At 70.0% G+C, this 56,967-nt stretch carries 55 protein-coding genes, 2 tRNA genes and 1 pseudogene (1 of these 58 only partly in view); 45 read left to right on the forward strand and 13 right to left on the reverse strand.

All coding sequences use genetic code 11. The features are described 5' to 3' along the window. A pseudogene (locus JWP54_RS07410) lies at nt 1-315 on the forward strand (ketol-acid reductoisomerase); the annotation flags it as partial. Between the two features lie 54 nt (nt 316-369). Here JWP54_RS07410 and JWP54_RS07415 read toward each other — a convergent pair. Continuing rightward, nucleotides 370-2,703, reverse strand: a complete 2,334-nt coding sequence (locus JWP54_RS07415; RefSeq protein WP_297369665.1) for a hypothetical protein — start codon at nt 2,701-2,703, stop codon at nt 370-372. A gap of 109 nt (nt 2,704-2,812) precedes the next feature. Between JWP54_RS07415 and serA the strand changes: the two genes are divergently transcribed. The 13 genes from serA to JWP54_RS07480 all read left to right on the forward strand — a co-directional run bounded on the left by serA (nt 2,813) and on the right by JWP54_RS07480 (nt 15,455). Then, complete coding sequence (gene serA / locus JWP54_RS07420; protein ID WP_297369668.1) at nt 2,813-4,423, forward strand: phosphoglycerate dehydrogenase; 1,611 nt, start codon at nt 2,813-2,815, stop codon at nt 4,421-4,423. A gap of 79 nt (nt 4,424-4,502) precedes the next feature. Beyond that, a complete protein-coding gene (locus JWP54_RS07425) occupies nt 4,503-5,357 on the forward strand; it encodes an alpha/beta hydrolase (RefSeq protein WP_297369671.1) in 855 nt (284 codons plus the stop codon). A gap of 112 nt (nt 5,358-5,469) precedes the next feature. Continuing rightward, a complete protein-coding gene (leuA, locus tag JWP54_RS07430; protein WP_297369674.1) occupies nt 5,470-7,173 on the forward strand; it encodes a 2-isopropylmalate synthase in 1,704 nt (567 codons plus the stop codon). Nucleotides 7,174-7,210: 37 nt separating this feature from the next. Further along, nucleotides 7,211-8,224, forward strand: a complete 1,014-nt coding sequence (locus JWP54_RS07435) for a 3-isopropylmalate dehydrogenase (RefSeq protein ID WP_297369677.1) — start codon at nt 7,211-7,213, stop codon at nt 8,222-8,224. Between the two features lie 79 nt (nt 8,225-8,303). Beyond that, complete coding sequence (locus JWP54_RS07440) at nt 8,304-9,413, forward strand: branched-chain amino acid aminotransferase (RefSeq protein ID WP_297369680.1); 1,110 nt, start codon at nt 8,304-8,306, stop codon at nt 9,411-9,413. A gap of 54 nt (nt 9,414-9,467) precedes the next feature. Then, nucleotides 9,468-9,860: a cyclic nucleotide-binding/CBS domain-containing protein gene (locus JWP54_RS07445; protein WP_297369683.1), complete on the forward strand. Its 393-nt coding sequence runs from the start codon at nt 9,468-9,470 to the stop codon at nt 9,858-9,860. A 22-nt stretch (nt 9,861-9,882) separates the two neighbouring features. Further along, nucleotides 9,883-10,941, forward strand: a complete 1,059-nt coding sequence (locus JWP54_RS07450) for a hypothetical protein (RefSeq protein WP_297369686.1) — start codon at nt 9,883-9,885, stop codon at nt 10,939-10,941. Continuing rightward, a complete protein-coding gene (locus tag JWP54_RS07455; RefSeq protein WP_297369689.1) occupies nt 10,931-11,671 on the forward strand; it encodes an alpha/beta hydrolase-fold protein in 741 nt (246 codons plus the stop codon). The genes JWP54_RS07450 and JWP54_RS07455 overlap by 11 nt, the downstream gene beginning before the upstream one ends. Before the next feature lie 15 nt (nt 11,672-11,686). Further along, nucleotides 11,687-12,931 (forward strand): hypothetical protein, encoded by a 1,245-nt coding sequence (locus JWP54_RS07460; protein ID WP_297369692.1) that lies wholly within the window; start codon nt 11,687-11,689, stop codon nt 12,929-12,931. A 13-nt stretch (nt 12,932-12,944) separates the two neighbouring features. After that, a complete protein-coding gene (locus tag JWP54_RS07465; RefSeq protein WP_297369695.1) occupies nt 12,945-13,736 on the forward strand; it encodes a fumarylacetoacetate hydrolase family protein in 792 nt (263 codons plus the stop codon). A gap of 8 nt (nt 13,737-13,744) precedes the next feature. Next, nucleotides 13,745-15,190, forward strand: coding sequence for a glutamate--tRNA ligase (gene gltX, locus JWP54_RS07470; protein WP_367274192.1), 1,446 nt, complete (start codon nt 13,745-13,747; stop codon nt 15,188-15,190). Nucleotides 15,191-15,274: 84 nt separating this feature from the next. Then, nucleotides 15,275-15,346: transfer RNA gene (locus JWP54_RS07475), tRNA-Gln, on the forward strand. A gap of 36 nt (nt 15,347-15,382) precedes the next feature. After that, nucleotides 15,383-15,455: transfer RNA gene (locus JWP54_RS07480), tRNA-Glu, on the forward strand. Between the two features lie 23 nt (nt 15,456-15,478). On the opposite strand, the gene JWP54_RS07485 is transcribed toward JWP54_RS07480, so the two are convergent. From JWP54_RS07485 to JWP54_RS07495, 3 genes are all read right to left on the reverse strand, one after another. Next, entirely contained in the window at nt 15,479-16,198 is a 720-nt protein-coding gene (locus JWP54_RS07485; RefSeq protein WP_297369702.1) for an HNH endonuclease, read from the reverse strand. 63 nt (nt 16,199-16,261) lie between these two features. Then, on the reverse strand, nt 16,262-16,486 hold the full coding sequence (locus tag JWP54_RS07490) for a hypothetical protein (protein ID WP_297369705.1): 225 nt from the start codon (nt 16,484-16,486) through the stop codon (nt 16,262-16,264). A 79-nt stretch (nt 16,487-16,565) separates the two neighbouring features. Next, nucleotides 16,566-17,258 carry an IclR family transcriptional regulator gene (locus JWP54_RS07495; RefSeq protein WP_297369707.1) on the reverse strand — a complete coding sequence of 231 codons (693 nt, stop codon included), beginning with the start codon at nt 17,256-17,258 and terminating at the stop codon, nt 16,566-16,568. Nucleotides 17,259-17,296: 38 nt separating this feature from the next. On the opposite strand from JWP54_RS07495, the gene leuC reads away from it, so the two are divergent. The 6 genes from leuC to JWP54_RS07525 all read left to right on the forward strand — a co-directional run bounded on the left by leuC (nt 17,297) and on the right by JWP54_RS07525 (nt 23,762). Beyond that, nucleotides 17,297-18,748 (forward strand): 3-isopropylmalate dehydratase large subunit, encoded by a 1,452-nt coding sequence (gene leuC, locus JWP54_RS07500; RefSeq protein ID WP_297369889.1) that lies wholly within the window; start codon nt 17,297-17,299, stop codon nt 18,746-18,748. Between the two features lie 11 nt (nt 18,749-18,759). Next, on the forward strand, nt 18,760-19,368 hold the full coding sequence (gene leuD / locus JWP54_RS07505) for a 3-isopropylmalate dehydratase small subunit (protein ID WP_297369711.1): 609 nt from the start codon (nt 18,760-18,762) through the stop codon (nt 19,366-19,368). Nucleotides 19,369-19,466: 98 nt separating this feature from the next. Next, the gene (gene murA, locus JWP54_RS07510; protein ID WP_297369891.1) at nt 19,467-20,786 is read left to right on the forward strand and encodes a UDP-N-acetylglucosamine 1-carboxyvinyltransferase; all 1,320 of its coding nucleotides are present in this window, start codon (nt 19,467-19,469) and stop codon (nt 20,784-20,786) included. Between the two features lie 7 nt (nt 20,787-20,793). Next, nucleotides 20,794-21,615, forward strand: coding sequence for a 1-acyl-sn-glycerol-3-phosphate acyltransferase (locus JWP54_RS07515; RefSeq protein ID WP_297369715.1), 822 nt, complete (start codon nt 20,794-20,796; stop codon nt 21,613-21,615). Then, nucleotides 21,605-22,732 (forward strand): NAD(P)H-dependent glycerol-3-phosphate dehydrogenase, encoded by a 1,128-nt coding sequence (locus JWP54_RS07520; RefSeq protein WP_297369717.1) that lies wholly within the window; start codon nt 21,605-21,607, stop codon nt 22,730-22,732. The genes JWP54_RS07515 and JWP54_RS07520 overlap by 11 nt, the downstream gene beginning before the upstream one ends. Beyond that, nucleotides 22,635-23,762: a D-alanine--D-alanine ligase family protein gene (locus tag JWP54_RS07525; RefSeq protein WP_297369720.1), complete on the forward strand. Its 1,128-nt coding sequence runs from the start codon at nt 22,635-22,637 to the stop codon at nt 23,760-23,762. The genes JWP54_RS07520 and JWP54_RS07525 overlap by 98 nt, the downstream gene beginning before the upstream one ends. A gap of 107 nt (nt 23,763-23,869) precedes the next feature. Here JWP54_RS07525 and JWP54_RS07530 read toward each other — a convergent pair whose 3' ends face one another. Next, nucleotides 23,870-24,436 (reverse strand): DUF3515 family protein, encoded by a 567-nt coding sequence (locus JWP54_RS07530; RefSeq protein WP_297369723.1) that lies wholly within the window; start codon nt 24,434-24,436, stop codon nt 23,870-23,872. Nucleotides 24,437-24,460: 24 nt separating this feature from the next. Here JWP54_RS07530 and thiL point away from each other — a divergent pair, with 24 nt between their 5' ends. Then, nucleotides 24,461-25,471, forward strand: coding sequence for a thiamine-phosphate kinase (gene thiL / locus JWP54_RS07535; protein ID WP_297369726.1), 1,011 nt, complete (start codon nt 24,461-24,463; stop codon nt 25,469-25,471). 68 nt (nt 25,472-25,539) lie between these two features. On the opposite strand, the gene JWP54_RS07540 is transcribed toward thiL, so the two are convergent. Together JWP54_RS07540 and rsmD are read right to left on the reverse strand one after the other, a co-directional pair. Next, nucleotides 25,540-26,082, reverse strand: coding sequence for a flavodoxin domain-containing protein (locus tag JWP54_RS07540; RefSeq protein ID WP_297369729.1), 543 nt, complete (start codon nt 26,080-26,082; stop codon nt 25,540-25,542). A 97-nt stretch (nt 26,083-26,179) separates the two neighbouring features. Further along, nucleotides 26,180-26,755, reverse strand: coding sequence for a 16S rRNA (guanine(966)-N(2))-methyltransferase RsmD (gene rsmD / locus JWP54_RS07545; RefSeq protein WP_297369732.1), 576 nt, complete (start codon nt 26,753-26,755; stop codon nt 26,180-26,182). A 61-nt stretch (nt 26,756-26,816) separates the two neighbouring features. Here rsmD and JWP54_RS07550 point away from each other — a divergent pair, with 61 nt between their 5' ends. From JWP54_RS07550 to mutM, 9 genes are all read left to right on the forward strand, one after another. Next, nucleotides 26,817-29,054 (forward strand): ATP-dependent DNA helicase RecG, encoded by a 2,238-nt coding sequence (locus JWP54_RS07550; protein ID WP_297369734.1) that lies wholly within the window; start codon nt 26,817-26,819, stop codon nt 29,052-29,054. 97 nt (nt 29,055-29,151) lie between these two features. Further along, nucleotides 29,152-29,640, forward strand: a complete 489-nt coding sequence (gene coaD, locus JWP54_RS07555) for a pantetheine-phosphate adenylyltransferase (protein WP_297369737.1) — start codon at nt 29,152-29,154, stop codon at nt 29,638-29,640. A 146-nt stretch (nt 29,641-29,786) separates the two neighbouring features. Continuing rightward, the gene (locus tag JWP54_RS07560) at nt 29,787-30,722 is read left to right on the forward strand and encodes a MoxR family ATPase (RefSeq protein ID WP_297369894.1); all 936 of its coding nucleotides are present in this window, start codon (nt 29,787-29,789) and stop codon (nt 30,720-30,722) included. Between the two features lie 212 nt (nt 30,723-30,934). Further along, entirely contained in the window at nt 30,935-32,317 is a 1,383-nt protein-coding gene (locus JWP54_RS07565) for a DUF58 domain-containing protein (protein WP_297369739.1), read from the forward strand. Further along, on the forward strand, nt 32,304-34,736 hold the full coding sequence (locus tag JWP54_RS07570; RefSeq protein WP_297369742.1) for a DUF3488 and transglutaminase-like domain-containing protein: 2,433 nt from the start codon (nt 32,304-32,306) through the stop codon (nt 34,734-34,736). The genes JWP54_RS07565 and JWP54_RS07570 overlap by 14 nt, the downstream gene beginning before the upstream one ends. An 11-nt stretch (nt 34,737-34,747) precedes the next feature. Next, nucleotides 34,748-35,320: a YceD family protein gene (locus JWP54_RS07575; RefSeq protein WP_297369746.1), complete on the forward strand. Its 573-nt coding sequence runs from the start codon at nt 34,748-34,750 to the stop codon at nt 35,318-35,320. A gap of 2 nt (nt 35,321-35,322) precedes the next feature. Beyond that, the gene (gene rpmF, locus JWP54_RS07580) at nt 35,323-35,526 is read left to right on the forward strand and encodes a 50S ribosomal protein L32 (protein WP_220604099.1); all 204 of its coding nucleotides are present in this window, start codon (nt 35,323-35,325) and stop codon (nt 35,524-35,526) included. A 133-nt stretch (nt 35,527-35,659) separates the two neighbouring features. Continuing rightward, complete coding sequence (gene rnc, locus JWP54_RS07585; protein ID WP_297369898.1) at nt 35,660-36,334, forward strand: ribonuclease III; 675 nt, start codon at nt 35,660-35,662, stop codon at nt 36,332-36,334. Between the two features lie 15 nt (nt 36,335-36,349). Further along, nucleotides 36,350-37,306: a bifunctional DNA-formamidopyrimidine glycosylase/DNA-(apurinic or apyrimidinic site) lyase gene (gene mutM, locus JWP54_RS07590; protein ID WP_297369751.1), complete on the forward strand. Its 957-nt coding sequence runs from the start codon at nt 36,350-36,352 to the stop codon at nt 37,304-37,306. Here mutM and JWP54_RS07595 read toward each other — a convergent pair. Next, a complete protein-coding gene (locus JWP54_RS07595) occupies nt 37,257-38,444 on the reverse strand; it encodes a GNAT family N-acetyltransferase (RefSeq protein ID WP_297369754.1) in 1,188 nt (395 codons plus the stop codon). The genes mutM and JWP54_RS07595 overlap by 50 nt on opposite strands. Nucleotides 38,445-38,601: 157 nt before the next feature. On the opposite strand from JWP54_RS07595, the gene smc reads away from it, so the two are divergent. Continuing rightward, the gene (smc, locus tag JWP54_RS07600) at nt 38,602-42,147 is read left to right on the forward strand and encodes a chromosome segregation protein SMC (protein WP_297369759.1); all 3,546 of its coding nucleotides are present in this window, start codon (nt 38,602-38,604) and stop codon (nt 42,145-42,147) included. A 54-nt stretch (nt 42,148-42,201) separates the two neighbouring features. Here smc and JWP54_RS07605 read toward each other — a convergent pair whose 3' ends face one another. Continuing rightward, nucleotides 42,202-43,671, reverse strand: a complete 1,470-nt coding sequence (locus JWP54_RS07605; RefSeq protein ID WP_297369762.1) for an FAD-binding oxidoreductase — start codon at nt 43,669-43,671, stop codon at nt 42,202-42,204. A gap of 176 nt (nt 43,672-43,847) precedes the next feature. Between JWP54_RS07605 and ftsY the strand changes: the two genes are divergently transcribed. Together ftsY and JWP54_RS07615 are read left to right on the forward strand one after the other, a co-directional pair. Then, a complete protein-coding gene (gene ftsY / locus JWP54_RS07610) occupies nt 43,848-44,723 on the forward strand; it encodes a signal recognition particle-docking protein FtsY (protein ID WP_297369766.1) in 876 nt (291 codons plus the stop codon). A gap of 8 nt (nt 44,724-44,731) precedes the next feature. Beyond that, nucleotides 44,732-45,238, forward strand: a complete 507-nt coding sequence (locus JWP54_RS07615) for a DUF2004 domain-containing protein (RefSeq protein ID WP_297369769.1) — start codon at nt 44,732-44,734, stop codon at nt 45,236-45,238. Nucleotides 45,239-45,393: 155 nt separating this feature from the next. Here JWP54_RS07615 and JWP54_RS07620 read toward each other — a convergent pair whose 3' ends face one another. Then, the gene (locus tag JWP54_RS07620; RefSeq protein WP_297369772.1) at nt 45,394-46,254 is read right to left on the reverse strand and encodes a hypothetical protein; all 861 of its coding nucleotides are present in this window, start codon (nt 46,252-46,254) and stop codon (nt 45,394-45,396) included. A gap of 27 nt (nt 46,255-46,281) precedes the next feature. After that, the gene (locus JWP54_RS07625) at nt 46,282-46,671 is read right to left on the reverse strand and encodes an MFS transporter (protein ID WP_367274193.1); all 390 of its coding nucleotides are present in this window, start codon (nt 46,669-46,671) and stop codon (nt 46,282-46,284) included. A gap of 150 nt (nt 46,672-46,821) precedes the next feature. Between JWP54_RS07625 and JWP54_RS07630 the strand changes: the two genes are divergently transcribed. Further along, complete coding sequence (locus tag JWP54_RS07630) at nt 46,822-47,439, forward strand: TetR family transcriptional regulator (RefSeq protein WP_297369776.1); 618 nt, start codon at nt 46,822-46,824, stop codon at nt 47,437-47,439. 15 nt (nt 47,440-47,454) lie between these two features. Here JWP54_RS07630 and JWP54_RS07635 read toward each other — a convergent pair whose 3' ends face one another. Next, complete coding sequence (locus JWP54_RS07635) at nt 47,455-47,766, reverse strand: antibiotic biosynthesis monooxygenase (protein WP_297369779.1); 312 nt, start codon at nt 47,764-47,766, stop codon at nt 47,455-47,457. Nucleotides 47,767-47,869: 103 nt separating this feature from the next. On the opposite strand from JWP54_RS07635, the gene ffh reads away from it, so the two are divergent. Continuing rightward, nucleotides 47,870-49,438 carry a signal recognition particle protein gene (gene ffh, locus JWP54_RS07640; RefSeq protein ID WP_297369782.1) on the forward strand — a complete coding sequence of 523 codons (1,569 nt, stop codon included), beginning with the start codon at nt 47,870-47,872 and terminating at the stop codon, nt 49,436-49,438. A gap of 64 nt (nt 49,439-49,502) precedes the next feature. Continuing rightward, nucleotides 49,503-50,291, forward strand: a complete 789-nt coding sequence (locus JWP54_RS07645) for an LLM class F420-dependent oxidoreductase (protein ID WP_297369784.1) — start codon at nt 49,503-49,505, stop codon at nt 50,289-50,291. 76 nt (nt 50,292-50,367) lie between these two features. On the opposite strand, the gene JWP54_RS07650 is transcribed toward JWP54_RS07645, so the two are convergent. Then, nucleotides 50,368-51,513, reverse strand: a complete 1,146-nt coding sequence (locus tag JWP54_RS07650) for a glutamate--cysteine ligase (protein WP_297369904.1) — start codon at nt 51,511-51,513, stop codon at nt 50,368-50,370. A gap of 302 nt (nt 51,514-51,815) precedes the next feature. On the opposite strand from JWP54_RS07650, the gene rpsP reads away from it, so the two are divergent. From rpsP to JWP54_RS07695, 9 genes are all read left to right on the forward strand, one after another. Beyond that, a complete protein-coding gene (gene rpsP / locus JWP54_RS07655) occupies nt 51,816-52,232 on the forward strand; it encodes a 30S ribosomal protein S16 (RefSeq protein ID WP_297369787.1) in 417 nt (138 codons plus the stop codon). Nucleotides 52,233-52,234: 2 nt separating this feature from the next. Then, complete coding sequence (locus JWP54_RS07660; protein WP_066596208.1) at nt 52,235-52,471, forward strand: RNA-binding protein; 237 nt, start codon at nt 52,235-52,237, stop codon at nt 52,469-52,471. 22 nt (nt 52,472-52,493) lie between these two features. Further along, nucleotides 52,494-53,144: a ribosome maturation factor RimM gene (gene rimM, locus JWP54_RS07665; protein WP_297369796.1), complete on the forward strand. Its 651-nt coding sequence runs from the start codon at nt 52,494-52,496 to the stop codon at nt 53,142-53,144. Nucleotides 53,145-53,236: 92 nt separating this feature from the next. After that, the gene (locus JWP54_RS07670) at nt 53,237-54,094 is read left to right on the forward strand and encodes a formate/nitrite transporter family protein (protein ID WP_297369800.1); all 858 of its coding nucleotides are present in this window, start codon (nt 53,237-53,239) and stop codon (nt 54,092-54,094) included. Nucleotides 54,095-54,104: 10 nt separating this feature from the next. Further along, nucleotides 54,105-54,887: a tRNA (guanosine(37)-N1)-methyltransferase TrmD gene (gene trmD / locus JWP54_RS07675; RefSeq protein WP_297369803.1), complete on the forward strand. Its 783-nt coding sequence runs from the start codon at nt 54,105-54,107 to the stop codon at nt 54,885-54,887. Nucleotides 54,888-54,897: 10 nt separating this feature from the next. After that, nucleotides 54,898-55,452, forward strand: coding sequence for an MFS transporter (locus tag JWP54_RS07680; RefSeq protein ID WP_297369806.1), 555 nt, complete (start codon nt 54,898-54,900; stop codon nt 55,450-55,452). A 194-nt stretch (nt 55,453-55,646) separates the two neighbouring features. Next, nucleotides 55,647-55,991, forward strand: a complete 345-nt coding sequence (gene rplS, locus JWP54_RS07685) for a 50S ribosomal protein L19 (RefSeq protein WP_220604071.1) — start codon at nt 55,647-55,649, stop codon at nt 55,989-55,991. 110 nt (nt 55,992-56,101) lie between these two features. Then, nucleotides 56,102-56,848, forward strand: coding sequence for a signal peptidase I (gene lepB, locus JWP54_RS07690; RefSeq protein ID WP_297369811.1), 747 nt, complete (start codon nt 56,102-56,104; stop codon nt 56,846-56,848). Between the two features lie 19 nt (nt 56,849-56,867). Beyond that, nucleotides 56,868-56,967 carry the start of a ribonuclease HII gene (locus JWP54_RS07695; RefSeq protein ID WP_297369907.1) on the forward strand. The gene runs 545 nt beyond the window's last position, so only the first 100 of its 645 coding nucleotides appear in the window; its start codon is at nt 56,868-56,870; its stop codon lies beyond the right edge, outside the window.

Genomic DNA, 56,967 nt, shown 5'->3' on the forward strand with positions numbered 1-56,967 from the left:
CACGAGCTCAAGCTCATCGTCGACCTGATGTACGAGGGCGGCATCGGCAAGATGCGCTGGTCCATCTCGGACACCGCCGAGTTCGGCGACTACGTGACCGGCCCGCGCATCATCACCGCCGAGACCAAGAAGGCGATGCAGCAGGTGCTGGCCGAGATCCAGGACGGCACCTTCACCAAGCGCCTCATCGACGACGACGAGAACGGCGGCGCCGAGCTGGCCGGCTTCCGCAAGCAGGGTGCGGACCACCCGATCGAGAAGGTCGGCGCGCAGCTGCGCCCGATGATGGCCTGGATCGACGACGCCGGCGAGTAGCAGCACGCACGTCATCGGCCCGGCCCTCACGAGGGGCCGGGCCGCTGCCGTTGCCTAGCTCGCCGGGCCGAACCAGCCGCTCACGTCGGCGAGCAGGGCGACTCGCCCGCCGCTGTTGCGCAGCCGCACCATGCGGTCGCCCAGCCGGACGACGACCAGGTCCGCCGCGGTCTGCGTCGGTGCCAGGTTGAGGTTGCTCACCCGCGGCGGCTCGTTCGCCGTCGCCGGGTACACGCGCACGTCGGTGCTCGCCGTGGCGGCCACGCCCGTCACGTTCAGCACCGCTGCTGTGGCCAGGCTCGGGACCTGCGCCTTCCCGCCGACGCGCAGCAGGACGCTCTCGGCCGGGCCGACCGTCGTGGCCGCGGTGGGGCTGGTGCCGAGCCGGGTTCGGGTGTCGAGGATGCGTGAGGGGTTCACCGGCCGGAACAGCGAGCCGGAGCTGCTCGCGTCGTACCAGCCGGCCAGGTCGGCCAACAGGTGCACGCTGCCGGCCTGGTTCCGCAGCCGGACCCTCCCGTCCTGTCCCAGCCGCACGATGACGACGTTCGGGACAGGCGCGCCGGGCCCGGCGTTGATGTTGCTGGCGCGGGGCGGTGCGGTGTCGACGAACGGCGTCGGGTAGGCGCGGACGTCGGTGCTCGTCGTGGGGCTGACGGCCGTCACGGTGAGGGCGACGGCTGACGCGCCGAGCGGCACCGGGCTGCTGTCTCCGGTCACGGCGAGGTCGACGAACTCGCCGGGGCCCAGGCGGTCGGTGCGGGTCGTCCCGATCTGGGAGCGGGTGTCGAGCAGGCGCGTCGGGTCTGCGGGGGTGAAGGTCGAGCTGGCCGCCGGCGCGTAGTAGCCGGCCAGGTCGGCCAGCAGCGAGACCGCGCCGGCGGAGTTGCGGAGGCGGACCTTCCCGTCGTTGCCGATCGGCACCGTGACGAGGTTCGCGCGGGTGACGCCCTGGAGGAGGTTGAGGTTGGACACCTGGGGCACCGGCGAGAGCACGACGGGCGTCGGGTAGACGCGGATGTCGGTGGCCGCGGACGGGTCCACGCCCGTGACGTTGAGGACCACAGCGCGCGCGTCGAGAGGGACGCCCTCGCGCCCCGCGACCAGCAGGTCCACCACGCCGCCGGCGCCCAGTCGGGCCTGCGGTGCTCCGAGGCCCTCCCGGGTGTCCAGGACGCGCACCGGGTCGAGCGCGGTGTACGGCGAACCGCGCACGGCCGGCACGGCGTACCCCATGTCCGCGAGCATCCCCATGGCGATCTGGCCGACGTCGCTGAAGGACTCGCCGTTCTCGATGAACGGGGTCATCAGGCCGTTCGGGTGCTCGTCCGGGTAGCTGGCCTCGTTCAGGTGGCCGTACGACGTGCCCTCGAGGAACTCGCTCGGCGCGTAGAGGCGGACCTCGTTGCTGCCGACGGCGCTGCGGGCCAGAGTCCCCGCCCAGTAGAGGTGGTTGCCGGTGAGCGCGTTCTTCAGCTCGGTCGACCCGTCCGCCATGGACAGCAGGCGCTTGCCGCCGTTGCCGGCCTGCGCGGCTGTCGTGGCGTAGGTGAAGGTGTCGTAGGAGGTGCCGCTGCGGATGCCGGTCGCGCCGTTGACCTCGCGGTCGCCGATGGTCGCGCGGCCGTTCCCGTCGACCGAGGCCGTCCCCACCATCCCGAGCCCGTGGCCGATCTCGTGCAGCACCACCGTGCGGAAGTCGACCTGGTCGGCCGGCGGGTTGCCGTCGAGGCCGAAGTACAGGCCGGTCAGGCTGGGGTTGAACTCGGCCACGATGTCCGGCTCGCCCGGCAGCGTGTCCACGCCACGGCGGGCGTTGGCCAGGGCGACCGGCTCGAAGACGTCGTCGGTCTGCGTGCTGGTGCCCATGTCGTTGCGGCGGAAGTCCTGCGGGCCGGCGCCTCCGAGGATCGACGGGTCCGAGAACGTCGTCGCTGTGGCGTCGACCAGGATCGGCTGGGACGACTCGATCGTGCGCTCCCAGATGGCGACCGCCGAGTCGAAGGCGTCGCGTGCGGCCTGCGTCCACGTGGCGCCGTTCTGCCGGTAGGTCACCTGGATGTCGGAGACCGGCTGGGCCGTGAGGTTGCCGCGGGCCACCGGACCCGTCCCCTCCGCCGGTGCGCTGCTCGTGGTGCGCAGCCGGGCCGGCGCCGCCTGCCGGCGGACCACGCCGCTGGGCAGCGCGCTGTAGCTGCTGTCGCCGGCGGCGATGGCGGCGCGCAGGCTCACCGGCGCCGCGTGCAGCCCGTCCCCAGGAGCGGCGGTGGCGCTGCCGGCAAGGCCGCCGACGACGAGCGCCACGAGGACGAAGGCCGTCGTGAGGGGGCGGCGGGGAGTGCGGACCGGCACGGGCTGCTCCAGCAGGACGACGAGGGGGACGGCCATCGTGTCATCCCGCGCAGCGAGAAGGAGCGGGCCGAGGCCGCGCCGGTACCCTCGCCGCAGCCTGCCGCCGCGCGGGAGCACGTCCCCGCCGCCCGCCCGAAGGACCGCTGTGACCCGTCCCGCGACCGCCCCCTCCCGGCCCGTCGTCCTCATCGCCGAGGAGCTCGCGCCGTCCGTGCTCGCGGTGCTCGGCGAGGGCTTCGACGTCCGGCACGTCGACGGCGCCGACCGGGCGGCGCTGCTGCCCGCGCTGGCCGAGGCCGACGCCGTCCTGATCCGCAGCGCGACTCAGGTCGACGCCGAGGCGCTCGCCGCCGCTCCCCGGCTGAAGGTCGTGGCGCGGGCCGGCATCGGCCTGGACAACGTTGACGTCCCCGCCGCCACCGCGCGGGGCGTCATGGTCGTCAACGCGCCGCAGAGCAACATCGTCAGCGCGGCGGAGCAGGCGGTCGCGCTGCTGCTGGCCTGCGCCCGCAACCTCGCGCCGGCCAACACGGCGCTCAAGGCGGGGCGTTGGGAGCGCAGCCGCTGGACCGGGGTCGAGGTGGCGGACAAGGTCGTGGGCGTCGTGGGCCTGGGCCGGATCGGCGTGCTGTTCGCCCAGCGGATGTCGGCGTTCGGCACGCAGCTCATCGCCTACGACCCGTACGTCTCCCCGGCCCGCGCCGCCCAGATCGGCGTGCGGCTGGTCAGCCTGGAGGACCTGCTGCGCGAGAGCGACTTCATCTCCATCCACCTGCCGAAGACGCCGGAGACGGTGGGGCTCATCGGCGAGAAGGAGCTGGCGCTCTGCAAGCCGACGGTCCGCATCGTCAACGCGGCGCGCGGCGGGCTGCTCGACGAGACGGCGCTCGCCAAGGCGCTGGAGGCCGGGACCGTGGCAGGCGCCGGGCTGGATGTCTTCGCCAACGAGCCGTGCACCGACTCGCCGCTGTTCGGCTTCGACTCCGTCGTGGTCGCACCGCACCTCGGGGCCTCCACGGTGGAGGCGCAGGACAAGGCCGGCATCGCCGTCGCCCGCTCCGTGCGCCTGGCGCTGGAGGGTGACTTCGTGCCTGACGCGGTCAACGTCCAGGCCGCCGGAGCGGTCCCGGAGGAGCTGCGGCCGGCGCTGCCCCTGGTGGAGAAGCTGGGGCGCGTGTTCACCGCGCTGGCAGGGGGTCTTGCCGCGAGCATGGAGGTGGAGGTGCGCGGCGAAATCGCCTCGCTGGACGTCAGCGTGCTCCAGCTCGCTGCGCTCAAGGGCGTCTTCGCCGACGTGGTGGAGGAGCAGGTCACCTTCGTCAACGCGCCGACGCTGGCGGCCGAGCGCGGCCTGGAGGTCAGCCTCGCGACCGACCCGGAGAGCCCGGAGTACCGCAACGTCATCCGTGTCCACGGCGTCCTCCCGACGGGGGAGCTGGTGAGCGTGTCCGGCACCCTCACCGGGCCCCGCCAGGTGGAGAAGCTCGTGGAGGTCGACAGCTTCGACATCGAGCTCGTCGCCGAGAAGCACCTGCTGTTCTTCCGCTACCACGACCGGCCGGGCGTCGTCGGCGTCGTCGGCGCCGGCCTGGGTGACGCCGGCATCAACATCGCGGGCGCGCAGGTCAGCCGCACCGCGCAGGGCGGTGACGCGCTGATGGCGCTCACCGTCGACAGCGCGCCGCCGCACGAGGTCCTCGAGCAGCTCGCCCGCGAGATCGGCGCCCACTCCGTCCGGTCGGCTGATCTCTCGTGAGCGGAGCATGTGTGCGGCTCCCCGCGACGCAGGAGCGGGCGAGCCGCGCGCTTGCGGAGCGAGCACAGCAGGTGTCGGCATGAGCACCTTCACGTCCTACGACGGGACCCGGCTGGCCTACACCGAGGTCGGCACGGGTCCTCGCCTGGTCTGCCTGCCCGGCGGCCCCGGGCGCGCAAGCGCCTACCTGGAGGACCTCGGCGGGCTGACGGCCGAGCGCACGCTGGTGCTGCTCGATGCCCGCGCGACCGGCCACAGCGAGGTGCCGGCCGACCCGTCGACGCTGCGCTTCGACCGGCTGGCCGAGGACGTGGAGGCGCTGCGCGAGCACCTGGGCGAGGACCGCATCGACCTGCTGGGCCACTCCGCCGGGACCGTCGTGGCGCAGGCCTACGCCGCCGCCCACGCCGACCGGCTGCGCTCGCTCGTGCTGGTCACGCCCACCAGCCGGATGCAGGGCGGCAACCGCGAGGACACCGCCGCGATCATGGCCGCCCGCTCTGCCGAGCCCTGGTACCCCGACGCCTCCGAGGCGGCGGCCGCGCTGCAGGACGCCCCGCCCGCGCAGCAGCAGGCGCTGATGCGCGCGTTCCGACCCTTCTACTACGGCCGCTGGGACGAGCGGACGCAGGCGCACGCCGCGACGGCGGACCGCCAGATGAGCCGCCGCGCCGAGCTCGGCTTCGCCGCGGGTATCGAGGAGGTCGACCTCCCGGCGCTGCTCGAGGGGCTCGGGCAGGTGCAGGCGCCGGTGCTCGTGGTCGGCGCAGAGCACGACGCCGCCACCGGCGTCGCCGCCGTCGAGCTGGTCGCCGGCTGCTTCCCGCAGGCCGAGACCGTGGTGCTTCCGGGCGCCGGCCACTTCCCGTGGGTGGACGAGCCGGAGGCCTTCCGCTCGGCGGTCGCCGGCTTCCTGAGTAAGGTGGGCGCGTGATCCGGTCGAGCCTCTCGCTCCTTACGGGCCGCGACGGGGCCTCCACCTAGGCCGGCTCCCCGTCGCGGGTCCTCGTGCTGGCCGCACCCCCGCCACCGCCCCGGAGCTCACCGTGAAGCAGCACACCCGCTACAGCCCGTTCCCGCCGGTCGACATCGCCGACCGCACCTGGCCGAGCCGCACCATCGACCGCGCGCCCCAGTGGTGCAGCGTCGACCTGCGCGACGGCAACCAGGCCCTGATCGACCCGATGGACGCCGACCGCAAGCTGCGGATGTTCCGGCTGCTCGTCGAGATGGGCTACAAGGAGATCGAGGTCGGCTTCCCGGCCGCCAGCGCCACCGACTTCGACTTCATCCGGGCGCTCGTCGAGCAGGACCTGGTCCCCGACGACGTGACGATCCAGGTCCTGACGCAGGCGCGCGAGGAGCTCATCGAGCGCACCGTCCAGTCGCTGGTGGGCTTCCGCGGCAGCGCCCTGATCCACCTCTACAACTCCACCTCGACGCTGCAGCGCCGCGTCGTGTTCGGCCTGGACCGCGACGGCATCCGCGACATCGCGGTCCGCGGCGCGCAGTGGTGCAAGAAGTACGCCGAGGAGCTGCTTTCCGGTGCCGGAGGCGCCTCTGGAGGGACAGCCACGACCGTGCGCTGGCAGTACAGCCCGGAGTCCTTCACGGGCACCGAGCTCGACTTCGCCCTCGAGGTCTGCGAGGCGGTCATGGACGTGTGGCAGCCGACGCCGGAGCAGCCCGTCGTGCTGAACCTGCCCGCCACGGTGGAGATGTCGGTGCCCAGCACCTACGCCGACCAGGTCGAGTGGTTCCACCGCGCGCTGGGCGACCGGCGCAGCAGCGTCATCCTGAGCCTGCACCCGCACAACGACCGCGGCACGGCCGTCGCCGCCGCCGAGCTCGGCGTGATGGCCGGCGCGGACCGCGTCGAGGGCTGCCTGTTCGGCAACGGCGAGCGCACCGGGAACGTCTGCCTGGTGACGCTGGGCCTCAACCTGTTCAGCCAGGGCGTCGACCCGCTCATCGACTTCAGCGACATCGACGAGGTCCGCCGGACCGTGGAGCACTGCAACCAGCTGCCCGTGCACCCGCGCCACCCGTACGCCGGCGACCTGGTCTACACGGCCTTCTCCGGCTCGCACCAGGACGCCATCAAGAAGGGCTTCGAGGCGCTCGAGAAGGACGCCGCCGCAGCCGGCGTCCCGGTGCGCGAGTTCACCTGGGGCGTGCCGTACCTGCCGATCGACCCGCTCGACGTCGGCCGGTCGTACGAGGCCGTCATCCGCGTGAACAGCCAGTCCGGCAAGGGGGGCGTCGCGTACGTCCTGAAGAACGAGCACCACCTGGACCTGCCGCGCCGCATGCAGATCGAGTTCTCCCGGGTCGTCCAGGAGATCGCGGACGACGCCGGCGGCGAGATCTCCGGCGGGCGCATCTGGGAGCTGTTCACCTCCACCTACCTGCAGCACGACGCGCCGCTGCGGCTGGTCTCGTTCACCTCTGCCACGGGCGAGAGCGACCGCATCGAGGCGGTCGTGGAGTGGCAGGGGGAGCCGCGCACGGTCGTCGGCGAGGGCAACGGCCCCATCGCGGCGTTCGTCCACGCGCTGTCCGCGCTGGCCCTGGACGTACGGGTGCTCGACTACGCCGAGCACGCCACCGGTGCGGGCGAGGAGGCGCAGGCGGCCTCCTACCTCGAGGTCGCCGTGGCCGGGCGTGTCCTCTGGGGCTGCGGCGTGCACCCGAGCATCGTCACGAGCTCGCTGCAGGCGATCGTGAGTGCGGTCAACCGCGTCTCATGATCTGGGACACCCGTCCCAAGAACCTAGGCTGCTGGGCATGACGAAGCTGGCGGTCATCGGGGGCGACGGCATCGGCCCGGAGGTGGTTGAGGTCGGGCTGCAGGTGCTCGACGCCGTGCTGCCCGGGGTCGAGCGGACCGACTACGACCTCGGCGCCCGCGCCTACGCCCGCACCGGGGAGGCGCTGCCTGCCAGCGTGCTCGAGGAGCTGCGCGGACACGACGCCATCCTGCTCGGGGCGATCGGCGACCCGAGCGTGCCGCCCGGCGTGCTGGAGCGCGGCCTGCTGCTGCGCCTGCGCTTCGCGCTGGACCACCACGTCAACCTGCGCCCGGTGCGGCTGTTCCCCGGCGTCGTCAGCCCGGTCGGCGACCAGCCGGTGGACATGGTGGTCGTGCGCGAGGGCACCGAGGGGCCGTACGTCGGCAACGGCGGCCGGCTACGCGAGGGCACCCCGCACGAGGTGGCCACCGAGGTCAGCCTCAACACGGCCTACGGCGTGGAGCGGGTCGTGCGCGACGCCTTCACCCGCGCCGAGGCGCGCGAGCGCAGGCACGTGACGCTGGTGCACAAGACCAACGTGCTCGTGCACGCCGGCGGCCTCTGGAGGCGCGTCTTCGACCAGGTGGCTGCCGAGCACCCGGACGTCGCCACCGACTACGCGCACGTGGACGCGGCGTCGATGTACTTCGTGACCGACCCCGGCCGCTTCGACGTCGTCGTCACCGACAACCTGTTCGGCGACATCCTCACCGACATCGGCGCCGCCATCGCCGGCGGGATCGGCCTGGCCGCCAGCGGCAACATCGACGCGACCCGCACCAACCCGTCCATGTTCGAGCCGGTGCACGGCAGCGCCCCCGACATCGCCGGCCAGGGCAAGGCCGACCCCACGGCGACGGTGCTGTCGGTGGCCATGCTGCTCGCGCACCTGGGCGCGACGGCCGCCGCGCAGCGGGTCGAGGCGGCCGTCGCCGCCGACCTGGCCGGTCGCGGCACCGGTCCTCGTACGACCGCCGAGGTGGGGGAGTCGCTGCTCAGCCGGCTGTAGCGCCGGACCTGCTCGGGATACCTTCAGGGAGCGGCGCGGGCGGTCCCACGTCCCCGCCGGGACGGACGGAGAGCGCGACATGACCACCGCAGCCGACACCAAGGGCGGCATCGAGACCGTGCCCAGCACCTCGCGGCGCAGCGACGCCGAGCGCGAGGCCCTCATGGCCGACCCCGGCTTCGGACGCGTCCACACCGACCACATGGTGGCGATTCGGTGGAGCGTCGAGCAGGGCTGGCACGGCGCGAAACTCACCGCGTACGAGCCGCTGCAGCTCGACCCCTCCGCGATGGTCCTGCACTACGGGCAGGCGATCTTCGAGGGCCTCAAGGCGTACCGGCAGCCCGACGGCGGCGTGGCCGTGTTCCGGCCGGAGGAGAACGCCCACCGGTTCAACCGGTCCGCGGCGCGCCTGGCGATGCCCGAGCTGCCGGTCGAGCTGTTCATGGACGCCGTCGACGCGCTCGTCGACGCCGACCGCGACTGGGTGCCGACGGCCGAGGGGCAGAGCCTCTACCTGCGCCCGTTCATGATCGCCACCGAGGCGCAGGTCGGCATGCGGCCGGCCCACGAGTACCTCTTCCTGCTCATCGCCTTCCCCGTCACGCCGTTCTTCTCCGGCGAGATCAAGCCGGTGACCGTCTGGCTGTCCGACGAGTACGTCCGCGCGGCGCAGGGCGGCACCGGCGAGGCCAAGTGCGCCGGCAACTACGCCGGCAGCCTGCTCGCGCAGCGTCAGGCCGCCGAGAAGGGCTGCGACCAGGTCGTCTGGCTCGACGCGGTGGAGCGGCGCTGGGTCGAGGAGATGGGCGGGATGAACCTGTTCTTCGTCTCCGACGGCGGCACCCGCCTCATGACGCCCGCCCTCACCGGGACGCTGCTGCCTGGCGTCGTCCGCGACAGCCTGCTGCAGCTGGCCCCCGAGCTCGGCCTCACCGTCGAGGAGGGGCGCATCTCGGTCGACGACTGGCGCAAGGGCGCGGAGGACGGCTCGATCAGCGAGGTGTTCGCCTGCGGCACCGCCGCGGTCATCGCGCCGGTCGGCCACGCCAAGAGCAGCTCGGGCGAGTGGACGATGGGCGACGGCAGCTCGGGGGAGGTCACCCTTCGGCTGCGCAGCGCGCTGCTCGACCTGCAGTACGGGCGCGCCGCGGACCCGCACGGGTGGATGCGCCGCGTCGGGTCGTAGCCAGCACGCCTGCCGACGTCGTACGTTCCGGGTCCCCGACCTGCAGGAGCCAACGTGCTGGTGCGCGACGTCATGAGCGAGTCCGTCCTGACGGTGGGGCCGACCCACACGATCCGCCAGGTGGCGCAGGCCATGCGCAGCCGCCACGTGGGTGCTGCGGTCGTGCACGACCCGGACAGCGAAGGCCCCGGCATCCTCACCGAGCGCGACGTCCTCGAAGCCGTGGCCGGGGGGCAGGACCTGGACCAGGAGCTGGCCGCCGACCACCTCACTCCCGACGCGGTCGTCGGCATGCCGGACTGGGACCTGGACAAGGCGGCCGCCGCCATGGTTGCCGGCGGGTTCCGGCACCTGGTGATCTGCGACGGCAGCGAGGTCGTCGGCGTCATCTCGGTGCGCGACATCGTGCGCGTCTGGTCGCAGCAGCGCAGCGCTGCGCCTGCCTGACCTGCGGCTAGCCTCCCCGGGCGTGTCCGCCACCGTCGACGGCGTCGAGCTCGTCTTCCGTCACCCCGACCCCTCAGGCGCGCTGTCGGGGGTGCGCCTCCAGCAGGACGTGCGGCTGCCCGGCGAAGCGCTGGGCTTCGTCCGCGAGGGCGACGACTGGGTGCTGCGCGTGCCCCGGCCCGAGGTCGACCGCTTGGAGTACTCCTTCGAGCTCCAGCGCGCGGACGGCGGCAGCGAGTGGGTCGTCGACGAGGGCAACCCGGTGCGGGTCGGCGGCGCCTTCGGCGACAAGTCTGTGCTGGAGATGCCCGAGTACGAGGCGCCGGCCTGGACCCGCGCCGACCCGCCGCGCGTGCCGCGCCGCGAGCTCTCGCTGTCCAGCCGCGGCCTGGAGCAGGACGTGCCGTGCGTCCTCTGGTCCGCGGTCGGTGCGGACGAGTCGGCCGAGCTGCCGCTGCTGGTCGTGCACGACGGGCCGGAGTACGACGCGCTGGCCGGCCTGACGCTCTTCCTGGACGCGATGGTCGAGGCGGACCGCCTGCCGGCCATGCGCGCGGCGCTGCTCGCGCCGGTCGACCGCAACGAGACCTACAGCGCCTCGCCGGTGTACGGCCGCGCGCTGGCGCTGGGCCTGGTGCCGGGGCTGCGGAAGGAGGTGCCGACGAGCGTCGTGCTCGGCATGGGCGCCTCGCTCGGCGGGTTGGCCATGCTGCAGGCGCAGCGGACGCACCCCGGCGTGTTCGCCGGCCTCTACCTGCAGAGCAGCAGCTTCTTCCACCGGGTGCTCGACGAGCAGGAGAGCGGTTTCGAGCGCTTCAACCGCATCACCGGCTTCGTCGACAGCGTGCTGCGCGCGGGAGCGGCGACGGACCCCGTGCCGGTCGTCATGTCCTGCGGGCTCATCGAGGAGAACGTCGACAACAACCGCCTGATGACCCGCGCGCTGCAGGCCCAGGGCTACGACACGCGCCTGGTCGAGAACCGCGACGTGCACACCTACACCGGTTGGCGGGACACCTTCGACCCGAACCTGGTCGACCTCGTGCAGCGCGTCCTGCAGGGAGACGCGTATGCGGCGTGACGTCGTCGAGCTGTGCTCGCCCGAGCTCGGCTGGTCGCCGCGCGTCCTCGCCTACGGCTCGCACGGCCGGCCGGTCCTGGTCTTCCCTTCATCGGAGGGACGCGCCGAGGACTACGAGCAGAACGGGATGGTCGACGCGCTCCGCCCGCTGATCGACGCCGGGCGCCTGAAGCTCTACTGCCTCGACTCCTTCGACAGCGGCAGCTGGTACCGCGACGACCTCCCGCTGGAGGAGCGTGCGCGGCTGCACGAGGCGTACGAGCGCTGGGTGGTCGAGGGCGTCGTGCCCTTCGTCGACGCCGACTGCGGCGGCCGCCAGGAGATGGCCGTCACCGGCTGCAGCTTCGGCGCGTACCACGCTGCGAACATCGCGCTGCGCCGCGCGGACCTGTTCCCGCTCGCGCTCTGCCTGTCCGGCGTCTACGACCTGTCGGTCCTGGGCTGGGGCGAGCGCGGGACGTCGTTCCACCTCAACAACCCGCTCTGGTCGCTCGGTGCAGCGCAGGGCGACCACCTCGACTGGCTGCGCTCCCGGCTGTCCCTGCTGCTCGTCTGCGGGCAGGGGCAGTGGGAGGACACCACCGGCGCCCTCGACAGCACGAGGGCCTTCGGCCAGGTGTGCTCCGACAAGGGGCTGCGGGTGGAGGTCGACCTCTGGGGGCACGACGTCCCTCACGACTGGCCGTCCTGGCGCAACCAGATCGCCCACCACCTGCCGCGCTTCGTCTGAGAGAGGACTCTCCGCATGGCTGACCAGAGGCACCTGCTGGGCCTGCTGCTGGGCACCGAGGAGGACTGGCCGAGCGCCTTCGAGACCCTGGTACGGCGGCTCGACCCGGCGCTGAGGGTGGGCGGCGACACCCATCGGTACGACGTGGAGCGCATCACCGTCGAGCCGTTCGACCTGCGCCAGCCGTCGCGGTACTCGCTGGTCGTCGACCGCCTCGCCTACTGGTACTACGTGCCGCGCGAGTGGCTGAAGAAGGTCGCGCTGCTCGACGACGTCTACCTGCTCAACAACCCCTTCACGTTCCAGTCGATGGAGAAGCACGCCGCCTACTGCGCGATGATCCGGCTCGGGCTGAAGGTCCCCGAGACGTGGCTCGTGCCGCACAAGCAGCCGCCGGACAACCCGCGCTTCCCCTACACCGCAGCCAAGTACAACAAGCCGTTCGACCTGCGCGAGGTCGCGGAGAAGGTCGGCTACCCGCTCTGGATGAAGCCGTACGACGGCGGCGCCTGGGTCGGCGTCTCGCGCATCCAGGACGAGGCCGACCTGGTCCGCGCCTACGACGAGAGCGGCCAGCGGCTGATGCACCTGCAAGCCAGCGTCGAGGGCTTTGACGTCTTCGCGCGGTCGCTCTCGATCGGCGCCGAGACGATGGTCATGAAGTTCTCGCCGGACCGCCCGCAGCACGACCGCTACAGCGTCGAGCACGACTTCCTCGACGCCGCGACGGGGCAGGAGGTCGTCACGATCGGCAAGGTCGTGAACGCCTTCTTCAAGTGGGAGTTCAACTCCTGCGAGACGCTCGTGCGCGGCGGCCAGGTGCACCCGATCGACTACGCGAACGCCTGCCCGGACGTCAGCCTCACCTCACTGCACTACTACTTCCCGTGGGCGATGACGTCGCTGGTGAAGTGGTCGCTGTTCTGCACGGCGACCGGGCGCACGCCGCGCGTGGACCTCGACACCCGCCGCTGGTACGAGATCGCCGACTCCGACCGGTCGTACGAGGAGAAGCTCGGCGCGTACCGGACGCTTGCGGACGGCTACTTCCAGCAGCAGCAGTACGACGAGTTCGTCAGCACGCAGCTGGGCGACCTGGACGCGGTGGCGCACGACTACTTCGCCAGCCGGGAGTTCGACGACCTGCTGGTGCAGACCGTGCGTGCGACGTTCCCGGCGCACGAGCACGACCAGTTCGTCGCGCACTACCGCGGACTGCTCGGCGCCTGGGTCTCGGACGCGGCTGCTGCGGCGACGTAGGTAGCCTCGCCGGGTGCGCATCGCCCGCTTCGCCCATGCCGGCGAGATCTCCTACGGGGTTGTCCAGGGCGACCCCGACGTCCCGGCCGAGCTCGTCCTCGCCCCGCTGCAGGGGCACCCGCTGTTCGACCCGACGCCGACCGGCGAGCTCGTGCCGCTGTCGGCCGTCCGGCTGCTCGCGCCGACGCAGCCCATCAACGTCGTCTGCATCGGCAAGAACTACGCCGACCACGTCGCGGAGATGAAGGACCTGACCTCGGCGGGCACCTCCGGTGAGCCGACGGTCTTCCTGAAGCCGGCCACCTCCGTCATCGGCCCTGACGACCCGATCCGGCTGCCGGCGGGAGTGGGCCGGGTGGACCACGAGGGCGAGCTCGCCGTCGTCATGGGCAAGCCGGCGCGCGACCTGACGCCGGCCGACGCCCTGTCGCACGTCTGGGGCTACACCGCCGCCAACGACGTGACCGCCCGCGACCAGCAGAAGAACGACGCGCAGTGGACCCGCGGCAAGGGCCACGACACGTTCTGCCCACTGGGCCCGTGGCTGGAGACCGACCTCGACCCGTTCGACCTGCGGGTGCGCTGCGAGGTGGACGAGGTGCTGCGCCAGGACGGCCGCACCCGCGACCTGCTCACCGACGTGCCGGCGGTGCTGGCGTTCATCACGTCGTTCATGACGCTGCTGCCCGGAGACGTCGTGCTGACGGGCACGCCCGCCGGCGTCGGCCCACTCGAGCCCGGCAACGTCGTCCAGGTCTCCATCGAGGGCATCGGCACGCTGCGCAACCCGGTGACCTCCCGATGACGGTGCGGGTGCGGGTAGCCCCTTCTCCGACCGGTGACCCGCACGTGGGCACGGCCTACATGTCGCTGTTCAACCTGGCCTTCGCGCGCCAGCAGGGCGGCCAGTTCGTGCTGCGCGTCGAGGACACCGACCGCGCGCGCTTCCGCGAGGACAGCGAGCAGCAGGTCTACGACACGCTGCGCTGGCTCGGGCTCGACTGGGACGAGGGTCCCGACCGCGGAGGCCCGTACGCGCCGTACCGGCAGAGCGAGCGGCTCGAGACCTACAAGCCGCACGTGGACAAGCTGCTCGCCGACGGGCACGCCTACCTCTGCTGGTGCAGCGGCGAGCGGCTCACGCAGATGCGCGAGGACCAGCAGAAGCGCAAGGTGCCGACCGGCTACGACCGGCTGTGCGTCGGGAAGACGGCGGAGGAGCGGGCGGCGCTCCCGGGATACTCGCCGACGCCGGTCGTTCGCATGCTCGTGCCGGACGAGCCGCCGCTGTCGTTCGTGGACCTCATCCGCGGCGAGGTGAACGCGCCGCGCCCCGACGACCAGGTGATCCTCAAAGGCGACGGCTTCCCGACCTACCACCTTGCCGTCGTCGTCGACGACCACCTCATGGGCATCACGCACGTGGTGCGCGGCGAGGAGTGGATCAGCTCCACCCCGAAGCACCTGCTGCTGTTCGACTGGCTGGGCTGGGAGCGCCCGCAGTTCGCGCACATGCCGCTGCTGCGCAACGTGGACAAGAGCAAGATCTCCAAGCGGAAGAACCCGGCAGCGCGGCTGACCTGGTTCCAGGAGCAGGGCTACCTGCCCGAGGCGCTGCTGAACTTCCTCGGACTGCTGGGCTACTCGCTGCCGTCGGGGGAGGAGGTGTTCTCCTTCGCGCAGATGTCGGAGTCCTTCGACTGGGGCCGCGTGAACACCGTCGGTCCGGTGTTCGACCTCGACAAGCTCGGCTGGCTCAACGGCCACTACGTGCGCGAGCTGTCGGAGCAGGACTTCGCGGCCCGGGCGCTGCCGTTCCTGGTGTCGGCCGGCCTGGTGTCCTTGCCGGTCTCCGAGGACGAGCTCGCTGTACTTGCCTCGGTCGTGCCGCTGGTGCAGACCCGCGTGGCGGTGCTGTCCGAGCTGCCGGACCTGGTGCGCTTCCTGTTCGTGGACGAGGACGTCTTCCGCGTCGACCCGGCCGCCGCCGCCAAGGCGCTGGGGGAGGGCTCCGGTGCCGTGCTGACGGCCGCCGCGGACGCGCTCTCGGCGGTCGAGCAGTGGTCGGCCGAGACGGTCCAGGCGGCGATCGACGGCGCGCTGCTCGAGGGCGGCCTCGGCCTCAAGCGCGGCAAGGCGTACACGCCGCTGCGCACGGCCGTCTGCGGTGCATCCATCGCCCCCCCGCTGCCGGAGTCCATCGCGCTGCTCGGCCGCGAGCGCGCGCTGCGCCGGCTGCGAGCCGCTGCCGGCGCCTGATCCGTCCTGCGGCGGTGCCGGCCCGACCACGCCGTCCGCTAGACTTCTCGCCGGACCGCAGGGGCGACCCCCCGGCGGCCTCCATGGGGTATGGGGTAATTGGCAGCCCGACGGTTTCTGGTTCCGTTAGTCTTGGTTCGAGTCCAGGTACCCCAGCGCACGACCGCTCGACAACTTCATCTGCACGCCTAGGGCCCCGTCGTCTAGCGGCCTAGGACGCCGCCCTCTCACGGCGGTAGCGAGGGTTCGAATCCCTTCGGGGCTACGTAACGTGACTGTCCGACCACATCATGTGGTCGGACAGTCGCCGTTCGGGAGACCTGTCTCCGGGTCCAGGTCCAGACCCAGGGCGCTCACGGCTTCCACGTCGTAACGGCGCAGCATCGCCCATGCCCAGTCCAGCTCATCCGCCACGCGTTGCCCCTTCGGCTGCGCTGTCGACCACAGCTCGAGGTTCTCGAGCCGGTTGTCGAGGCGCTCGCCGTTGACGTGATGCACCACTTCGTCCGGCCTCAGCGGGCGGCCGAGCGAAGCCGCCAACACGAGCCGGTGCTCGAACTCGGCCCGACGCCCGGGCGGCACCAGGTGCCGCTCGTCCGGTCGGACGGCACGCCACCAGTAGCCGTGGCTGATCGAGCCGTCGCCTGTGATCGTGCGGAGCGGCCCGCCTGCAGTCGGATCGCCGTGCTTGCGGCGACGCTCGCTGTGCGACCGGCACAGGCCAGCGCTGACGGCGCCGCGGGGGCAGCCTTCGACCTGGCAGGTGTCCGCCTTCGGCCGGGTCAACGGCACGTCCGCGCGCACGTCGCCCGTGCGGCTCCAGCGCAGGTAGTGGCCGTGGCACCAGCCCCGGGTGACCGCTGCACGCCCGCAGCTGCTCACGGCGCAGGTGGTCGGCGCCCGGTCCGGCTGCACCTGACCGTGTCGCAGCAGCTGCTTGTAGTGCCGCCCGCAGTGCCCGCGCGCGTAGACCTCGCGGTCGCAGTCGAGGGTCTCGCAGATCCGCATGCGGTCAGGCTGGCTCCAGGGTCCGACAAGCCGACGCGAGCATCCACAGGCGGCAGGTGGCGCTCAGCCGGCGACGACGTGCAGGCGGCGCTGCGGGGCGAGCCCGAGCTCCTCCGGCGTGCCCCAGGACCCCAGCAGGGCGTCCAGGAGCTCCGCCGGCAGGTGCTGCACGGGCGCCGCGGACACGGCCGTGACCACGTCCTCGTTCCGCACGCGGAGAGCCTCGAGGTCGGCGACGGGTGCCGGGCGGCGGGAGGTGCGGGTGGCGGCGTGCAGCGAGGGGGTCACGGGTCGACAGTGCCGCCCAACTGCGGCGGGCGCCATGGCCCGTTGTGACCGTTCTTGGGGTAGTTCGCCCCGGTCCCCGCTAGTCGGCGGCGAGCTCGGCGGCCGCGGCAAGGACGGCAGGGGCGTGCAGGCGCCCGGGGGAGCGGGTCAGCCGCTCCAGCGGCCCGCTCACGCTCACCGCGGCCACCACGGCTCCGCCGCGGGTGCGGACCGGCGCCGACACCGAGGCCACGCCGGACTCGCGCTCGGCCACCGAGTGGGCCCAGCCCCGACGCCGGACCTCGGCCAGGGTCCGCGGGGTGAAGGCCGCTGTCCGCACCAGCGGGTCCTCGGGCGCCCAGGCGAGCAGCACCTGGGCCGCGGAACCGGCCGTCATCGGCAGCGAGCTCCCGACGGGCACGGTGTCCCGCAGGCCGCTGCCGCGCTCGGCCGCCGCGACGCAGACCCGCTGCTCGCCCTGTCGCCGGTACAGCTGGGCGCTCTCGCCCGTCGTGTCCCGCAGCCGCGGGAGCACCCCGGCAGCCCGCTCCAGCAGGTCGTCGCCGACGGGTCCGCCGGCGAGCTCGCCGAGCCGGGGTCCGAGCCGCCAGCGCCCGTGGCGGTCCCGGGCCAGCAGCCGGTGCACCTCGAGCGCCACGGCCAGCCGGTGCACCGTGGCCCGCGACAGCCCCGTCCGCTCCACCAGGGCGGCCAGCGAGGTGGCGCCGGACTCCACCGCCTCCAGCACGAGGACGGACTTGTCCAGGACGCCGACTCCGCTACTCTGTTCCACGTAGTGACACTAACTTCTCACATGCTGGGATGGCAACGATGGGTCGCACGCTCGCCGAGAAGGTCTGGGACGCGCACGTCGTCCGTCGCGCCGAGGGCGAGCCGGACCTCGTCTACATCGACCTGCACCTCGTCCACGAGGTCACCAGCCCGCAGGCCTTCGACGGCCTGCGCCTGGCCGGCCGCACCGTCCGCCGGCCGGACCTCACCCTCGCCACCGAGGACCACAACGTCCCGACGACCGGGCTCGTCATCGAGGACCCCGTCAGCCGCACGCAGGTGGAGACGCTGCGCAAGAACTGCGCCGAGTTCGGCATCCGCCTGCATTCGCTGGGCGACATCGAGCAGGGCATCGTCCACGTGGTCGGCCCGCAGTTGGGCCTCACCCAGCCCGGCATCACCGTCGTCTGCGGCGACTCGCACACCTCCACGCACGGAGCCTTCGGCGCGATGGCGCTGGGCATCGGCACCAGCGAGGTGGAGCACGTCATGGCCACGCAGACCCTGCCGCTGAAGCCATTCAAGACCATGGCCATCACCGTGAACGGCACCCTGCGCCCCGGCGTCACCGCCAAGGACATCATCCTCGCCGTGATCGCGAAGATCGGCACCGGCGGCGGCCAGGGCTACGTGCTCGAATACCGTGGCAGCGCCATCCGGGCCCTCTCCATGGAGGGCCGCATGACCATCTGCAACATGTCGATCGAAGCCGGCGCCCGCGCCGGCATGGTCGCCCCCGACGCAACCACCTACGCGTACCTCGAGGGCCGCGCACACGCGCCACAGGGCGCGGACTGGGACGACGCAGTGGCGTACTGGGACACCCTGGCCACGGACGAAGGCGCCACCTTCGACGCGGAGGTGATCCTCGACGCCGACGCCCTGGAGCCGTTCGTCACCTGGGGCACCAACCCCGGCCAGGGCGTTTCGTTGAGCGATACCGTGCCCGACCCCGCCGAGATCGACGACGCCAACGAGCGCAGCGCCGCCGAACGCGCCCTCGAGTACATGGACCTGGCCGCCGGCACCGCAATGAAGGACATCCACGTCGACACCGTGTTCCTGGGCTCCTGTACCAACAGCCGGGTTGAAGACCTGCGCGCCGCCGCCGGGATCATCAAGGGCAAGACCATCGCCGATGGTGTGCGAATGCTCGTGGTGCCCGGGTCCGCCCGTGTGCGCATCGAAGCCGAGGCCGAGGGTCTCGACAAGATCTTCCTGGCCTTCGGCGCCGAATGGCGTTTCGCCGGTTGCTCCATGTGCCTGGGCATGAACCCCGACCAGCTCGCACCGGGGGAGCGCTGCGCCTCCACCAGCAACCGCAACTTCGAGGGTCGGCAGGGAAAGGGCGGGCGCACCCACCTGGTGTCGCCGCTGGTGGCCGCGGCCACCGCCATCCGTGGCACCCTGTCCAGCCCCTGGGACCTCGTGCAGGACGGCACCATCCCCGCCGACGCCGTGCCGGCCGATCTCATCCCCGTGAAGCTGTAGGAGCACCGAACATGCAGAAATTCACCACCGTCACCGGCGTGGGCGTACCCATGCGCCGCTCCAACGTGGACACTGACCAGATCATCCCCGCCGTGTTCCTCAAGCGGGTCACCAAGACCGGATTCGAAGACGCCCTGTTCTACGGATGGCGGCAGGATCCTGAGTTCATTCTCAACCAGCCCACCTACCAGAGCCCCAGGGTCCTCGTCGTCGGCGCCGACTTCGGCACCGGATCCTCCCGCGAACACGCCGTCTGGGCGCTTCGCGACTTCGGCTTCGACGTGGTGCTCAGCCCCCGGTTCGGCGACATCTTCCGGGGCAACTCGGGCAAGCAGGGCCTGCTCGCCGGGCAGATCAGTGAGGACGACGCGGAGACCCTCTGGGAAATTCTCGAGGCGCAACCCGGAATAGAAGTGACCGTGGATCTGGTTGCCTGTACCGCCAGTGTCGGTGACCTCACAGTCTCATTCGAGGTCGACGAATACACTAGATGGCGACTGCTGGAAGGCCTGGACGACATCGGCCTCACGCTGCGCGACGAAGCGCGGATCGCAGAATTCGAAACCCACAGGGAGCCCTGGCGCCCCCGCACTCTCCCCGCAAGGCAGGTAAATTCTTGATCATCGTCGGCGAAAACGAGCAGGTCCGCGAAGAAGATCGCGTACGCGACAACGCACAGCGCGGCAACGCGCAAAGTCATGGAGCGAACGTGGGCCTGATGGGCGACAAGATCACCATCCGCGGCGGACGCCCGCTGATCGGCCGCATCGAGGTCAAGGGCGCGAAGAACCTGGTCACCAAGGCCATGGTCGCGGCCCTCCTCGGTGAGACCCCGAGCATCCTGCGAGATGTGCCGAACATCAGCGATGTGCGCATCGTGCGCGGGCTGCTCGAAGCGCACGGCGTGAAGGTGTCCGAGGGCGACGAGCCCGGCAGCCTGCTGCTGGACCCCGTCGACGTCGAGAGCGCCCACTACGCCGACATCGACGCTCACGCCGGCTCCTCCCGCATCCCGATCCTGTTCTGCGGCCCGCTGCTGCACCGCCTCGGCGAAGCGTTTATCCCCGACCTCGGCGGTTGCCGCATCGGCGATCGCCCGATCGACTACCACCTCGAGGTGCTGCGCCAGTTCGGCGCCGTCGTCGAGAAGCAGGTCAACGGCATCCGCATGTCGGCGCCGAACGGCCTCAAGGGCACCAAGGTGGAGCTGCCGTACCCGAGCGTCGGCGCCACCGAGCAGGTGCTCCTCACCGCCGTGCGCGCCGAGGGCATCACCGAACTGAAGAACGCGGCCATCGAGCCGGAGATCATGGATCTCATCAACATCCTGCAGAAGATGGGCGCTATCATCACGGTCGACACCGACCGGGTGATCCGCATCGAGGGTGTCGCGAGCCTGCAGGGCTACCAGCACCGCGCCCTGTTCGACCGCAACGAGGCCGCCAGCTGGGCCGCGGCCGCGCTGGCCACCGACGGCGACATCTTCGTCGGCGGCGCCAAGCAGGCCGAGATGCTCACCTTCCTCAACGTCTTCCGCAAGGTCGGCGGCGCCTTCGACATCCACGACGACGGCATCCGGTTCTACCACCCAGGCGGCGACCTCAAGCCCGTCATCATAGAGACGGATGTCCACCCCGGCTTCATGACCGACTGGCAGCAGCCGCTCGTGATCGCCCTCACCCACGCCCACGGCGTGTCGATCGTGCACGAGACCGTGTACGAACAGCGCTTTGGCTTCGTCGACGCACTGGTCGAAATGGGTGCCACCATCCAGATCCACCGCGAATGCCTCGGCGGCCACCCGTGCCGCTTCGGCCAGCGCAACTTCAACCACTCCGCCGTCATCGCCGGCCCCACCAAGCTCGTGGGAGCCGACATCGAGGTTCCCGACCTGCGCGGTGGCTTCAGCCACCTGATCGCGGCCCTGACGGCCGAGGGCACCTCCACGGTGAGCAATGTGGGAATCATCAGCCGCGGATACGAGAACTTCATCACCAAGCTGCGTCTGTTGGGAGCTGACTTCGATCTCGCAGGATAATGGCACCGTGCCAGACTCAAACGTGCCAGAATCCCGTCCGCCCGAACCCAGCAAGCCCGCATCGACCCCGCCGGTGAAGTCCGGCACGGTGAGAAGCGAAAAGAGCTCCCCGTCGATCTTCTGGCTGTTGGCGGTGCTTGTGGTGCCGGTGATGAACGTGGTTGCCCGGTACCGCATCACCGACGGCGACAAGTTCCCGCGGCAGGGCGCGTTCGTCTTCGCCCCCAACCACTACAGCGAGATCGACCCGATCGTGATGGGCATGGTGAGCTGGAAGCTCGGCCGCCTGCCGCGCTTCCTGGCCAAGGCGTCCCTGTTCAAGCTGCCGGTGGCGGGCTGGTTGCTGACCAAGTCGGGGCAGATTCCCGTGCAGCGCGGCGGCTCGGTTCGCGGCAGCGAACCCGTCAAGGCGGCCCGCACCCTGGTTGAACGCGGCCAGATGGTGGTCGTGTACCCGGAGGGGTCGCTCACCCGCGACCCGGAGCTGTGGCCGATGCGCGGCAAAACCGGCGCGGTGCGGATCGCCCTCGAACAGGGCATCCCCATCGTGCCGGCCGCCCACTGGGGCACCCAGCAGATCATGCCGCGGTACTCCAAGAAGCTGAACGTGTTTCCCCGCAAAACCATCCTGGTGAAGATCGGCGACCCGATCGACCTGGCCGAGTTCCGCGACCGCACCCTCAACACGGCCACGCTGAATGAGGCGACCGCCGTGGTGATGGATGCCATCACCGCCCTGCTCGAGGACCTCCGAAACGAGACCGCACCGGTCAAACGCTGGAATCCCTCTGACCACAATCAGGAAGAGACCGGCCGTTTTGAAGCCTAAAGTCCAGCCAGGCACCCGGGTAGCCGTTCTCGGCGCGGGAAGCTGGGGCACCACCTTTGCCAAGATCCTCACCGACGGGGGAGCCGACGTCGTGCTCTGGGCCCGGCGGCCCGAACTGGCGCGGGAGATCACCGAGGGCCGCCGCAACAGCGACTACCTGCCCGGTATCAACCTTCCCGTCGGGCTGCGGGCGACGTCCCGGCTCGACCTGGCCCTGGCCGGGGCCGAGCAGGTCTTCGTGTCGGTACCGAGCCAGTCGCTGCGGGAGAACCTGATCGCCGCCGAACCGTTCCTGGCCCCCAACGCGATCATCGTGTCGCTCATGAAGGGCGTCGAACGCGCATCCGGCCTGCGGATGAGCGAGGTCATCGAAGAGATCCTGCCGATCGACCCGTCCCGCATCGCGGCCATCTCCGGGCCGAACCTGGCCCTTGAGATCGCCAAGGAGCAGCCCACGGCCGCCGTGGTGTCCTCGTCCAGCCTGGAGACCGCCCACGCGGTGGCCCTGCTGGCCACGACGAAGTACTTCCGCTCCTATGTGAACACCGACGTCATCGGCACCGAGTTCGGCGGCGTGCTGAAGAACCTCATCGCCGTCGCGATCGGCATCGTCGACGGTGTCGGCTACGGCGAGAACACCAAGGCGTCGATCATCACCCGCGGACTCGTGGAGATGACCGACTTCGCCGTGGCCTACGGTGCGCAGCCGGAGACGCTGGCCGGCCTGGCCGGCCTCGGCGACCTCATCGCCACCTGCCAGTCGCCGTTGTCCCGCAACAACACCGCTGGGCGACTGCTCGGCCAGGGCTACAGCTACAACGACGTCATCGCGCAGATGCACCAGACCACCGAAGGCCTCGCCTCCGTGGGCCCGATCCTCGAGCTGGCCGGCGCCAAGGGTGTCGACATGCCCATCGTCGAACAGGTGCGACAGGTGCTGGCCGGTACGCTGAAGCCGCGGGATATCGCGCCCCACCTCACGACTGACTCCGGCGCACCGCAGGGTGAAAGGACCATTGATGACGGACAAACTCACGGTAGCGCTGCTGTTTGGGGGGCGTTCAAGCGAACATTCGATCAGCTGCGCCACAGCGGGCGGAGTACTGGCCGCAATTGACCGCGACCGGTACACCGTCATCCCGGTCGGCATCACCCGGGGCGGCGCGTTCGTGCTCGAGGACGACGACCCGACAAAGTTCACGTTGTCCGCGGCGGCCCTGCCGGAAGTAATCGACAACGGCACCCGGGTGCTCTGGCCCGACAGCGCCGCCAGCCGGGAACTGAGCGTCGTCGACGCATCCGGCCGGCGGAGCCTGGGCAGCATCGACCTGGTCTTCCCGATCCTGCACGGCCCCTACGGCGAGGACGGCACGGTGCAGGGGATGCTCGAACTCGTCGACCTGCCGTTCGTCGGCTCCGGCGTGCTCGCCTCCGCCATCGGCATGGACAAGCACTTCACCAAGACCGTGCTGCAGCAGGCGTCGCTGGCCGTGGCGCCGTGGCGCACCATTTCAGCGGATGACTGGGCGGAGGCCCCCGGGATGGCCTACGCCGCGCTCGAAGACCTCGGCCTGCCCGCCTTCGTCAAGCCCGCCCGCGCCGGCTCCAGCGTCGGTGTCAGCCGGGTCACCTCGGCGGACCAGCTGGCCGAGGCCATGACCGTCGCGCTGTCCGAGGACGACAAAGTGCTCATCGAGACCGGCCTGGTCGGCCGGGAACTCGAGGTCGCCGTGCTGCAGGGCCGCCCCGGCGAGCCCGCCCACGCCTCCGTCGCCGGCGAGGTCGTCGTCACCGGCCGCGACTTCTACGACTTCGCCGCCAAGTACCTCGACGCCGCCGGCATCGACCTGGTCTGCCCGGCGAACCTCGCCGCGGCCGACCTGGCCGAAATGCAGCGCATCGCGGTGCGGGCCTTCGAGGCAATCGACGCCGGCGGCCTGGCCCGGGTGGACTTCTTCCTGACCGCGGAGGGCTGGGTGATCAACGAGATCAACACGATGCCCGGCTTCACACCGATCTCGATGTTCCCCAGCTGCTGGTTGGCCAGCGGGTACACCTACCCGCAGCTGATCGACGAGCTCATCGACGTGGCCCTGGCCCGTGCGGCGCACCGCCGCCGCCGCACATCCGCCGTCGTCGCCGACTAGCGCTTTCCCGCCCGCCCGCGACTTGCCGGTTGAGGCCCCCTCAGAGCGTCTGAATGGGCCTCAAGTGTCATCTCACGACGGAGGGGCGCTTCCGAAGGAGCGGGGTGTTACGGGGCCGGGGTCTCGGTCGGCAGGGTGACGTCGGCGGCGTCCAGGCACTGGGAGGTGGCGGGAATGTATCCGATGGCGTCGGCCAGGTCGACCATCGTGGTCGAGCCGCTGACCAGCTCGGAATCGATGTAGACCTCGGTGGCGGGGTCACGGCCGTACGTCGTGTACCGGTAGTTGGGCGCCTCCGAGTCGTCTTCGATCCAGTCGATGCCATTGATGTTCACACAGGGCAGCGTAGTGGGCCCCGGCACCGTGACCCCGCAGGTGAGCAGCACGGCGGTCGGGTCGCCCCAGGCGCCCGTGGCCTGGGCGTTGGTCTCGCGCTCCGGCTGGTCGGCGACCGAGGCGGGCAGGTGCACGATGACATCGGCGCAGTCCGGATTCACGGCATCGTCTGCGGCCTGCATGGGAACGGCGGCGGAGCATCCGGCCAGCGCTACGGCGGCGACGCTGAGCAGCACCGCCCCGGCGGTGCGGACTGAGCGAGCGGTGCGGTGCCGGGCGGCGCCGGCTTCGGGGCGGGGCGCGCTGTCGGTGTGCAGGTGCGTGAGCGGGGGAGTCATCGCATTCAGGTTACCGTTTGAAGTATGACGAATGCAGCGGCCGCGATGCCGGCGCCGGCCGAGAAGACCCTGGCGGACCTGACCGAGGGTGAGGTCCTCGCCCAGATTTTCCCGCGGCTGCCGCACGCCGACACCGAGCTGCTCGGCCCGGGCGACGACGCCGCCGTGCTCTCCGCCGCGGACGGCCGGTTCGTCGTCACCTGCGACATGATGGTGCAGGGACCGGACTTCCGCCTGGCCTGGTCGACCCCGCACAACCTGGGCTGGAAGGCCGCCGCCACCAACCTCTCCGACGTGGCAGCGATGGGCGCCCGGCCGACGGCGCTGGTGGTGGCGATCGCCGCACCGCCGTCCACCCCGATCTCGGTGATCCTGGGCATCGCCGACGGGCTGCGGGACGGCTGTGCGGCGCTCGCCCCCGGGTGCGGCGTCGTGGGCGGCGACCTCTCGGCCTCCGACGCGCTGACCCTGTCGATCACCGCGTTCGGCGACCTCGAGGGCCGACCTCCGGTGCTGCGCTCGGGGGCCTCCGTCGGGGACGTCGTCGCGCACGCCGGTCGGCTCGGTGACGCCGGGATCGGCCTCGGCTTGCTGTTCCGCCACGGGGTCGACTCCGACGGTGTACCCAGCAGCGTGCACGCCGACGCGCTCAAGGCCCAGCAACGGCAGTTCGTCGACGCCCAGCTGGCACCGGAGCCGCCAATCCACCTGGGGCCGGTTGCGGCGCTGGCCGGCGCGACAGCCATGCTCGACGTGTCCGACGGCCTGGCCATCGACGCGGGCCGGCTCGCCCGGGCCAGCCGGGTCGGCGTGAACTTCGACTCAGCGGCCCTGGGCGCCCGGCCGGAGCTCGCGCTCGGCGGCGGCGAGGATCACGGCCTCCTCGCCACGTTCCCGCCCGACGCGGCGCTCCCGGCGGGATTTCGGCGCCTCGGCGAAGTCACCGACCAGGCGGGCGTCGTCCTGGTGGACGGCCGACCGCACACGCAGGGCGGCTGGGACCCGTACCTGGGCTGGGACGGCGCCGTCGGCTGAGCCGGCTGCAAGGTGGGGGCGCCGCTTAGGTGCGGCCCGCGGGGCCCGGGTCGCGGCACCGAGGCCAACTAGCGCGGGGCCTTGACGAGGGTGCGGGCGATGTCGCGGGCCCAGGCTTCGATCTCGGGCCAGTTCCGGAAGTAGCCGGCCGGGATCTTCTCGGCGGCACCAGGGAACTTGCGAATCATGCGGTGCGGCAGACTCAACGCTCCAGGGTCGATGGCGCCGAAGAAAACGCGGTCCTCGACGGGCCGCACCGTGGTGCTGAAGTCGGCGATTTCGGCCGGGACGTTGATCTCGCGCAGGTCGACACCGTCCGCATCGGTGTCCGCGGTACCGAGCGGGCCGCTGCTGAACAACCACACGAGATGCTCCAGCAACGTGGGCTGGTGGTGTCGTACGAAGGTCGACGCGGCCGCCAGCCAGTGCCCCAGGTAGACGGCGCTCCCCACGACGAAGGCGTCGAATCCCGCGACCTTCTCGGCGTGCGGCGGCTCCGCCGCGTCGAACACTTCGGTGTCGATGCCGGCGAGCCTGAGTTCGGCGCCGATCCGTTCCGCGATGCCCTTCGTGGCGCCGTAATGGCTTGCACAGACAACCGCTACGCGCACGGAGTCGACCTTTCGCTCGCGGTGGCCGGGATTTGGCCGCACAGCCCACGCTATGCCTGAAATTACGTTCTGACCAGCCCTCCCGGCGATGGCCGCGTCAGGAGGGGCTGGCGACCGCGGCGTACCAGAGGGTCGTGTCGCCATAGCTCTTGCGCCGCTCCCGTTCGAGGCCGGGGCCCCACATGGGTTCGGGGGACCGGGAGGACCGTTCCACCACCACGAGGGCGTCGCGGTCGAGCAACGGGGTCAGGGCGGCGAGATTCGCGGCCAGTTCGCTGTCGGGAAGGTCGTACGGCGGGTCGAGGAAGACCAGGTCGAAGCCGTCCGGGGTGGAGGCCAGGAACGACGCCACCGCCTGGCTGGACACGGAGATGGACAGCTCGGTTCCCTGGGGCGCGGCCTTGTGCACGGCCGCGGCGTTCTTGCGGCAGGACTGGCTGGCGGCGAAGCCGTTCTCCACCAGGGTGACCACCCGGGCGCCCCGGCTGGCGGCCTCGAGGCCGAGCGCCCCAGAGCCGGCATAGAGGTCGAGCACCCGGTAGCCGCGCACGGCGTCGCGCGCATCGAGGGCGGAGAACATCGCCTCGCGGACCTGGTCGCTGGTGGGGCGGGTGCCCTTCGCCGGCACGGTGAGGGTGAGGGAGCCGGCGAACCCGGCGATAATTCGCGTCATTTGCTTCGAGCCTAGCGGCCGGGCTGCATCCGCTGTCGGTGGGGACGTTTAGCATCGAAGTATGACCGGTTCGGATGCCGCCGCCACCCCGCGCGACCCTTTCGACGACCCCACCCCGCTGACCCTGGACTCCCCGTTGCGCGTCGTCCTGGCCGCTGGCCCCGCCACCGTGCTGGCCAAGGCCTTCGGCATGGCCACGGTGGCCGACCTGCTCAGCCACTACCCGCGCCGTTACGCCCGGCGCGGCGAGCTCACCACCCTGGCCGAACTGCCCCTCGACGAATCCGTCACCGTGCTGGCCGAGGTGATCTCGGTCAGCGTTCAGGACTACGGCCGCGCGCAGCCGGGCAAGAAGGCGCTGCACCGCACCAAGGTCGTGATCTCCGACGGCCACGGCATGCTCCCGCTCACCTTCTTCAACAAACCGTGGCTGATCAAGACCCTGCGCCCGGGCATGCGCGGGATGTTCTCCGGCAAGGTCACGGTCTTCAACAAATCCCGCCAGCTCGCCCAGCCCGACTACCAGATCGTGCCCGGCAGTGACGACCCGATGGATGCCACGATCTCGACGGCCGATGCGGCGGAGGCCCGGCTCTGGGGGCAGCGGCCCATCCCCATTTACCCGGCCACCGCGGCCATGACCAGCTGGCAGATCGCCAAGATCATCGTGGACGTGCTGGGGCAGCTCGGCCCGGTCGACGACCCGATCCCGGAGCAGATGCGCCTGGAGCGGTCCCTCCTCGGACACCGCGACGCGCTCACCCTCATCCACCGCCCCGTCACCGACGAAGAATGGAACGCGGCCAGGGCGACGCTGCGGTTCACCGAGGCCTTCGTGCTGCAGTGCGTGCTCGTGCAGCAGCACACCGAGCACCGGGCCCTGCGTACCACGGTGCGGTTGCCGGTACCCGGCGGGTACCTGGAGCGCTTCGACGCGGCTCTGCCCTTCGCGCTCACCGTCGACCAGGAGGTCACCGGCGCCGAGATTGCGCGGGACATGGGGCTGACCGCGCCCATGAACCGGCTCGTGCAGGGTGAGGTGGGCTCCGGAAAGACCGTCGTCGCCTTACGGGCCATGCTCGCCGTGGCGGACTCGGGCGGCCAGGCGGCGCTGCTCGCCCCCACCGAGGTGCTCGCCGGGCAACACCTGCGCTCGATGACCAGCATCCTGGGGCCCGACCTGGCGGCCGAACTGATGCCTACGCTGCTGACCGGCCAGCTGCCCGCAGCCGCCCGGCGCAAGGCGCTGCTGCGCACGGTGTCCGGGCAGGCGCGCATCGTCATCGGTACCCACGCCCTGCTCAGCGATGCCGTGCAGTTCTTCGACCTCGGGCTCGTCGTGATCGACGAACAGCACCGGTTCGGCGTCGACCAGCGGGAAGCCCTCCGGCTCAAGGCCGAGCTGCCGCCGCACGTGCTCGTTCTCACCGCCACCCCCATTCCCCGCACCATCGCCATGACGGTTTTCGGCGACCTCGACGTGAGCACCATCGCCATGCTCCCCGCCGGGCGGCCGGGCATCGAGAGCTTCGTCGTGCCGCTCGACGAGAAACCGGCCTGGGTGATGCGGGTCTGGCAGCGTCTGTCGGAGGAACTTGCGCTGGGCCGGCAGTGTTTCGTGGTGTGCCCGGCCATCGCTCCGAAGAAGCTTGAGCAGGGCGAGGAGATCGACTTCGACGCCGCTCCGATGACCACCGTCGAGGAGTTGCTCGCCGATCTTCGCCGGCATCCGCTGCTGAGGGCCGCCCGCATCGAAGGGCTGCACGGCGCCATGAGCACCGACGAGAAGGACGCCACCATGCAGGCGTTCGCGGCCGGCGACATCCAGGTGCTCGTGGCCACCACCGTGATCGAGGTGGGTGTCGACGTGCCCAACGCCTCCGCGATGGTGGTGATGGACGCGGACCGGTTCGGGGTCTCGCAGCTGCACCAGCTGCGCGGCCGGGTCGGCCGCGGCGGTGTCCCCGGCCTGTGCCTGCTCGTGACGACCGCGCCGATCGGCTCGCCGGCCCGGGAACGGATCGAGGCGGTCGCCAAGACACTCGACGGATTCGAGCTGGCCCAGGTGGACCTCGAGCAACGCCAGGAGGGCGATGTCCTGGGGCGGTTCCAGTCCGGCGGGCAGTCCTCGCTCCGGCTGCTCCGGGTGGCGACCGACGGCGACATCATTTCCGACGCGCGCACCGCGGCTCGGGAACTCATCGGGGGAGACCCGGAGATCCGCACGATCCCCGCGTTGCGGGCCGCCGTGCGACGTCGCCTCGACGACTCGGAGCGGGCCGCGCTGTCCAAGGGCTGAACCGGACCAGACCGGGCTTGCTGGCAATCGTCCCGACGTCCACCCAATCCGGCGGCCCGGGCAGCGGGCGCTCCGGGCTGGCGCTAGGGTGAACCGTATGCGCCGGATCGCCGTTGTCCCTGGTTCCTTCGACCCCGTCACCCTGGGGCATCTTGACGTGATCCAGCGAGCGGCGGGCCTGTTCGACGAGCTTCATGTTCTCGTGGTGCACAACCCGGCCAAGTCGGCACTGCTCCCCATCACGCAGCGGGTGTCCCTCATCGAACGGTCCATCGCCGAGGGCGATCTGCCGTCGAACATCGTCGTGAGCTCGTGGAGCGTCGGGCTGCTCGTGGACTACTGCATCGACGTGGGGGCCAGCGTTCTGGTCAAGGGCATCCGCTCGCAGATCGACGTGGCCTATGAGACACCGATGGCGATCGTCAACCGCAATCTGGCGGCGGTCGAGACCGTGTTCATGTTGCCGGATCCGGCGCACGCACACGTCTCGAGCTCGCTGGTGCGGCAGGTCGCAGCCCTGGGCGGTGACATCGCGCCATACGTGCCGCCGTCGGTGGCGGCCTTCCTGAATCGACCGCTCGCATGAACGCGAATCCGGGGCGGCTGATCACCGGCGGAGTCTCGACCGGAACCGCCCCCGTTCACCAGAGCGGTGGGGCCGACGCCTACGGGCGGGCGGACGGCGACGAGACCGTTTCCCTCGACGATGTGCAGCGCGCCGCGCTGGCGATCATGCGCAATGTCGAGTCGGTCATCGACGGGAAGCATTCCGCGGTGCAGATCGCGCTGACCGTGTTGCTTGCGGAGGGACATCTCCTTATCGAGGACGTTCCGGGGGTCGGTAAGACCATGCTCGCCAAGGCCCTGGCCAGGTCGGTGGATTCCAGCGTCACCCGTATCCAGTTCACGCCCGACCTGCTGCCCTCCGACGTGACGGGTGTGTCGGTGTACAACCAGATCGATCGCCGGTTCGAGTTCAAACCCGGCCCCATCTTCGCCAACATCGTGATCGGCGATGAGATCAACCGGGCCAGTCCGAAGACCCAGTCTGCGCTGCTCGAGTGCATGGAGGAACGCCAGGTCACTGTGGACGGCCACAGCTACCGGCTCGAGCGCCCCTTCACGGTGGTGGCCACGCAGAACCCGATCGAGATGGAAGGCACCTACGCGCTGCCCGAAGCGCAGCGCGACCGGTTCATGGCGCGTATCTCGATGGGCTACCCGGACTCCGCGTCCGAATTGGCGATGCTGGACTCCCGTGACATCAGCAGCCCGCTCGCCCAGATCGACGCCGTGGTGACCGCGGGTCAACTGCGTGGCATGATGACGGCCGCCCGTGCCGTGTTCGCGTCCAGTGCGGTCAAGGAATACGCCGTGGCGGTGGTGCGCGCCACGAGGGACGACCGTGACCTGCGGCTGGGCGCCAGCCCGCGCGCGACCCTGCAGCTGATCCGAGCCGCGAAGGCGCAGGCCGCGCTGCACGGCCGGGAGTATGTCCTCCCCGACGACATCGACACCCTTGCCGTAGCGGTCCTCGGCCACCGGCTGGTACCGACCACCCGGGCCCTCGGGCATCGCTCCCAGGACAGCGCCCTGCTCATCGAGGAGACGGTGCGCCGGATCCTGGCATCGACGCCGGTGCCGACGGGTTCGCAGGGCCGGTTGTAGCCGGTGGGCTGGGCCGCGGCGGGTATCGGCGTCATGATGGATGAGACGCAGAGGAACGGGCCGTGGCGCCAGTGGGCGCGGCGCAGCCGAGCGTTGCTTCGAACATGACGGAAATCACCGCGGGCCAGGCACGTCCGGGTCGACCGCCCATCGCGCGGTCGACCTATATTTCGCCGCGCACCGCGCGCGGGGATACCCGCGCCAGAAGATTGGTGCGCCCCACCCTGCGCGGCGGGCTATTCCTGGCCACGGGAGCGGCGCTGTTCGTCGGCGCGTGGTCCTATGACCAGCGCGACCTTCTCTTCGTCGCCGGGGTGCTGCTGCTCGTGCCGCTGGCGTCACTGGGTTATGTCCTGGTGCATCCGGTTCGGGTCGCTGTCACCCGCACGTTCCGGCCGGCCAGCGTCTCAGCGGGGCTCACTGCGACCGTGACGCTGCAGATCCGCAACCTTTCCGCCGTGCCCCTCTCCGGCTTGCGGTGGCGTGACACTGCCGTTGGCGGCGTGGTGCCTCCTGCGGGGCAACCGATGCGGAGGCTCGGCTCGGCCAGGCCCGGCCGCCCGACTCCCACCGACACGGCGGTGGTAAGTTACCCGGTGCGCGCGGCGAGGCGGGGAAGCTATCCCATCGGCCCGGTCTTGCTCGGCAGGGTCGACCCGTTCGGGCTCGCCTACGGCGAATGGCCGGTGGGCACCCCCCACGACTTCACCGTCACCCCCCGGGTGACCCCGCTTCCGGGCGGTGGAGTGTCCATCAGCCGGGGTGAGGGGTCTCGGCACGAGCGCCTGAGGCACCTCAACAATGACTCCGACGAGCTCATTGCCAGGGAGTACCGGCCGGGAGACCCGCTGCGCCGGGTGAACTGGCCCGCCACCGCCCGGCACGGCGAGATCATGGTCCGTCAGGAGGAACAACGCAGTCACCCCGAGGCCAGGGTGCTGCTGGACACCACCCGCGGTGGCATCGGCCCCGTGGAACGCGGTGGACCGCACGGACGGGGCGGGCACCGAGCGGAGTTCGAGCGCGCCATCGAGCTGACCGCATCGATAGCCGTGCACCTTCTCGAGGGCGGGTTCCGGGTGGAGATGGTCGAGATCGGCCCCGCCCAGCTGGTGCCGTCCCCGCTGGCGTCGGCCCGGCCCGGCCCGGGGCAGAGTTCCCTCGGCGCGGACCCCGATGCGGGCAGGCGCGGCGGCCTCCGTGGCGATGAGCAATTGTCGTTCACGGGGCCGGAGGGGACTCGGGCGCTCCTGGACGCCTTAGCACGACTCGAGCAACGCGACCCGGCAGCACCGATCGACGCGGCATCGGAGCTCGCGGGTCCCCGGAACCACAGGGCCGGTATCAGCGGGGCGCAGATTCCCACGTTCGCGGTGCTCGTGAACACCGGCGCCCGGGACACGTCCGACGTGGTCACCCTGCGGTCCCTGTGCCAGCCGGCCGTCGCCTTCGTCTTCGACACCATGGGCGCGGCTGCTCTCGATCGTCTCGGCGAGGCCGGGTGGCAGTGTGTTCCGACGACCGCACTCACCTCAGTGGAGGCGGCGTGGCAGCTGGCAGGCCAGGACCGAGGGGATCCCAGTGACCAGAACTAGTCCGGCCACCAGCACCGACCGGCCCGCCCGACCCGACCCGGCGGCGGGCACCGGTCCCGCCGGCCGCGCCCCCCGGACCGGTTCCGGTCCTGGTCGGCCGGGCGCCGTACGCTGGCCGTTGTCGCTGATGCTGCTGGTACTCCTCCTGGCCGGCTGCACCGCCCTGGGCCCGGTGCTGGCCGGATCGGCGTGGTGGTGGGTACTCCTCGTCGTCGCCGGCGTCGTCTTCGCCTCGGCCGCCGGCATCCGGCGGGCACGGGCCCCGGTCGCGCTCGTGCCGTTCCTGACGGCCGGCGTGCTGGTGATCCTGCTCACGCTGCTCTTCGGCGGTGGCACCGGGCTGCTGTGGCTCATCCCGACCGGCGACACGCTGTCGGGTTTCGGCGACCAGGCCAGGGCCGGCATCCTGTCGATCCAATCACAGGACACCCCCGCAACGGTGGAAGGCGGCATCCTGTTCCTGCTGGCCGTGGGCGTGGGTGTTCTCGCGATCCTGATGGACACCCTCGCGATCGGCCTCCGATGGCCGGCGCTGGCCGGGATACCGGTGCTGGTGCCTGTCATGGTGCCCGGTTTCGTGGTGACGGACGGCGCAGACTGGACCGCCCTGGTCGCGACGACGATCGCCTACCTCGTGCTCCTGCGGGTCGAAGTGCATCTGCGCCCGGCGCCGGGCTCGGAACGCGGTGCTCCCGGCGGCGGCCCGGGCTCCGGCGTCATGATGCGCAGCACCGTCACCATCGCCGCTCTCGGCATCATCGCCGCACTCGTCGTCAGTGCCAGTGTGCCCCCGAACGCCGGGGGCGGACCCAACGGGTCGTCGGCCAGCGGCCTGTTCGGTTCGGGAATCACCCCGATGATCGACCTCGGCCAGGACCTGCGCCGGCCGAAGCCGGGGCCCGCCCTGCACTACCGCACCACAGCGACCGAGCAACCGTATCTGGCGGTGCTCACCCTGGACGACATCAGGGGCACCACCTGGTTGCCGCGGGCGGTGGCCGTGGACCCGGACAAGACCGTCGCGGACATCGCCGACCCACCCGGGCTCTCCGACCGGGTGGCCAGGACGACGGTGACCACGGTCATCGGCATCGACGGACTGCGCACCTTCCGGTTGCCCGTCCCCGTTCCGGCCAAGAGCGTGGCCGGGTTGACAGGCGACTGGTTCTGGAGCAACAGCACCCGGGTGATTTCGAGTGCGGGCAGCAACACGTGGGGCCAGCGCTACACCGTGACGTCCCTCGAGGTGCAACCGACGAGGGAACAGCTCCGGGAATCCGGCGGCCGTTATCCCGTGGGCATCGAGCCCAGTCTGGGCCTGCCCGAGGACACCCCGGAGATCGTCGGGCAGACCGCGCGCACCGTCACGGCCGGCGCGGGATCGAAGTACGACGCCGCAGTGGCGTTGCAGGACTACCTGCGGGGGAACGACTTCAGCTACGACACCGAAGCGCCGGTCGAGGACGACTTCGACGGGGGCGGCGCGGATGTGATCGGCACCTTCCTCGAGACGAAACGCGGCTACTGCGTGCATTTCTCCTCAGCCATGGCGATGATGGCGCGAGCCCTCGATATTCCGTCGCGAATCACCCTGGGGTATCTGCCGGGCACCCGCACGACAACGGTCATCGGCGGCTATAACCGCTACGAGGTGGATTCGCACGACCTGCACGCCTGGCCGGAGCTCTACTTCGTCGGCATCGGCTGGGTGCCGTTCGAGCCGACACCGGGACGAGGGACCGTTCCGGACTACGCGCTGCCGGAGAGCCTGACGGCGCCGGGTCAACCCGCCGGGGGTGCCGCATCACCGGTCGCACCGCTGACGGACCCGACCAGGGGACTCACGCCGGAGGGCCTCGACGCCGGGGCGGCGGCCGAGGAAGACGCCACGGGAACCCTCACCCGCATCTCGCTGGTCGCTGGGGGCCTGCTGGTGGTGCTGCTGATCCCGGCCGTGTGGCGGCGGCTGCGGCGCCAGCGCCGGCGGGCGCTGCTGGGGGCCGGCCGGGCGGATGCGTCCCTGGCCTGGCGAGAACTGGCCGACACCGCCCTCGACCATGGAATCGCCGTCGCCGAGACGGTGACCGCCAGGGCACTGGCCGCAGGAATCCGGGAGCGCCCAGGCGTGGGCGACACGCCGGAGGTGCTGGAAGCGCTCGAGCGACTACTGGTCGCCACCGAACGCATCCGGTACGGCAGGAGCGCGGCTGCCACGGAGGCCGGGGCAGCCCCGCTCCTGGCCGACCTCGACGTCGTGCTGCGGGCCGTCCGCGGCGGCGCAAGCATCCTGGAGCGGGCGCGGGCGCTGCTGGTTCCGACCTCGTTGAGCTCACCCATCCTGCGCCGGATGGGCCTGGCCAGGGATGCGACCTACGCGCAGGACGGGACGGGGAACGTTCGCACCCCAACGGACGCGTAGAATTTTCTCTTGTGAACAAGTTCCAGAAGACCCCGTACAAGGTTGACGTCCGCGACGTCATCAACCGCCCGGGAACGATGTATGAGCGCAACATCGACATCGTCGTCCCCCACGACCTCGGTGAAGCGCTCGTTGCCGTGAAAGCCGGCTCCACCCTCGAAGCCGATCTGCGACTCGAATGCATCCACGAGGGCATCCTGGTGACCGCCGATGTGACCGGAAAAGCCGCCGGAGAGTGCGGAAGATGCCTGATTGACATCGAATTGCCTGTCCGAGTTCATTTTGTCGAGCTTTTCGCGTACGATCTAGACGAAGCTTATGAGTGTGCGGTTCAAGATGACCACGTGGATCTTGAACCACTAATCAGGGATGCAGTGGTGTTGTCACTGCCGTTCCAGCCGGTTTGCCGGCGGGATTGCCCAGGTCTCGACCCAGAGACCGGGGAACGGCGTGCCACTTCCCCTGAACTTGAACCGAGTGACGTGCAGGATCCCCGCTGGTCCGCACTATTGGAATTCCAAGCTTCCGAAAGCATCAGCATGGATGAAGACATCCAGGCTGTACCGGATAGAGAAGAGAAGTAGTCATGGCAGTCCCGAAGCGCAAGCAATCACGCTCCAACACCCGCTCACGCCGTTCCTGCTGGAAGGCCGAAGCCCCCACCCTGGTGAAGACCATGGAAAACGGCAAGGTCGTCTACAGCCTCCCGCACCGCGCGAAGGTTGTCACCGACGCCGCCGGCACGGCACTCTTCATGGAGTACAAGGGCCGCAAGGTCGCTGACATTTAGTCAGAGGGTGGTGCGCGCAACCGTGTCAGGTTCTGACGCCGATCCCACCACAGCCGCTACTCCTGCAGGCACGAACGCTGCAGGAGTTTCTGCTGTCCGGGGGACGGGTTCGACAGCTACCGCCTCGGCGTCCCTGGCGGCGCTGCAGGAGGTTCTCGGTCTCCGGATCGATGAGAGCCTGCTCGAACTCGCGCTGACGCACCGCTCCTTCGCGTACGAAAACGGCGGCCTGCCCACCAACGAACGCTTGGAATTCCTCGGCGATTCGATCCTGGGCCAGGCCGTCACGGTGATGTTATACCGCGAATACCCACACCTGCCGGAGGGTGACCTGGCTAAGCGCCGGGCCAGCCTGGTCTCCAGCGCCGCACTGGCCGAAATCGCCCGCGGGATCGGGCTGGGCGCATTCGTGCGCCTGGGAAAAGGGGAAACCCTCACCGGCGGCCGGGACAAGTCCTCGATCCTGGCCGACACCGTCGAAGCGGTCATCGGCGCGGTCTACCTCGATACCGGGGCCGACTCGGCGACGGCGTTCGTGCTACGCCTCGTGCAGCCGCTTCTGGCCGACCCCGGGCACTTCGGAGTGTCCATGGACCCCAAGACCAGCCTGCAGGAAGCCGCCGCCCGCCTCGGCGCCGGGGTCCCGGTGTATTCCGTCGCCGAGAGCGGTCCCGACCATTCGAAGGTCTTTATCGCCACGGTCACGGTGGGCACCAGCGTGAGCGCGACAGGCCAGGGCACCAGCAAGAAGCACGCCGAGATGTCCGCGGCCCTGCAGGCCTGGAGCAGCCTGCGCTCCCGGCGCTGACGAAAAGGGCTGCCCGTGCCAGAACTCCCCGAGGTGGAGGCCGTCCGCGCCGGCCTTGAGCCGGCCGTGTCGGGCTCGACCGTCACCGGCGTCGAGGTCTTCGACGAACGGTCGTTGCGCCGCCACGACCGCACCCTGGGCGATTTCGAAGCCCTGCTGACCGGTGCGCGCATCGACTCCGCCGTGCGACGGGGCAAGTTCCTCTGGTTCCCCCTCGCTGCCGCGCCAGGCGACGAGCCGCCGACACGAGCGCTGGTGGCCCACCTGGGCATGAGCGGCCAGGTCCTGCTGCGGGCACCCGGCATCGAACCCGAGAAGCTGCTGCGCATAAGGCTGATGTTGCAGCACCCGGAGCATGGCGAGCTGGCCCTGCACTTCGTGGACCAGCGCATCTTCGGCAGCATGGCCGTCGACCGGCTGCAGACCACCCGGGACGGCCGTGCGGCCGGATACTCCGGCCCCGGCCTGGCCCCCGGGCCGCCCGCCGCTGGCACTGCCGCCTCGGCGTCGGCGCTGATTCCGAGCCAGGTGGCACACATCGGCCGGGACCCGCTCGATGCGAACTTCTCGGCGCCGGAGTTCTACCGGGCGCTCACCCGGACCAGGTCCGGCATCAAGCGGGTGCTCCTGGACCAGCAGACGGTCAGCGGCATCGGCAACATCTACGCCGACGAGGCCCTGTACGAGGCCCGGGTGCACTTCGACCAGCCGGCAGCGTCACTGTCGGCCGCGACCGCCCGACGGTTGCTCGCCGCGGTCCGCGCGATCCTGTTGCGAGCCCTGGCCGAGGGCGGCACCAGCTTCGACGCCACGTACGTCAACGTCAACGGCCAGTCCGGGTACTTCTCGCACAGCCTTAACGCTTACGGGCAGCACGGTCGCCCGTGCCCCCGCTGCGGGACCGAACTCGTGCGAATGAAATTCATGAATCGGTCGTCGCACCTCTGTCCGCGCTGCCAACGGTTGCGGTGATCTTGCGCCAGGCGCCTTCGTACCCCATCGGCACGAATCCGAGGGCCTCGTTCACGTCCAGCATGTGCCGGTTCTCCTCGGCGTTGAAGGTGGTCACCGACGGAACCTCGGGGAACGTCTGCGCGAGCTGATGCAGGTTGGCGAGCTTCAGCAGCATGCCCAGTCGGCGGCCGCGGTGTTCCCGCAACATCAGTGTGTCTTCCTGACTGGCGGCCCGGCCGGTCCCCGAAGGGACCGATAACTCGGTGAAGCCGGCCAGGTGACCGCTCGGCCGGTGCAGGGCTGCCGTGACCAGTGTGGTGCGGGGCCCGGTGGCGGCGGCGGCCTGGTCGGCGATCAGTCGCTCGACGCTCCAGTGATCTTCCGGTTCCTCGAGCCCAGCGGTCGGGGCGTCCGTTGACATGCGGGTGTACAGCGCCGCGAAATCCTCGAGCCAGCGTTCCGGTGTCCGGCCGGCCCAGGTCACCATCGAGTAGTCGTCCCCGGCTCGCTCGGCGGCGGTGCGGTTCAGCTCGGCGAGTACCCCGGGATCGACCGGCAGGGCCAGCCGGCTGCCGCGCTCGACCTGCTCGAGCCGGTACCCACGATGCAGCAGGAACAGCACCTCCGGGTTGTCCAGTGGAATCGAACCGAAGCCCGTCGGCGTAGTGAGGCGTGCGGCGGTCGAGCCTCCGGCAGTAACGGAAGGGTCGGCCGGGACGGCGGATGGAGCGGCCTCGTCCGTGTCGGAGCGCTCAGGCGATACGGCGTACACCACCCGGTTCGGCCGATTCTCGGCGTCGGCGATGGCTTCCAACTGTGTAGCCAGAGAACTCCCGATGCCGCGCAGCCTGAACTCCGGCAGCACTTCCGCGGTGAACCAGGCATAACCCGACGCGGGATCGGCGAGCGTCTCATAGACGGCGCGGCCCACGACGGCGCCGTGCAGCCGGGCGATCAGCAGTCGCCGGGGTGCGTGCTCGAGAGTGTGCCAGCCGGGCAGCAGCTCCTCGGCCGTGAAGGCGAGTTCCTCGGTGCCGTAGGCGGCAGCCTCCACGGTGTTCTTCACGTCGACCGAGGCGGCAAAATCCGGCCAGCCCGCACCGTGCGGCTCCGCGGGGATGGGGAGCTCCTCGATTGTGAACACGTCACCGGTCATGCTCGATCAGCGTACCCTCGCGGTACCGCACGCAATAGGCTGGATCTCGCACATCCACCTCGCCCGAAGGCGGGCCGATCCCAGTGAATCAGCGCCAGTCGGGTACCGTTAGCCGTGACCAGGCGGTGATGGTCCGGGACAAGGAAAGGCGGGCGGGGTGTATCTGAAGAGTCTCACCCTCAAGGGGTTCAAGTCTTTCGCCCAGCCGACGACCTTCGCGTTCGAACCCGGCGTGACCTGCGTCGTCGGACCGAACGGCTCCGGCAAGTCCAACGTCGTCGACGCGCTCGCCTGGGTGATGGGCGAGCAGGGTGTGAAGACCCTGCGTGGCGGCAAGATGGAAGACGTCATTTTCGCCGGTACGTCCACCAGAGGGCCGCTGGGCCGGGCTGAGGTCACCCTCTCGATCGACAACAGCGATGGTGCCCTGCCCATCGAGTACGCCGAGGTGACCATCTCGCGCACCCTGTTCCGCAATGGCGCCAGCGAGTACGCGATCAACGGCCGCACCTGCCGGCTGCTGGACGTGCAGGAACTGCTCAGCGACTCCGGCCTCGGCCGGGAGATGCACGTCATCGTCGGCCAGGGACAGCTGGACGCGGTGCTGCGCGCGAGCCCGGAGGAACGACGCGGCTTCATCGAGGAGGCCGCCGGGATCCTCAAGCACCGTCGCCGCAAAGAGAAGACGGTGCGGAAGCTCGAGGCCATGCAAGCCAACCTCACGCGGCTCAGCGACCTCGCCGGGGAAATCCGCCGTCAGCTCAAACCGCTGGGCCAGCAGGCGCAGGTGGCCAGGCAGGCGCAACAGATCGCGGCGACCGTGCGCGACGCGCGTGCCCGGCTGCTTGCCGACGACGTCGTCGTGCTGCGCCGCGCCCTGGATGCCCACGGGCGTACCGAGAGCGAGCGGCACTCGGAGCGCCTCGTGATCCAGGAACAACTCGACCACAACCAGGTGCGCGTGCGCCGGTTGGAGGACGCGCAAGTCGGCGACGCCGTCGACGGCGCCCGGCGCACCGCGTTCGGGCTTGAGTCCGGTCAGGAACGGCTGCGCGGGCTGTACACCCTCGCCAACCAGCGCCTGGCCCTGCTGGGCAGCCAGGCCGAACCGGGGGAGCGGGCAGGCGGCGTGACGCCGCACCGCGTAGCCGAGGCCACCGCGGAGGTGGAGCGGCTGCGGGCGGGCATCGCCACCGCCGAGAGCGCCTGGACGACCGCGCGCACGGCGGCAGCGTCGGTTCGCCGGGACCTCGATGCCGCGGACGAGGAGATCTCGGCGCAATCCGCCCTGGTCTCCCGCCACGATCTCCGGGTGGCGCAGCTCGCCGGGGAAGCCGACACCGCGGCATCCAGGCTGGCGGCCGTCCGGGGCGAAGTGCTGCGCCAGCACGGCGCCCTCGACGCGGCCCGTGATCGGTTGGCCGCCGCGCTGGCCCAGCTCGCGGATCTCGACGACCACGAGGACGCCGAGGCGATCGAGGTTGACCTGGCCGGGGTCGCCGACCGTGCCGAGGCACAGGTCGTGCAGGCCGGTGCCGAGATCGACGGGCTCAGAGAGTTGCTACACGGCCACGAGCGCGAACGGGAGGCGCTTGCGGCCCGCACCGGCGCCCTGAGCCTGGCGCTCGGCCAAAAGGACGGGTCGTCCGGCCTGATCGACGCGGGCCTGCCCGGCGTCCGCGGCCTGGTCGCCGAGGGCATGAGCGTGCAGCCCGGGTTCGAGCGCGCGATTGCCGCGGCGCTCGGATCACTCGCCGACGCTGTCGCCGCCGACGACCGGGATGCCGCCGTCGCCGCCGTCCGGCACGCCGAGGCCCTGGACCTGGGCCGGGTGGAACTGGTGCTCACCGGGGTTGCTGGAGAGGCGGCCCCCGCGCGGTCCGGCCTGTCCGGAGCGGTCGCCGCTTCCACCGTGGTCGACGCGCCGGCCGGAGTCCTCGCGCTTCTGGCCGGCACCATCATCGTGGCCGATCTCGCGGCTGCCGTGGCAGCATCCGACGCCCGTGCCGCGTCGGCATCGGGGGAGTCCGGCCTCCCGTCGATCATCGTCACCCGCGCCGGCGACGTCCTCACCGCGTGTTCGCTGCGCGGAGGAGCCGGTGCTCCGCCGAGCAAGCTCGAGCTCGTCACCGAACGGGACACGGCCGAACACCGTCTGGGCGAGGTGACCTCGCTCATCGAGCGGGTCGCCGGTGACCTCGGCGAACGTCGCGGCCTGCTGGCCACCGTGCGCGAGCAGGCCACCTCGGCCCAGGCCGCCCTCCGCGAGCGCCGAAGCCTGCAGGCGGCGCGCACCGACCGGCGCAACCGCCTCACCGTGCAGGCCGACGCCGCGTCGGCCGAATTCGATCGGCTGTCGGCCGCCGCGGACCTCGCCGCCGCCGGCGTCGCCGAAGCCGAGGGCGCCGCGGCCGCCAGCGCCGCCGCACTGGACACCGCGCGCTCACAGCCGAGACCGATCCTCGATGTCAGCGCACGTGACTCCCTCTTCGCCGAGCTCGAGCGGGCCAGGGAAACCGAGATCGAGGCCCGCCTGCAAGTAGACACCGCCAAGGAGCGCTTGCGTGTCGGGCAGGGCCGGGTCATCACGCTGACCAGGCAACTCGAAGCCGACCAGGCCGAGGCCGATGCCGCCGCCCGGCGGGCCGTCCTCCGACGACGGCAGGTGGCCGCCGCATCCGCTGTCGCCGATGCGTTGCCGCCGGTGCTCACCTCGGTCGATGCCGCCGTGGCCGAGTCGCGCCAGCGCCTGGCCGCCGCCGAGGCCCAGCGCGCCAGCCAGAACGCCGAGCTCAGCGCCCTCCGGCGGGCGGATAGCGATCTGCGCACCAGGCTGCAGGCCATCACGGAGAACGTGCACGGGCTCGAACTGGCGATCTACGAGAAGAAACTGCAGGTCTCGGCGCTGCTCGAGCGGGCCGCCAGCGAGCTCGGCCTGGTGGAGGACGTGCTCGTCAGCGAGTACGGGCCGGACCAACCGGTGCCGGCCGAGGACGAAACGGGCGCAACAGATGCCACCGTGACCCGGCGGTACGACCGGGCGGCCCAGCAGGCCAGGCTCGCGGCCGCGGAGCGCAGCTATGCCCGCCTGGGGCGGATCAACCCGCTCGCGCTCGAGGAATTCGCGGCGCTTGAGCAACGCCACAAGTTCCTCACCGAGCAGCTCACCGACCTCACCACCACCCGGACCGACCTCCTGAGCATCATCGACGACATCGACCTGAGGATGGGCGCCATCTTTGCCAGCGCCTTCGACGACACCCAGGCGGCGTTCGCCGAGGTGTTCCCGGTGCTGTTCCCCGGCGGCAGCGGCAGCATTCGGCTCACCGACCCGGAGAACATGCTGACTACCGGTATCGAGGTGTCGGTGAAACCGGCGGGCAAGAAGATCGAACGGCTCTCGCTGCTCTCCGGCGGCGAACGGTCACTCGCGGCGGTGGCGCTGCTCATCGCAATTTTCAAGGCCCGGCCGAGCCCGTTCTACATCATGGACGAGGTCGAGGCCGCGCTCGACGACGCCAACCTGGGCCGGCTCCTGACCATCTTCGAGGACCTGCGGGCCACGAGCCAGCTGATCGTGATCACGCACCAGAAACGCACCATGGAGATCGCGGATGCGCTCTACGGAGTCTCGATGCGCCAGGACGGCGTGTCGGCCGTTGTGGGCCAGCGCATCGTCCGCGAGGCCGAACAGGCCTCCTGAGGTGCCGGGTTCGGCAACCGGTGTTCGGCACCGGCCGGTTGCAGCGCAGACGGCTCAGTCCAGTGCGGAGGTCGCACCGCCGCCGGGCTGCGAACCGCCGGGCGTTGTGCCACCGGGCAGTACTCCACTCGGCAACGGCCGGTTGCTGCGAAACAGGTTCTCCGGGTCCACCCGGCGCTTGAGGCCGGCCAGGCGGTCCAATTCCGCCGGGGTGAAGGCGCTGCCCAGATCCTGGCCGCTCGTGAGCATCGACGGGACAACCCGCGGAACACCGACGGCTTGAACCGTGTCGTCCAACGGCTGGAAGAGCAGATGGCGATCCGAGGCGGGCGGCTGCGGAGCGCCCGGCGGCAGGATCGCCGCCGCGAAGAGCAGAAAACCGGCGTCGAGGTGGCCGACCAGTCCGTCGTCGCCCACGGTGGCATCGCCGATCATCCCTCCCAGCGGGCGCAGCTGCAGCATGGTGAGCCCGGCGTAGCTCGCGGTGTGGAAACCCTCGACAAGCGACGCGATCGTGGCAGGGTCGAGGTCGCTGACGGTCCGCGACCAGTCAAGCGATCTCGAGGGCTCCTGCGGTTCCCCGGACACGTCACCCAGGTGGCTGATCGGGAAGGTGCCGCACAGATTGGCGATGACCGGCGCGATCGACAGGAGCGGCGCCAGGAGATCCTCCCCGGCGTCCGCCGGCCCCACGAAGACCGCATCCACCTGGGTGAAGCTGCGGCCGCGGAGGAGTTGGGGCACCCCCTCGACGTCGGGCAGATTGATCAGGCCCAGGAACAGGCTCAACTCCGGCGGCGCATCCAGCAGGATCTCGGCGGCGGCGCCGAAGACAACTTCGGCCGCCTCCGCAGGGAACAGGATCTTGCCGCCGAAGAGCTCCGGCGCCGGATACAGGTCGACTTCGAGGGTGGTCACCACACCGAACAGCCCGCCGGCGCCACGCACGGCCCAGAGCAACTCCGCGTCGCTGTCCCTGGTGACCCGGCGCAGCGCCCCGGTGGCATCGACGAGTTCGACAGCCCGAATCGAGTGGGCCGCGAGCCCCTTCCACCGGCTGAACCAGGAATGCCCGCCGGACAGCAGAAAGCCGGCGACGCTCACGTCGGGGTTGCTGCCGGCCAGGGCAACCAGGCCGGTGCCGTCGAGGCGGTTCAGCAGCGTGCCCCACGGCACCCCGGCGCCGACGCGCGCGAACCGGGCGACGACGTTCACGGTGACCTCGTCGAAGGCGGTGGTGCGCACGAGGATCCGGCCGACGAGGTCATCGCTGGCACCGTGCCCCCTGGGTTGCACGGTCACACCCAGGCCGGCCTCCCGTGCGGCGACGATGACTTTCCGGAGGTCCCGGACGGACCTCGGCCGCACGACGGCGCTCGGCCGCTGGTCGACGGCGAGATTCCAGGCTGCGCGGGCGGCATCCCAGCCCGGATCGTCGGGCAACACGATCGTGCCCTCCAGCGTTTCGGACAGGGCCGTCAGGACCTGGTGGGGGCCGGACGTCGAAGCAGGAGTGGGGCTCATGACGGTCCTTTCGCGAGGGGCGCGGCCCGGCCGCGCTGCGACTACCGTGACGATACCCAGCACCGGCCGGATCCCGCGACCCCTCCGGTGGTCGGAGTGACGAACACGCCGCGGCCGCTTGGGTGGAAGTCGTCGTGCCGCGGTCCGCCCGGCCGGTCGAGCCATAGGCTAGGGGCATGGCAGAACGCACCCCGTGGTCCCTCTCCGGCGCATTGCGCGGAGTATTCGCGAAGAAGACGATCGACGCAGATACCTGGGATGACCTCGAGGACTCGCTCATCACGGCCGACTTCGGACCGGACATCACCGACGCGATCGTCACCGAGCTGCGGGCGAAGGTGGCCAGGTACAGCACCACGGACCCCAAGGACCTGCACCGGATGCTCCGTGAGGGCATCGAGGAACGCCTGTCGAAGCTGGACCCCACCCTGAACCTCAGCGCCCGGCCCGCCGTGGTGCTCGTCGTGGGTGTCAACGGGGTCGGCAAGACCACCACCATCGGCAAGTTCGCCAAGTTCCTGCGTGTCTACGACCGCAGCGTGCTGATCGGCGCCGCGGACACCTTCCGGGCAGCCGCCGTCGAACAGCTGGCCACCTGGGCCGAGCGGGCCGGCGCCGACATCGTGAAGCCGCAGGCGCAGGGCCAGGATCCCGCGTCGGTGGCCTTCCAGACCGTTGAACGGGCCATCAACACGGGCACCGAAATCGTCATCATCGACACCGCGGGCCGGCTGCAGACCAAGGGCGGCCTGATGGACGAACTCACCAAGATCCGCCGGGTCATCGAGAAGCAGACCGCGATCTCGGAGGTGCTGCTGGTGCTGGACGCCACGACCGGGCAGAACGGCCTCGCCCAGGCCGAGGCGTTCATCGAGCACGCCGGGGTCACCGGCCTGGTGCTGACCAAGCTCGACGGGTCGGCCAAGGGCGGGTTCGTCCTGGCGGTCCAGGAGAAGACCGGCATTCCCATCAAACTCGTCGGGCAGGGTGAGGGCATCAACGACCTCACCGGCTTCACCCCGCACGTCTTCGCACAAAAACTCGTCGGATAGGACGTCCCATGACCATCGAACACGATTTCTTCGGCATTCTCGGCAGCGACGACGACAGCGGTGACGTGTACTGGTCCGACACCGCCGAACTGGGCGACCAGAACATCGAGATCGACGTCAGTTCCCCCGATGAGGAATCGGTGTCCGCCGAGGCCTTGGACATCGTCGCCGCGATGATCAATGCCCTGGAAGACCTGGACTCGCAGGCCCGGGAATCGCTCGTCGCCGACCTGAGCGCCGAGGTCTCCGTGACGAGCCAGTTCATCCTCGCCCAGTTCGAGGAACTCGACGGTGAGGTGCTCGAGGACGCCCTCATCTGGGACTCCGGCGACAAGCAGATCGACTTCCTGCGCTCCATCCAGTTGCAGCGCATCGGGTTCCACCCGCACCACATCGGAAGCGACCAGCACTTCGCCGTGCTCGACTACTCGATCAGCCCGCACGAGACGGACGCCCTGCTCGTGGTCACCCTTGACGTGCACGGCGACACGATCGTCATCGCCGCCGACAGCTGACCCCGGCGCGCCCACGACGGCAGCGCCGACGCCCCACCCACGAGAAGGCCCCCGGATTTCTCCGGGGGCCTGTCCAGTGCGGCGAGCCACTATCAGCCCAGGTGCACGGCCGCTTCCTTACCCAGCAGGTCCTCGGCACGCGGGCGCACCATGACCTACGCCACCGGAGCGGCCAGGAACACGCCGACCGCGGCCCAGAAGAACGCGGCCTGGTAGCCGTCGACGAACGCCTGCAGCTGCGCGACGGGGGTGCCGTCGCCGCCGGCGAGGGAGGCGGCGACCGCCGACGTGTAGAGCACGGTGAACACCGCGGAACCGATCGACCCGCCGATCTGCTGCACCGCGGTGACGGCGGCGCTGGCCGCGCCGGCGTCATGCGCATCGATCCCGGCGAAATCGACGTTCTGCAACGGCACGAAGATCATGGCCAGGCCCAGCCCCATCAGGAGCAGTCCGGGCAGCACCTCGACGGCGTAGCTGCCGCCGACGGTGATGCGCGACAGGTACAGGAGCCCGGCCGCGACGGCAACGGGTCCGACGGTCATCGGCAGGGAGGCCAGCCCGGACTCCAGGGGCGAGAAACCCAGCACGATCTGCAGGTGGAAGGTCAGGAATAGCAGGCCGCCGAGCAGGGCGGCACCGGTCAGCGTTCCGGTGATGAACGCGCCGCCGCGCACCTTGTCGGCCAGGATCCGCAAGGGCAGCAGCGGGTGGTTCGAGCGGCTCTCCACGAGCACGAAGAGGGCGAGCATCAGGACGCCCAGCGGGATGAAGACGAGCACCTGCCACGACGACCAGCCGTTCTCGGCCTGGGCGAAGCCGAAGACCAGCGACCCGAGTCCGAGGGCGACGAGGATGGCGCCGGGCACGTCGTAACGGGTGTTGCCGTGTGCCTTGCTCTCCTTGATGATCGGGACGGCGGCCGCGATCGCGACGATGGCGATCGGCACGTTCACGAGGAGGCACCAGCGCCAGCTGGCGTACTCGGTGAGCACGCCGCCGAGCACCAGTCCCACCGCGGCGCCACCACCGGCGATCGCGCCCTAGACCGAGAACGCCTTGATGCGGTCCTTGCCGCCGGGGAAGTTCACGGTCAACAGCGCCAACGAGGCGGGCGCGAGGAGCGCGGTGAACAGGCCCTGCAGGCCGCGGGCGGCGAGGAGCTCCCAGGTGCTCTGCGCCATGCCGCCGACAGTGGACGCTACGGCGAAACCGGCCGTACCGACGATGAAGGAGCGTTTGCGGCCCCAGTAGTCGGCGATCCGGCCGCCGAGCAGGAGCAGGGCGCCGAAGACCAGTGCATAGAGGGTGACGACCCAGGTGCGGTCGCCGTCGCTCATGCCGAGGTCGGACTGGGCGTGGGGGAGCGCGATGTTGACGATGGTGCCGTCGAGCACGACGGTGAGCTGGGCGAGGGCGACGATGGCGGGCAGCCACCACCGGCGCGGGTTGTAGGCTTCGGCCGCGGGGGAAAGGACTCGGGGACTGACGGGGTGGAAACCGGAAGGACGCCGGTCGCGCTCGTCTTTAACATGCCGAGAACTCTACCAAACGAACTAGTTCGTTTTGATACACTCGCGGCCATGGATACCGCCGATCTCCCCACCGGAGCGCCCCCGAAGGACCTGGAACCCACCCGCCAGCGCATCCTCGAGGCGGCCAGGGCCGAATTCGCAGCGTTCGGCCTCGCCGGCGCCCGCATCGACCGGATCGCCCGGAACGCATCCGCGAGCAAGGAACGCCTCTACACCTATTACCGCAAGAAGGAGGAGCTCTTCAGCGCGGTGCTGGAGCTCAATCTGACCGAGTTCGCCGCGGCCGTCGCCCACCAGGGAGCGGACCTGGCCGAGTTCGCGGGCATCCTGTACGACCATTCCGTCGCGCATCCCGAGCACTTGCGAATCATCGACTGGGCACGCCTGGAGCGCCAGGAGGCGAGCGACCCGCCCAACGCGCTGGTCGACACGTTCCACGCCGAACAGGTCAGGGGAATCCTGTCCCTCCAGGCGGCCGGCAGCGTCGATCGTGCCTGGGCCGCCGACCACCTCAGCGCGCTGGTCTTCGGAATCGTCTCCTGCTGGGTCCACGAGCCGGCGTCGGCGTTCTCCCCCCAGCCTGCGTCCGGCGGCGCCGTGATCGCCGCCCGCCGCGCGAGTGTGGTGCGCGCCGTCCGGCGACTGATCGAACCGGCGGCCGGTTAACCGACGGCTCGGCCGCTACGGGATGGCGCCCTTGGCGGGGTCTCCCAGCGGCACGTTCTCGAGCACGCTCACCTCCGCCGGGCCGGTCACATGCCCGGCAAGCAGCGCGTTGAGCTCGCCGATCGGCGCGCCGGAGGAGTGCGCGGCCAGGTCGGCCCCGGTGGTCCACCGTTCGACCATGATCACTCGGGCGGCATCGTGGTGCAGGGCGTAGAGTTCGCAGCCGGCCTCCTCGTGTACCTTCGGCGCCACGATCGAGAACGCGTCGATGACGTCCTGGTTGTGCCCGTTGAGCGGGGTGATGACGGCGACGACGACAACTGGCATTGGTTCTCCTTCAGATCACGAAGCACTCACGGTACGCCGTTGAGTCGCCCAATCGCGGCAATGAGCAGCGATGCGTCCGCGAGCCGGTTAAACTAGGTTCATAATGGCTACTTTTGGAAACCTCTCAGATCGCCTCGCCGAGACGTTTAAAAATCTCCGCACCAAGGGCAAGCTCAGCGCGGCGGATGTCGACGGCACCGTGCGCGAAATCCGTCGCGCCCTCCTCGACGCCGACGTGGCGCTCGAGGTCGTCAAGGACTTCACCGGCAAGGTGCGCGAACGCGCCCTCGGTGACGAGGTCAGCAAAGCGCTGAACCCGGCCCAGCAGGTCGTGCAGATCGTCAACGAGGAACTCATCCAGATCCTCGGCGGCCAACAGCGCCGCCTCGAGTTCGCCAAGAAGCCGCCGACCATCATCATGCTGGCCGGGTTGCAGGGTGCCGGTAAGACCACCCTCGCCGGCAAGCTGGCGAAGTGGCTGGCCAAGGACGGCCACACGCCGATCCTCGTGGCCGCCGACCTGCAGCGCCCCAACGCCGTCACCCAGCTCGAGGTCGTCGCGGCCCAGGCGGGTGTCGCGGTGTACGCCCCCGAGCCCGGCAACGGCGTCGGCAATCCGGTCAAGGTGGCCCGCGACGGCGTGAAGTTCGCCCAGCAGAAGTTGCACGACGTGGTCATCGTCGACACGGCCGGGCGTCTGGGTGTGGACGCCGAGATGATGAAGCAGGCGGCGGACATCCGCAAGGCCATCGACCCCGACGAGGTGCTCTTCGTCATCGACGCCATGATCGGCCAGGACGCCGTGGTCACGGCCAGGGCGTTCCAGGACGGTGTCGATTTCACCGGTGTGGTGCTCTCCAAGCTGGATGGTGACGCCCGCGGTGGCGCGGCTCTGTCGGTCGCCTCCATCACCGGGCGCCCGATCATGTTCGCGTCGACCGGTGAAGGCCTGGACGACTTCGAACCTTTCCACCCCGACCGCATGGCCAGCCGCATCCTCGACCTCGGTGACATCCTCACCCTGATCGAGCAGGCGCAGGGCGCGTTCGATGAGGACGAAGCCCGCAAGATGGCGGAGAAGTTCTCCACCGACTCATTCACCCTCGACGACTTCCTCGGCCAGATGCAGCAACTTCGCAACATGGGCTCGATCAAGAAGATGATGGGCATGCTGCCCGGCGCCGGCGCCATGAAGCAGCAGCTGGACGACTTCGACGAGCGCGAGATCGTTCGTACCGAAGCCATCATCCAGTCGATGACCAAGGCGGAGCGGGTTACCCCGAAGCTGCTCAACGGCTCTCGTCGCCTGCGCATCGCGCGAGGCTCCGGCTCCAGCGTCACCGAGGTCAACCAGCTCGTGCAGCGCTTCGAGCAGGCCGCCAAGATGATGAAGACCGTCGCGAAGGGCGGCATGCCCAATATCCCCGGCATGGGCCCGATCCCCGGCGGCATGGGCGGCAAGCGCCCCCAGGTGCAGCAGAAGAAGAAAGGCTCGAAATCGGGCAACCCGGCCAAGCGGGCCGCGGAGAACGCCGCGATCGCCTCGGGTGAGAAGCTCGGCGGCGCACCCGCAGGCGGCTCCGGGTTCGGCCTCGGCGGGGGCGCCAAGGCGCCAGCGGGCGGGCCGACGCCCGAGGAGATGGCTGCCCTGCAGAAGATGCTGGGCCGGTAGTCCCGAGCCGCACAACGGCGCCATCGGTGCCGTGCCCGGTGCGGGCGGGGAATAGGATTCTGCAATGACCTCTCCCTCCGCCCGCCCGGTGCGCCTCGGCGTACAGATTGCCCCGCAGCACGCCGACTACACCTCCATTCGCGACACCGTCTCTGCAATCGAGGCCCTCGGCGTGGACATCGCCTTCAATTGGGACCACTTCTACCCGCTTAGTGGTGACCCGGAGGGGCAGCACTTCGAGTCGTGGACGCTGCTGGCCGCGTGGGCCGAGCAGACCAGCGTCATCGAGGTGGGCGCCCTGGTGAACTGCAGCAGCTACCGCAACGCCGACCTCCAGGCCGACATGGCCCGCACGATCGACCACATCAGCGGCGGCCGCTTCATCTTCGGCACCGGCTCCGGTTGGTTCGAGCGCGACTACGACGAGTACGGGTTCGATTTCGGTACCGCCGGCACCCGCCTGGACGCCCTGGCCGACGACCTGCCCAGGGTCGAGGCCCGCTGGGCCAAGCTCAACCCCGCACCCGTCCGGGACATCCCCGTGCTGATCGGCGGCGGTGGCGAGAAGAAGACCCTGCGCATCGTGGCGAAGCACGCCGACATCTGGCACTCGTTCTCGACACCGGACGTGCTTGTCCACAAGCTCGGGGTGCTCGGCACCTGGTGCGACACCGTGGGCCGCGACATCACCGAGATCGAGATCTCCACCGAGCTTCGCGGCAAGACCACCGAGGAGGCCGACGAACTCTACGAGCTCGGCACCACCCTGTTCACGCTGGGCATCTCCGGGCCCGCCCACGACCTCTCTCCGGTAGAAGACTGGCTCGCCTGGCGAGACGCCAAAAACGCCTGATCCGTCTACGCGAGAGCGGGGAAACGGTTGCTTCCCGGGTGGGAGGCAACAGTTACGCCGCTTTCGAGGGCTGGATTCAGGGGGTTGCGGGGAGCAGGCCCTCTCGGAGCTCGCGGGCAAGGGAGGCCACTACGGCGGGAAGGTCTCCGTCGTTCAAGGCCGCGACAGCCAGCTGTCGCTGATAGCTGGCGCCGTGGTCGAGGATCAGGTTCAGCTGTCGCAACTCCGGAAGGCAGCCCAGGCGCTCGGCGGTGGGGGAGAGCACCTCGACCAGGCGGCGCACCTCGTCGGTGACCATTCGTTCGGTGCCGGTGGAGTTCACGATGATCTCGGCCGCCAACCCGTAGCGGGCCGCCCGCCACTTGTTCTCCCGCACGAACCAGGGCTGCATGGTGGGCACCGGGCGCCCGTTGTCGATCTCGGTCGACATCCACTCGACCAGGCACTGGATGAATGCGGCGATCCCGCCGAGCTCCTCGACGGTGGAGACTCCGTCGCAGGCGCGCACCTCGATGGTGCCCCAGCGCGGGGAGGGGCGGATGTCCCACCGCACCTCGGTGGCGTCCTCGATGATCCCGGTGACCGTGAGGTCGTTGACGTAGTCTTCCCACGCCGACCAGTCCTCGAGCCGCCACGGCAGGCCGGCGGTGGGCAACTGCTGGAACATCTGCGCTCGATTGGAGGCGTATCCGGTGTTGACGCCCGCCCAGAACGGGCTCGATGCGCTCAACGCCTGCAGGTGCGGCACGAAGCTGAGCAGACCGTTGAGGATCGGGATGACCTTGTCGCGGTCCTCGATGCCCACGTGCACGTGGATGCCCCAGATCATCATGTTCCGGCCCCACCACTGGGTGCGGTCGATGAGCTTGTGGTAGCGCTCCTTGTCGGTGACCGTCTGGTCGAACCACTGGCCGAATGGGTGCGAGCCCGAGCAGATCGGGTCAACACCCCGCGGCTCGGTTATGGCGCGCACCTCGGCGGCCTGGTCGGCGACGTCCGCGACGGCGCCGGCCACGGTGTGGTGCACTCCGGAGACAAGCTCAACGGTGTTCAACAGGAGCTCCCCGGTGATGTGCGGGTGCGGGGAGCCATCCGGGCCGCGGAGGGCGTCGAGGACCTCGTCGGCGATCGAGACGAGGTCGCCGGTTTCACGATCGACCAGGGCGAGTTCCCACTCGATGCCGACCGTCGATCGCTCGGAGCGAGCGAACTCGATTCCCACGGTTTCGCGTCCCACAGTGCTGCCCTTCGTGCTTCGGTGTCCCGGAGGGGGGACGATCTGGCCCAATCCTGACAGCTAATCGGCTTCCGCGCCGCCCGGCGCGCGCGACGGGGTCATCACGCGACACGGTACTTCGGAACTCGATTATCACAAAGTGGGTGATGTCTGACACAATGATTAGTCGAGTTCTGTTGCGCCCGACCCTCTAATCCGGCGTAGCAAGAACCTTATTGAGCTTGTGCCGAGTGTGCCCCCACGCTCACGGCTGTCAGTTCGCCAAACATCTAAATCACAGGAGAATTGTGGCTGTCAAAATCCGTCTGAAGCGCATGGGCAAGATTCGTGCGCCGTACTACCGCATCGTTGTCGCCGACTCGCGCACCAAGCGTGATGGTCGTGTCATCGAAGAGATCGGCATCTACCACCCCACGCAGGAGCCTTCGGTCATCGAGGTCAAGTCCGAGCGTGCCCAGTACTGGCTCTCCGTCGGCGCCCAGCCGACCGAGCAGGTCGCGGCACTCCTCAAGCTGACCGGCGACTGGGGCATCTTCAAGGGCGACAAGAACGCCGTCTCCACCGTCAAGTTCAAGGAACCGAAGGCCGCCTTCGTCGCCGACGAGAAGAAGAAGCCGGTTCTCAAGCCCAAGGCCGAGAAGCCCGCGGACAAGGCCCCGACCGAAGAAGTTGCCGCTGAGGCAACCGAAGAGGACAAGGCGTAATTTTGCTCGCTCCCGCGCTTGAGCACCTCGTCAAGGGAATCGTTGATCACCCGGACGATGTGCACGTTGTAGCCCAGAACTCACCCCGTGGTGAGGTCCTCGAGGTTCGTGTGAACCCCGAGGACCTCGGCCGGGTGATCGGCCGCGCCGGTCGCACCGCCAAGGCGTTGCGTACTCTCGTGGCCGCTCTGGCCGATGGCAAGCGCGTGCGGGTCGACGTTGTCGACACCGACTTCTGAGCGGGCAGTGGACCAGCCCCTCATGAGCGACGACAGCATCACCCCGGCCACCCAATTACGGGTGGGGCGCCTCACCAAGGCTCACGGCCTCAAGGGCGCCATCAAGCTGGAGCTGTTCACGGACGACCCGGGACGACGTTTCGTCCCGGGCGCCGTGTTCACCCTCCAGGTGCCGACCAGCTCACCCTGGCACGGCAAGACCATCGAACTCGTCGAGCTGCGCTGGTACAACCAGCACGCCGTCGGGTTCTTCAAGGGAGTGCCGGACCGCGAGGCCGCCGAGACCCTGGCCAAGGCCATTCTCTGGATCGACCAGGACTCCGCCGAGCAGACGGACGAAGAAGACGCCTGGTACGACCACCAGCTGGTCGGCCTCGCCGTCGTGCGGGACGGCGTTCAGATCGGCACGCTCACGCGCCTCGAACACCTGCCCGCCCAGGACCTCCTCATTGTGAAGACCGCCAACGGCGAGGTGATGATCCCGTTCGTCAAGGCGATCGTCCCCTCGGTCGACGTGACGGCAGGCATCATCACGATCACCCCGCCACCCGGCCTGCTCGAAGAGCTCCCGGACGAGCCGGACACGGACGAAACGGACGCCGTCGAACCGGCAGCGGACCCCGAATCCCCGGAGCAGGCAGCGACGCCGACTCCCGACGGTCAGGGCGCATAGCCGCCCCTGACCCAGTTCACGGGGAGAGGCGCGCCGCGCCACACCTACTTCACGTTCGTTGACACGCGGCCGTTGAAGAGGAGTACCGCCGCATGTCCTACGTGAATCCGGACCACCTGATCGATGAACTCGTTCACTCGGGGGTCGTCAAGTCCAACCTCACCGCCCGACAGATGTTCCTGCGCGGCGCCCTGTCCGGGGCGATCCTCGGCGCGGCGACGTCACTGGCGCTCACCGCGGCCGCCCAGACCGGGCTGCCCATCGTGGGCGCCATCCTGTTCCCCGTCGGTTTCTGCGTGATCCTGATGCTGGGCCTCGAACTGGTCACGGGCAGCTTCGCGCTGATCCCGCTGGCGGTCCTCGAGGGCCGTACCACGGTCGCCAAGGCGCTCAAGAACTTCGCCATCGTCATCCCGGCGCACATCGTGGGCGCCGGCCTGTTCGCGGTGCTCTATGTGGGCGTGATCACCTACCTCGGTACCGACACGACCGACCCGGTGATCCAGGCGATCATCCATATGGCCGAGCACAAGGTCCTGCCCTACGAAGCCGTCGGCGCCGGCGGCATCCTGGTCGCCGTCATCAAGGCCATGCTGTGCAATTGGATGGTGGCGCTGGGCACGATCATGTTCTACACGTCGACCTCGGCTGCGGGCAAGATCGCCGGCATGTGGCTGCCCGTGCTCACCTTCTTCGGCCTGGGCCTGGAGCACGCCGTGGTGAACATGTTCGTCATCCCTGCGGGCATGCTGCTCGGGGCGGACATCAGCTTCGGCGACTGGTGGGGCTGGAACACCGGCCCGGTCCTGATCGGTAACTTCATGGGCGCCGTGCTGTTCACCGCCCTGCCCCTGTACTTCTCGCACCGCAACACGGTCAACCGCGACGCCGTGAGCCACGACGAGGCCGACGCGGCCCGTCCGACGGAACTCGCCGCCAGCCACTCGTAGACTTGCCGATATGCGCATCGACATCATCAGTATTTTTCCGGAATTCTTCGGTGTGCTGGACATCTCCCTCCTCGGCCGCGCCCGGCAGGCCGGCCTGATCGACCTCGCCGTGCACAACCTGCGCGACTTCACCCACGACCGGCACAGCACCGTCGACGACACCCCGTACGGCGGCGGCGCCGGCATGGTGATGAAGCCGGAGCCCTGGGGCGAGGCGCTGGACAGCATCCTTCCCGCGGCGCCGGAACCGGGCGTCATGCCAACGGGAGCCGGCACCGGCCCCGTGTTGATCTTCCCCTCACCCGCCGGCGAACAGTTCACCCAGGCCATGGCCAGGGAACTGGCAGCCGAGCCGCACCTGGTCTTCGGCTGCGGTCGCTACGAGGGAATCGACCAGCGCGTCGTGGACCACTTCGCCGGCCGGGGCCGCGTGCGGCTGGTGAGCCTGGGCGACTACGTCCTGAACGGGGGAGAGGTGGCCGTGATGGCCATGATCGAGGCCATCGGTCGGCTCATCCCCGGCGTGGTCGGCAACCCGGAGAGCCTCGTCGAGGAATCGCACGAGGATGGCCTGCTCGAGTACCCGAGCTACACCAAGCCCGCCAGCTGGCGCGGCCTCGACGTGCCGCCCGTTCTGCTCAGCGGCAACCACGGCGCGATCGCGACGTGGCGCCGTGAGAAGCAGCTCGAGCGCACCAGGGCGGTCCGGCCCGACCTCCTCCCGGCAGACATGGCCGATGCGGAGCTTCTGCCTCCAGCGAACTCCAAGGCTCGGCGGGGCTCGCGCGGGTAATCTGGGCACTGTGATTCTCCGCAGGGTCTTCTACTACTGGCAGTTCGTGGCCGTCGGCGTGCTGCCGCTCTGGCTGATGATCGCCGCGTCCATTTTCGGGACCTCCGCCTGGCAGGTGCTCGGCGCGGCGTTCGGGGCCATCGCCATCGGCTTCGGGTTGCTCGTCGTGGCCTCGCTGTTCCTGGCCCGCAAGGAGGTGCGCCTGGCCAAGGCCGTCTCCTGGGCCGACGTGGGCGTGCTCACGCTATGGCACCTGATGATCGTCCTCATGGGCGTCTTCTCGGTGACCGCGCCCTGGCTGTCGGTCCTGGTGGTCCTGGTCGGCATCGGCGCCTTCTGGTTCGCGGCCTGGGAACTCTACGCCGCCGCCCGCAAGCGCGTGCGGGAGGCCTTGGCGTACCTCGACGAGACGGCCCGTTACGGTACAGTTCCGGCCGGTGGGTCCCCGTTCCCGACGGTGTCGAACCCCGCTGCGAACCCGGCCGCATCGCGCTCCCAGCCGGCCAGCCCGGCATCCGCCGACCCGAGCGTGATCATCATCCAGGAGAAGCCCGGCGAACGCTGAGCACGCCCTGTTGGCGCGCCGCGGCATTTCGTGGCAGAATAAGCGTTTGTGCCGCGGCAAGTCTCTGCCACAGGGGAGCTGCATCGACATCGGCACGCACACACTCAATTGGTCGCCACCAGCTCACAGAACGTGAGCGGGCGGGGCGCCACTAAAACGTCCTCGACCTGTGGCGGGTACAGAGAGCGAATAACATGCATATTCTCGACCAGGTGGACGCAGCATCGCTGCGTTCAGACATCCCGGAGTTCCGCGCGGGCGACACCGTCAAGGTCCACGTCAACATCGTTGAAGGCGCACGCTCGCGTGTCCAGGTCTTCCAGGGCGTCGTCATCGGCCGCTCCGGCGAAGGCGTTCGCGAGACCTTCTGCGTCCGTAAGGTCAGCTTCCAGGTCGGCGTCGAGCGTACCTTCCCGGTGCACTCCCCGGTGATCGACCACATCGAGGTCGTCGTCCGCGGTGACGTGCGTCGCGCCAAGCTGTACTACCTGCGCGGTCTGCGCGGCAAGAAGGCCAAGATCAAGGAAAAGCGCGACTAACAGCGCCCGCCTCGAATCCGCTTCGGCTCGTGCCTGAGCGTCTTCGCAGCCCGCTGGATTTCCCCCTGAGCTCCTCCCCGCTAAACTGGGCGAGGAGCTCAGGCGGTTAAATGACAGACAACATTCTGCCCTCGCGATCGCATCGCCTGGAATCAGATTCGCCGCGCAAGAAGCGCGGCATCGCGATATTCATTCGCGACCTTCTCATCATCTTCGTGGTGGCATTGCTCATCTCGTTCCTGATCAAGACGTTCCTGGTGCGCTCGTTCTACATCCCGTCGGGGTCGATGGAGAACACCCTGCTGGTGCAGGACCGCATCATCGTCAACCAGCTCGAACCCGGCCTGGTGCCGGTGTCCCGGGGCGATGTCGTCGTCTTCCGGGACCCGGGCGGATGGCTGCCCCCGCAGGCGCCACTCGAGCAGAACCCCGTCGTCGCGGCCCTGGATTGGACCATGTCGGTGGTGGGCCTGTCCGCCCCGGACAGCAACGACCACCTCATCAAGCGGATCATCGGGCTGCCCGGTGACCACGTCGTGTGCTGCAACGCCCTCGGCCAGATGAGCGTCAACGACGTTCCGCTCAACGAGCCCTATGTGCTGTTGCCCGCCGGCCAGACCAGCGCCTCCAAGGACGCCTTCGACGTCGTGGTGCCCGAGGACTCCCTCTGGGTGATGGGCGACAACCGCTACGACTCGCTCGACTCCCGCTACCACCCGGACACTCCCGGGAAGGGTTTCGTGCCCATGGACAACGTCGTAGGCCGCGCCATGGTGATCAGCTGGCCGCTGAACCGCTTGAGTTGGCTCGGCGATTACCCGGACGTCTTCAGAGGGGTCGAAGAGGCCGAGAAGTGATGGAGCAGGGCCGAGAATGATGGCTGTCGTCGAACCCACCCTCGAGGTGGAACTCGCCATGCTCGCCGGCGGCGCCAGCTGCGTCATAGGCTGCGACGAAGTGGGCCGTGGCGCCCTCG

Source organism: Cryobacterium sp., from assembly GCF_025463825.1.
Taxonomy (GTDB): domain Bacteria; phylum Actinomycetota; class Actinomycetes; order Actinomycetales; family Microbacteriaceae; genus Cryobacterium.

Excerpts from the sequence above, each read along its gene's own strand:
- ffh (WP_297369782.1), top strand. The coding sequence starts at position 47,870 with ATGGCTACTTTTGGAAACCTCTCAGATCGCCTCGCCGAGACGTTTAAA.
- JWP54_RS07415 (WP_297369665.1), bottom strand. The coding sequence starts at position 2,703 with ATGGCCGTCCCCCTCGTCGTCCTGCTGGAGCAGCCCGTGCCGGTCCGC.
- JWP54_RS07550 (WP_297369734.1), top strand. The coding sequence starts at position 26,817 with ATGACCGGTTCGGATGCCGCCGCCACCCCGCGCGACCCTTTCGACGAC.
- JWP54_RS07530 (WP_297369723.1), bottom strand. The coding sequence starts at position 24,436 with ATGACTCCCCCGCTCACGCACCTGCACACCGACAGCGCGCCCCGCCCC.
- rimM (WP_297369796.1), top strand. The coding sequence starts at position 52,494 with ATGAGCGACGACAGCATCACCCCGGCCACCCAATTACGGGTGGGGCGC.
- JWP54_RS07605 (WP_297369762.1), bottom strand. The coding sequence starts at position 43,671 with ATGAGCCCCACTCCTGCTTCGACGTCCGGCCCCCACCAGGTCCTGACG.
- leuC (WP_297369889.1), top strand. The coding sequence starts at position 17,297 with ATGGGTCGCACGCTCGCCGAGAAGGTCTGGGACGCGCACGTCGTCCGT.
- JWP54_RS07525 (WP_297369720.1), top strand. The coding sequence starts at position 22,635 with ATGACGGACAAACTCACGGTAGCGCTGCTGTTTGGGGGGCGTTCAAGC.
- rpmF (WP_220604099.1), top strand. The coding sequence starts at position 35,323 with ATGGCAGTCCCGAAGCGCAAGCAATCACGCTCCAACACCCGCTCACGC.
- JWP54_RS07455 (WP_297369689.1), top strand. The coding sequence starts at position 10,931 with ATGCGGCGTGACGTCGTCGAGCTGTGCTCGCCCGAGCTCGGCTGGTCG.
- JWP54_RS07670 (WP_297369800.1), top strand. The coding sequence starts at position 53,237 with ATGTCCTACGTGAATCCGGACCACCTGATCGATGAACTCGTTCACTCG.
- thiL (WP_297369726.1), top strand. The coding sequence starts at position 24,461 with ATGACGAATGCAGCGGCCGCGATGCCGGCGCCGGCCGAGAAGACCCTG.
- JWP54_RS07440 (WP_297369680.1), top strand. The coding sequence starts at position 8,304 with ATGACCACCGCAGCCGACACCAAGGGCGGCATCGAGACCGTGCCCAGC.
- JWP54_RS07425 (WP_297369671.1), top strand. The coding sequence starts at position 4,503 with ATGAGCACCTTCACGTCCTACGACGGGACCCGGCTGGCCTACACCGAG.
- JWP54_RS07435 (WP_297369677.1), top strand. The coding sequence starts at position 7,211 with ATGACGAAGCTGGCGGTCATCGGGGGCGACGGCATCGGCCCGGAGGTG.
- JWP54_RS07560 (WP_297369894.1), top strand. The coding sequence starts at position 29,787 with ATGCGCAATGTCGAGTCGGTCATCGACGGGAAGCATTCCGCGGTGCAG.
- JWP54_RS07460 (WP_297369692.1), top strand. The coding sequence starts at position 11,687 with ATGGCTGACCAGAGGCACCTGCTGGGCCTGCTGCTGGGCACCGAGGAG.
- JWP54_RS07630 (WP_297369776.1), top strand. The coding sequence starts at position 46,822 with ATGGATACCGCCGATCTCCCCACCGGAGCGCCCCCGAAGGACCTGGAA.
- JWP54_RS07595 (WP_297369754.1), bottom strand. The coding sequence starts at position 38,444 with ATGACCGGTGACGTGTTCACAATCGAGGAGCTCCCCATCCCCGCGGAG.
- trmD (WP_297369803.1), top strand. The coding sequence starts at position 54,105 with ATGCGCATCGACATCATCAGTATTTTTCCGGAATTCTTCGGTGTGCTG.
- rplS (WP_220604071.1), top strand. The coding sequence starts at position 55,647 with ATGCATATTCTCGACCAGGTGGACGCAGCATCGCTGCGTTCAGACATC.
- rsmD (WP_297369732.1), bottom strand. The coding sequence starts at position 26,755 with ATGACGCGAATTATCGCCGGGTTCGCCGGCTCCCTCACCCTCACCGTG.
- JWP54_RS07645 (WP_297369784.1), top strand. The coding sequence starts at position 49,503 with ATGACCTCTCCCTCCGCCCGCCCGGTGCGCCTCGGCGTACAGATTGCC.
- leuD (WP_297369711.1), top strand. The coding sequence starts at position 18,760 with ATGCAGAAATTCACCACCGTCACCGGCGTGGGCGTACCCATGCGCCGC.
- JWP54_RS07485 (WP_297369702.1), bottom strand. The coding sequence starts at position 16,198 with ATGCGGATCTGCGAGACCCTCGACTGCGACCGCGAGGTCTACGCGCGC.
- coaD (WP_297369737.1), top strand. The coding sequence starts at position 29,152 with ATGCGCCGGATCGCCGTTGTCCCTGGTTCCTTCGACCCCGTCACCCTG.
- lepB (WP_297369811.1), top strand. The coding sequence starts at position 56,102 with ATGACAGACAACATTCTGCCCTCGCGATCGCATCGCCTGGAATCAGAT.
- JWP54_RS07635 (WP_297369779.1), bottom strand. The coding sequence starts at position 47,766 with ATGCCAGTTGTCGTCGTCGCCGTCATCACCCCGCTCAACGGGCACAAC.
- JWP54_RS07615 (WP_297369769.1), top strand. The coding sequence starts at position 44,732 with ATGACCATCGAACACGATTTCTTCGGCATTCTCGGCAGCGACGACGAC.
- ftsY (WP_297369766.1), top strand. The coding sequence starts at position 43,848 with ATGGCAGAACGCACCCCGTGGTCCCTCTCCGGCGCATTGCGCGGAGTA.
- murA (WP_297369891.1), top strand. The coding sequence starts at position 19,467 with ATGGGCGACAAGATCACCATCCGCGGCGGACGCCCGCTGATCGGCCGC.